Raw genomic sequence first — 55,021 nt, forward strand, 5'->3', positions numbered from 1 at the left:
GCTGCTCCTGCCGCCATGCCCCAGGTCCTTTCCGTGAGGCCGGGGCTTGCTGCTACCCCGGCGTGAACCACACCACCGACAACGGGGGCAGGGTGAGCGTCGCGGACGCGGGCTGGCCGTCCCAGCCCGTGGGCTCCGTGTGCACCTGGCCCCGGTTGCCCATGCCACTGCCGCCGTACTCCCCGGCGTCGGTGTTGACCAGCTCCACATAACGGCCGTGGAGCGGGAAGCCCACGCGATAATCCTCGCGAGGCACCGGCGACATGTTGGCCACGCACACCACGTGACGGCCGGGCGTGCGCGAGCGGCGCACGAAGGCCAACACGTTCGCCGCGGACGCGTCCGGCTGCAGCCACTGGAAGCCGATGGGCTCACTGTCCGAGTCGTACAGCGCGGGCAGGTCTCGGTAGATGCGATTCAGGTCGCCCACCAGGTTCTGGATGCCCTTGTGGCCCGGGTCATTGAGCAGGTGCCAGTCCAGGCTCTTGTCGTGGTTCCACTCCGCCGGCTGGCCGAACTCGCCGCCCATGAAGAGCAGCTTCTTGCCCGGGTGGGCCCACATCCACGCGAACAGCGCGCGCAGGTTGGCGCGCTTCTGCCACGCGTCGCCCGGCATGCGCCCGTAGAGGCTGCCCTTGCCGTGCACCACCTCGTCGTGGCTCAGCGGCAGCATGAAGTGCTCGCTAAACGCGTACAGCAGGCCGAAGGTGAGCTGGTTGTGGTGGAACTGCCGGTAGACGGCGTCCTTGGAGAAGTACGACAGCGTGTCGTGCATCCAGCCCATGTTCCACTTGAAGTGGAAGCCCAGGCCGCCCTCGCTGACGGGCTGAGACACCTTGGGCCACGCGGTGGACTCCTCCGCGATGACGACCACGCCCGGGTGCTTGCGGCGGATGGTGTCGTTGAGCTCGCGCAGGAACTGGATGGCTTCTTCGTTCTCGCGGCCGCCCCAGCGATTGGGGACCCACTCGCCGTGCTTCCGGCTGTAGTCCAGGTAGAGCATGGAGGCCACCGCGTCCACGCGCAGCCCGTCGATGTGGTACTCCTCCAGCCAGAACAGCGCGTTGGCGATGAGGAAGTTGCGCACCTCGTTGCGGCCGAAGTTGAAGACGAGCGTGCCCCAGTCCGGCTGCGAACCCTGGCGTGGATCCGAGTGCTCGTAGAGGGACGTGCCGTCGAACTGGCCCAGCGCATGACTGTCGCGCGGGAAGTGGCCCGGCACCCAGTCCACGATGACGCCGATGCCCTCCTGGTGCAGGTAGTCCACCAGGTAGCGGAAGTCGTCCGGGTGGCCGAAGCGCGAGGTGGGCGCGTAGTAGCCACCGACCTGGTAGCCCCAGGAGCCGCCGTAGGGGTGCTCGGACACGGGCAGCAGCTCCACGTGCGTGAAGCCCAGCTCCTTCGCGTAGCGAGACAGCTCCGGCGCCAGCTCGCGATACGTCATGGGCCGGTCGCCGTCCTCCACCACGCGGCGCCAGCTGCCCAGGTGGACCTCGTACACGCTCCACGGGTGCTGGGCCGCGTCCACGTGCTTCTCACGCGTTTCCAGCCACGCGCTGTCGCCCCAGGTGTAGCGCTGCAGGTCGTGCACCACGGACGCGGTGGCGGGCGGCGTCTCCGTGCGGAAGGCGAAGGGGTCCGCCTTGAGCAGCGCGCCGCCGCCGTGGCCGGGCCGGATTTCGAACTTGTAGCGGGTGCCCTCGCCGACCTCCGGGATGAACAGCTCCCAGATGCCGGAGGACCCCATGCGCCGCATGGCGTGCAGGCGGCCGTCCCAGCCGTTGAAGTCACCCACGACGGACACGCCCCGGGCGGTGGGGGCCCAGACGGCGAACGACGTGCCCTTCACGCCGTTGTGGTGGATGAGGTGCGCGCCCATGCGCTCCCAGAGCCGCTCGTGGCGGCCCTCGCCGGCGAAGTACAGGTCCATCTCCCCGATGGTGGGCAGGAAGCTGTACGGGTCGCGCAGCGTGAAGACCTTCTTGCCCGGGTACTCCACCTCCAGCAGGTAGCTGAAGGGCTCCGTGCGGCCGTTGATGCGCGCCTCGAAGACGCCGCCGGTGCGGTGCTGCATGGGCACCTTGCCGCCGAACTCCGGCAGGACGTGGATGGCCACGGCCTCCGGGCGGTAGGCGCGCACCACCACCGCGTCGCCGTCCGGGTGGACGCCCAACATGGAGTGGGGCTCCGGGTGGCGCAGCTCCACCACGCGTTGCAGCTCCGCGTCCACCTGTGCTCTGTCCGCAGGCTTCCTCACTGGGCATCCTCCATCCGCAACAGGGCCTCGACGGGGATGCGCACCCAGTCCGGCCGGTTGGCGAGTTCGTAGCGCACTTCGTACAACAGCTTCTCCAGTTCGAAGGCGCGCAACATCACGTTGAAGGCTTCATCGCTGTCGGGCAGGAAGGGGGCGCCGCGCGTCGCCTGGCGGTAGCCCTCCAGGAAAGCGTCGCGGGTGGGGCCCACGCGCCCGCGCGGCTGGCCGCCCTCCAGCGACACGGTGGCCTCCGCGTAGTCGAACGAGCGGATCATCCCCGCCACGTCGCGCAGCGCGCTGTACTTCTCACGGCGCGCGGTGAAGGAGCGGGACGGCTCGCCCTCGAAGTCGAAGAACAGCCACTGGCCCTCCGAGCGCAGCACCTGGCCCAGGTGCAGGTCGCCGTGGATGCGGATCTTCTGGCCGGAGGGCGCCACCTGCGCCAGCCGCTTCGCGTACGCGATGAGGCCGTCGCGTTTGTTCTCCAGGTCCGCGTGCAGCCGGCCGGCGTCCGCCAGCGTCACGCCCAGCTCGCCCACGATGGACGCGCTCCAGCGCTGCAGGTCCTCCTGGAGCAGCGGCTCCGGGGAGAACGCCAGGTCCTCCGGCTCCGCGGAGGCGAAGGCCTTGTGCAGCTCTCCCAGCCGCGCGCCCAAATCGCGCATGTCCCCGAGGAAGCGCTCGCTCAGCGCCTTCTCCTGGCGCAACCGCTCCAGCGTGTACTTCCAGCCGTCCACGGCGTCAGGCACGAAGCGGTGCGCCAGCGCGAGTGTCGCGCCCGCGGGGCCCTCCAGGTTCAGCGCGCCCACCAGCTGCGGCGTCGCGCGGAAGGACGTCTTCGTCGCGAGGAATCGGCCCACCTCGTATTCAGGGTTCACGCCGGCCTCCAGCTTGCGGATGACCTTGACGATGACCCGCTCGCCCAGCACCAGCGAGGTGTTGCTCTGCTCCACGTTGAGCCGGCGCACGGAGAGCGGATCCGGCAGCGCCACGCCGCTGTCCGTGGAGGCGATCCATTCACCCACCACGCGGCCGGAGCCGGACACCACCTGCCGGCCCTCGCGCGCGAGGTTGAAGACGGCGCGCACGCAGTCGTCGTCCTCCAGCGCGCTCACCAGTCCGTCGGCCGTGTGCCGGACCTGGAGCTGGTAGCGCTCCGGATTCCCCAGCTCGTAGACGACTTCGATGATGGCCAGGGTGAAGGAACACGTGCCCAGGTCCATGTTCACGTGGTCCGCCACGCTGACACTTTTGATGGGCCACGCCTTTCCGGCGAACCAACGTTGGGCCTTGAGGAAGTCTGGCAGCTTGGTCAGGTCCAGGGGGGTCACGCGGGGTTACTCCTTCGCCTGCAGCGGCTTATCCAACCGGAACCACAGGAACATGTAAGGCCCCATCGACAGCTGATAGGGCAGGTCGCTGATGCGGGGGAACGGCGTCTCTCCAATCAATTCCACGGGGATGCTGCCTTCGAACTCGCGCAGGTCCAGCACGCCCGGCTGCGCGAAGCGCGACAGGTTGCACACGACGAGCACCGTCTGGCCCTCCCACTCCCGCACGAAGGCCAGCACCTTGCGGTTCTCCGTGGTGAGGAAGCGCAAGGTGCCCATGGCGAACACGGGGTAGCGCTGGCGGATGCCAATCATCCGCTTCACCCACTGGAGCAGGCTGGACTTCTGCCGCTCCTGGGCCTCCACGTTGATGGACTGATAGCCGTAGACGGGATCCGCGATGACGGGCGCGAAGAGGCGCGCGTAGTCCGCGCGGCTGAAGCCCGCGTTGCGGTCACCGGTCCACTGCATGGGCGTGCGCACGCCGTTGCGGTCGCCCAGGTAGATGTTGTCGCCCATGCCGATCTCGTCCCCGTAGTAGAGGACCGGCGTGCCGGGCAGGGTGAAGAGCAGGCTGTGCATCAGTTCGATGCGGCGCCGGCCGTTGTCCATCAGCGGCGCCAACCTGCGGCGGATGCCCAGGTTGATGCGCATGCGCGGGTCGGTGGCGTACTCCCGGTACATGTAGTCCCGGTCCTCGTCCGTCACCATCTCCAGCGTCAGCTCATCGTGGTTGCGCAGGAAGATGGCCCACTGACAGGACTCCGGGATGTCCGGCGTCTGCTGCATGATTTCCACGATGGGCGTGCGGTCCTCGCGGCGCACCGCCATGAAGAGGCGGGGCATCACCGGGAAGTGGAAGCCCATGTGGAACTCGTCGCCCTCGCCAAAGTACACGCGCACGTCGGCGGGCCACTGGTTCGCCTCCGCGAGCAGCACCTTGTTCTGGTACTCGGAGTCGATCGTCTTGCGCAACTTCTTCAAGAACGCGTGCGTCTCCGGGAGGTTCTCGCAGTTGGTGCCCTCGCGCTCGAAGAGGTAGGGCACTGCGTCGCAGCGGAACCCGTCCACGCCCATGTTGAGCCAGAAGCGCATGACGTCCAGCATGGCTTCCTGCACTTCGGGGTTGTCGTAGTTCAGGTCCGGCTGGTGGCTGAAGAAGCGGTGCCAGAAGTACTGCTTGGCCACCGGATCCCACGTCCAGTTGGAGCGCTCCGTGTCGGTGAAGATGATGCGCGCGCCCTTGTAGGACTCGTCCGTGTCGCTCCAGACGTACCAGTTGCGCTTGGGGCTCTTGGGGTCCCTGCGCGCCTCCTGGAACCAGGGGTGCTGGTCGCTGGTGTGGTTCACCACCAGCTCGATGATGATGCGCAGCCCGCGCTTGTGGGCTTCCTCCACCAGCCGCTGGAAGTCCGCCAGCGTGCCGTAGTCCGGGTGGATGCCGTAGTAGTCCGCGATGTCGTAGCCGTCGTCGCGCAGCGGAGACGGGTAGTGCGGCAGGAGCCACAGGCAGTCCACGCCCAGGTCCTGGAGGTACGGCAGCTTTTCAATCAGGCCCGGGATGTCCCCGTGGCCGTCCCCGTTCGAGTCATGGAATGCGCGGATGTGCAGCTCGTAGATGAGCGCTTTTTTGTACCAAAGCGGATCCAGGTCCATACGCCTCTCGGAGGGAGTCACTCGAAGTAGTCGAACGCGTGTTCGGTGCGGCGGTAGCGGTACACGGCCCAGATGGCCGCGGGTTGTTCGGGCGTCAGGCGCACCTGCACGTCCGGGCCCTGCCAGAGCGAGCGCTGATCAGCCATCAGCTCCTGCACCTGATAGGTCTCCTCCGCGGTGACGCCCAGCCATTCCATGGGCACGCGGAGCAGGGCTTCCTGTGGCGCATACGGATCCAGGCTCACCGCCACCAGCACCGTGCTGAGGCCGTCCGGTGAGCGCTTGCCGTAGAAGAGGACGCGGTCGTTGTCGGACTCGAAGAACCGCAGCGCCTGGTAGTGCTGGAGCGCGGGGTGCGCCTTACGGATGGCGTTGAGCCTGGAAATCCATCCGGAGATGTTGCCCGGCCGGTCCCAGTCCCAGGCGACGAGCTGGTACTTCTCCGAGTCCAGGTACTCCTCCTTGCCCGGCACGGGGCGGCCCTCGCACAGCTCGTAGCCCGAGTACATGCCCCACACGGACGACAGCGTGGAGGCCAGCGCCACGCGCACGCGGAAGGCGCCGGGCCCCGCGTTCTGGAGGTTCTCCGGGAGGATGTCCGGCGTGTTGGGCCAGAGGTTGCCGCGGAAGTAGTCCGCCACGGGCGGCTGGGTGATCTCCTCCAGGTACGTGCGCAGCTCGTCCTTGAAGAGGCGCCAGGTGAAGTACGTGTACGACTGGGTGAAGCCCACCTTGCCCAGGGCCTTCATCACCTTGGGGCGGGTGAAGGCCTCGGACAGGAAGAGCACGTCCGGGTGCAGGTCCTGCACTTCCCGGATGAGCCAGTGCCAGAACTGCATGGGCTTGGTGTGCGGGTTGTCCACGCGGAAGGTCCGCACGCCATTGTCCACCCAGTGCAGGACGACGGACTTGAGCTCCTTCCAGAGGGCATCCCGAGCGGGGCCCATCCAGTCGAAGTTGACGATGTCCTCGTAGCGCTTGGGCGGGTTCTCCGCCGTCTTGATGGTGCCGTCCGGGCGGTGCTGGAACCACTCCGGATGCTCCTTCACGTACGGGTGGTCCGGGGAGCACTGGAAGGCCAGGTCCAGCGCCACTTCAATGCCGTGCGCCTTCGCCGCGTCCACGAACGCGCGGAAGTCCTGCAGCGTGCCCAGCTCCGGGTGCACGGCCTTGTGGCCGCCCTCCGTGGCGCCAATGGCCCACGGGCTGCCCACGTCACCGGGCTCCGCGCGCAGGCTGTTGTTCTTGCCCTTGCGAGCGGTGCGCCCGATGGGGTGGATGGGCGGCAGGTAGACGGTGTCGAAGCCGAGCTTCTGGATGTACGGCAGCCAGGCCTGCGCGTCCTTGAAGGTGCCGTGCGTCTTGCCGTCGCGCTTCGCGGAGCGGGGGAAGAATTCGTACCAGGCGGCGTTGCGCGCCTTCTCCCGGTCCACGAACACCTCCAGCACCTTGTCGTACTTGCTGGCGAGCGTGCGGTCCGGATGCCGTGACGCGGCGTCCGCCAGCTCGGAAGACAGCGCGGCGAGGAGGTGGTCCGGCGTGGGCGGCGTGCGCAGGCGGGCCCCTGCCTCGGCGAGCAGCCGGTGGTCCTCCGCGGACTTGCCCTTGGCGCGAGCGGCGGCGCCTTCCAGCAGGGCAGCGCCCTCCAGCAGCTCGCTCTTCACGTCACGGCCGGCGTCCACCTTGCGCTTCAGCTCGTGCGCCCACGTGCGGAAGAGATCCGGCCAGGCTTCAATCGTGAATTCGTAGCGGCCGTTCTTCGCGAGCGGGATGGAGCCTTCCCAGGCGTCGTTGTTCTTGAAGGCGAGAGGGACCTCAGCCCAGTCCGTCTTCTGGGCAGCAGGGGTGACCTGGCGCCAGCGGGCGACGGCCACGAGGACGTCGTGGCCCTCCTTGAAGATGTCCGCCCGGACGGTGAGGCTCTCCCCGGCGACGCGCTTGATGGCGTAGCGCCCCGCGTCCAGCTCTGGCTGGACGTTCTCGATGAACACGCTTCCGAGTCGTTCGGTCATATCGGCTGGCGGCCCCTTATAGGACTCTGAGTCAGTGGCTCCAGGCGGCATTGCGCGGGTGTTGATGATTGAAGATGGCTGCCGCCTGGTCGCGTTGGCCTGTCAACGTTAGGAACGGAGGGAGCGGTCGCCCAGCCCGAGGAACTGGGTAGACGGGCTCCGATAGTTGAAGCTGGGATCCGCCCCTCCGGTTGCGGTATCCGGGACGAACATGGCGCCCAACGACTCCGCTGCTCAGCAAGCGAGTGACCAGTCGGCCGACCGCGACCTGCTGAAGCAGGTGGCACTCGGCAGCGCCGCGGCCATGCGAGATGTCTACGCGAGGTGTTCCGCGCGGGCGTTCGCCATCGGGGTCAGGCTGTTGCCTACGCGGGCGGACGCGGAAGAGGTGCTGCAGGAGACCTTCCTGGAGGTCTGGCGGCGCGCGCGCGAGTTCGACCCGGCGCGCGGCGGACTGGAGACGTGGGTCACGACCATCGCGCGCACGCGGTCCATCGACCGGCTGCGTTCGCTGGGCACGGTGTCGCGGATGGTGGATGGGGTGGCGCAGCAGCCGCCCCCGGTGAGCGCGACGCCGCCGTCACCGGATGACTCCGCCTCCGCGGCGCAGGACCAGGCGCGGGTGCGGGCGGCGATGGCGCAGTTGCCGCCGGAGCAGCGCGAGGTGGTGCTGCTCGGGTGTTTCGACGGGCTGTCCCAGAGTGAGATCGCGAAGAAGACGGGCCAGCCGCTGGGGACGGTGAAGACGCGTGCGCGGCTGGCGCTGGAGAAGCTGGCGGTGCTGCTGGACGCGCCGCCGGCGAGCGCGTCCGGCTGAGTGCAGGACAGCAGCCCTGTTCCGCGGGGACGGGCGGTGGGGCAGGCCCCGGCCGCGTCCTCCTTGCCGCTGTCGGCTGGGGCCCCAAACGTTGCGACTGTTTGGCGAACCCGAGGGAGGGGGCGGACATGCGCAAGATGCGGGAGACGGGGACGGCGTTGATGAACGCGCGGGAGATGCGGCTGGTGCTGGCCAGTGCGCCGCGCAACCTGATGGAGCTGTCCCGGCGCGAGCTGATGGGGATGGTGCGGCGCGCGCGCGGCATGGTGGACCAGTACGAGAAGCTGGCGCGCCGGCTGCGCCGTGAGGCGATGCGCGTCCCCATGGGGAGCCGTGTGATCGGCGGGCGCATGGACACGCGGCGCAAGGCGGCCCTGTTCCGCAAGGCGCTGACGCGCTTCGAGTCGCAGCTTCGGCGGATGGAGATGGTGCCAGCGCGCAAGGCGAGGCCAACAATGCGCAAACGGCCGGCAGTGAAGAGAACGCTGCGGCCCGCGGCCCGTGCCACGGCGCAGCGCAAGAAGGCGGTGGTGGCGAAGAAGGCAATGCGGCCCGCGGGCTATGCGCGCCGGGGCCCGGTGAAGGCACGAGCGCACAAGGCGCGGCGCTTGCCGGCGGTGAAGGCACGGGCGCACAAGGCGCGGCGCATGCCGGCGATGAAGGCGCAGGCGCACCGGACCGTGAAGGGGCGGACGCCAGCGCGCCGGGCCGCGACGCGGTAGCGGATTTCGGGGGAGGGAAGCCGGGTCGCGTCCAGCTCGTGGCCTGGCGAGGGGGAGGGGAGCTGGACTGTGTCCGCCCCGCATTGGGGCGGACACGGTGGGCGTGAGCGGAGCCCATCGCCAGAAGGTCGCCGACAATACTGGCGCGAAAGTCCGGAGCGAGCGGAGGAGTCCAGGTCCCACCGGCACCAGCGTTCCAAATCAAGGGCCGGCGTACGGAGCTTCATGTGCGAGAGCGGACGCGAAGGGCCTTCGCCGCACACGACGCAGAATCGTCCTGCACGGAGGCTGCCGCGGAGGCGCCGTCACCGCGTTTCTCGGCGTGGAGGTGGAGCTCCGTCGCTTCGTCATGTGCGGGAGCTGATGAGAAGGCGCTGGCACCACGCTCGTCGCCGCGGAGGTGCGGCTGTGACGCTTCGTCATGTGCAACGGCTGATGCGAAATCGGCGGCGCTATGTTTTTCGTCGCGGTGGTGCAGCTCCGGCGCTTCGTCATGTGCAACGGCTGATGCGGAATCGGCGGCGCTATGTTTTTCGTCGCGGTGGTGCAGCTCCGGCGCTTCGCCCTGCGCGATAGTTGATGCGGAGGTACCGGCGCCACGCTCCTCAAGAGAGGGGCGTACCTCCAGAGCGTCGTCTTGCGTGGTGGCTGACCTGGAGGTGTCGGCGCCATGCTCCTCGACACAGGGGAGTGCCTCCTGCGCAACAGCTTGCGCGGTGGTTTGCGCGGAATCGCCAGCGCCACGTTCATCGACGCCAGGGCGTGCCTTCGACTCATCGGCCAGGCCGCTGGCCTGTGCGGGCACACCAATGAGTTCCTCCTGGGCGGATGGGGCCTCGGGGGACGCAGGTTCCTGGGGCGCAGGGGCGAATGCGTTCAGCACGCGCTCATCGCGAGCCTTCAGCAGTGCTGGCAGTTCATGCTGAAGGGCCTGCACGTCGCGCTCGTGCAGGATTTCGCTCACGCAGATGGCCCACTCGCGCAGCGCCTCTCCGCCCATGAGCGGCAGCAGTTGGGCGGCTCCTCCCAGGAAGGCCCGCTGCAGGGACTGAACGAGGAGCACGTGCCCCGGACGCGCCGCTACCCGTGCCGCATGCCGCAGCAACTCGAATTCCGCCTGCGCGCAGGTTTCCCCCGACTCCCAGCGCGCCGCGTCCTGGAGCTGGAAGCACGTGCTCCCCAGCCGGTCCAGGTCAAGGTCCGAGGCCCTCGCGCAGCAGTCGGCCAGAAGCTCCAACAGCACCTGCCGCTTGAGGCTGAAGTAGCCCTCCAGAAGCCACCGGGCATCCGGGTTGCTCGCGTCATGCAGCGCCAGGCCCAGATTCTCCAGCGTCAGCGACTCATCCAACGCCACCGCGCGCGTCTTGCGTCCAGGGCGCTGCACCACCAGGCCCCGGGCGGCCAGCCGCCGCAGCGCCTCGCGGATGGTGCCCCGGCACACCTCATAGCGGCGCGCCAGCTTCGCTTCGGAGCCGAATTGCCCGCTCGGATGCAGCAGCCCCAGCGCGATATCGCGCTCGATTTGCGCCTCCACATAGGCCACGAGTCCTCGCCGTTCCATCCCCATCCCCTTCCTCGTCCCAGCATCGCCATCCAACCACAGGGGTCTGACATGGACGTGCGGGTCCACCCTCCGCGTCGCTTGCCGGGCCAGCGCGCCCCCGGGCCGCATGGGCTGAAAACTTGTCCGACAGTCGGACAGGTTTTGAGGCAACCGGTCCCGGGCGGGCGACCCTGTGCGTGCACCATCTTGGTATCCGCGCGCGCATGACGTTGTGCCCACTGACGGGCCGGCGCGGCCTGGGGCCCATGCGGCGGAAGCTTGTCCGACTGTCGGACAGGTTTTGAGGGAGCCGGCCCCGGGCGGGCGCCTCTGTCCGTGGCTCACCTTCGTGTACGCGCATGCACGACGCCGCGGGCCCACGGCCGCAGTCCGTGAGTCAGGCTCCGGGTGGAATGCTTCGGGGCGTGGGATTTGCTGGAGCCCCGGCTGGCCGAGGCGAGGTCGCGGGTGGACTTTCCCTTGTGGTTCGCGCCGCTCGCTTCGGCGGTGGTGGCGTGCCGCGAGGGACGCTGGGCCGAGGCTCGCGAGCTGCTGGCCGATGCAGCGCTGGAGAATCTCAACGGACCGCTGCGCGGACTGCGGAATGTGCTGGAGGTATGGTGCGTGGAGCAGATCACTGGGGAGGCGCGGCCAGTGGACGCCATCGCTCTTTTCGGGGAAGCGTCACAGGACTCGCTCGAGGCCGCGTTGCCGGAGCCGTGAACTACGTGGTGAAAAGGTCATCTTGATGGGCACTTGGGAACGCGGGCTTCCATCATTGACGCAGGTTTCGACTCCCAGCCTGGCTCCCCTGCGCGAGGTCGGGAGCGCGACGTTCTCGCTGTCGGTGGACCAACTGGGGACTCCGAACTTCGAAGGGAAGGACGTGGAGGCTTCCATCAAAACGTGGTGGCTCGAGGCGCAGTGCGGTCTGGAGTTCGTCCTGTCGCAGGACTTCCGCACCGGGAACGCCAGGGGCATCGCGGAAGAAACAGCGGAGTTCGAGCATGTCCTCGCGCACCTTTCCTTTTCCGCGGAAGAGCCCTTCCAAATGGGGCCCTCCTCCGAGGAGCGGACGCGGCGCGATGGGCATGGCGGCTGGCGCGTCCTTCGGATCGACACGCATGGTGGCACGTTCGAGGTGACAAGCTTCTCACGCGAGCGATCCGCTCGTTGCTTCGCGAACCTCCTGGAGCATCGCGGACACAAGCAGGGCTATTTCGTCGAGCCCCAGCACCCGCTGCCTCCTCTTCCGTCCCGAGGCCCAGACCCCATGCATTGGGTCCTGCTGCGCCAGGACGAGAACGGCGTGCGATATGAGATCGCGCGAGAGCCCTGGCGTTCGCAGCTGGAGTGGCTGGCGGAGCAGTCCAACAAGGAGCCTCGCCACAAGCAGTTCTGGTTCGTTGAGAGCCTGCCTTGTGTCACGCTGGCGGCGACATCAGCGGACCGGTGAAGGTGACCTCCAGACCTCCGTATTCCGAGGGGGCCAGGGTCATCTTCCAGCCGTGCAGTTCCACCACGTTGTGCACGATGTGCAGGCCCAGGCCCTGGCCTTGCGGCTCTCGTGTTCGTGCCACGTTGCCGCGGAAGCGGCGCTCCAGGATCCTGGACCTTTCCTCCTCGGAGATACCCGGTCCGTCGTCGATGACCCGCAGGTGGAAGGTCTGCTGGCGCGTCGTTTCCAGCACCACCGCCACGTGGCCGTCCTCGCGGCCGTAACGGATGCTGTTGAGCACCACGTTGCTGACCGCCTGCTCCAGCAAGGTCTCGTCGCCCATCACCCAGGTTTGCGTCGCCGGGACTCCACTCTCCAGTGCGATGCGCTGTGGCCTCGCGATGGGCTGGTGCCGGCCCAGCACCCGTGACACCAACGCGTTCAGGTCCACCGGTGCGTGCTGTACCTGCGGTGCTCCCGCTTCCAGCCTCGCCGCCGCTCCCAGGTTGTGCACCAGCGAGGCCATGTAGTGCGCCTCGCTCATCGCGGACAACATCAGCCCCGACTCCAGTGGTTCGCCTGCTCGCATCCGTTGCTGCATCGCGGCCAGGTGCCCCTGCAACACCGTGAGCGGCGTCATCACGTCGTGCGTCGTGTTCGCCAGGAAGTCTCGCAGCGTCTGCTCGCGCGCTTGCTGGTGCGCCATCTGCGCCTGGATCTCCGCTCGGGCCTGCTGGAAGGCTCGGGCCAGTTCCGCGATCTCGTCGGTGCCGTTCACCGTCACGGGCTGCTCGTAGCGGCTGCCTGATGAGGCTCGCACCTCGTCCGTCAGCCGGCGCAGGCGCTGCACCACCGGCCCCAGCGCCACCACCATCGCGGACAGGAGGATGAGTGTGGGCACTCCCCAGACGTACAGCGGCGGCAGCCCCACCTCTGGCGACTCCGCGGGCTCCACCCGACGCGCGAGCACGTATTCGCAGGGGCCTCCATCCCAGGGCATGCGCAACAGCAGGTCTTGCACCAGCGCGCCGTCCGCCTTCGAGTAGCGGCGCACGCCCACTCCGTCGTCCTGCACGCCCTTGCGCAGGTCGTCGTCCAGCGCCGGTGCCTGCGGGTTTCGCGAAACGAACTGTCCGTCGAACGGATAAAGGCTCACCGGCGGCAGGCGCCGCCCCAGCGGTCCCCGGGCGCCCGGGCGCGGTGGACCTTCGTCCCCGGGCCTGGGGCCTCCCGACGCGGGACCATTGCCTGATGGCTCGTTTGGCGCGACCGTGCCGGAGAGCGGGCCTCCGTTGCCGTCGGGCAGGCCTTCGCGCTCCCACGGCGGACGCTGCGGTGGACGGGAGCGGACCATCCAGGTCTCGGGTGTGGCCTCGCAGCGCTCTCGCCCCCCGGACTGCATCTGCGACAACGTGGACGCGATGATGACTTCGTCCGTCGTGCGGCGGCGCACCGAGTGCTCCACCTGAACCAGCGCGAACACCGCGGGCACTGTCACCGCCACCGCCGTGAGCGCCAGCCGCAACCGCAGCTTCACGCATCCTCCCCGGGCACCAGACGGTAGCCCACGCCCCAAACCGTCTCCACGCACTTCACCGGACCCAGCTTGCGCCGCAGCCGCGACACGTGGACGTCCAGCGTGCGCTCCGTGCCCTCACGCTCCGGATCCAACACGTGCTCCACCAGCCACTGCCGTGTCACCGCCTCCTGGGGCCTGCGCGCCAGCGCCGCGAGCAACTCGAACTCCACCCGCGTGAGCTCCACCGGCCGCCCCTGCACCTGCACCGTGTGCCCCTGCAGGTCGATGCGCAGCGGGCCCACCTCCACCACCGCCTGCTCCTTCTGCAACGTGGGCCGGCGCAGGCGCGCTCGCACGCGCTCCACCAGTTCCTCCGGCCAGAAGGGCTTCGTCATGTAGTCGTCCGCGCCCAGCTTCAGCGCCCGGACCTTGTCCAGCGTGTCGTTGCGCGCGCTCAGGATGAGCACCGGGACCTCCGAGAAGGTCCTCAGTGCCTTGAGCATGTCCAGGCCGTAGGTGCCCGGCAGCATCAGGTCCAACACCACGAGGCTCACGTCCGGCAGGTCGCCGGACACCAGCAGCCGGCCCTCGCGCCACCACACGGGATCGAAGCCCGCGCCGCGCAGGTGCCCGACAATCTGGGACCCGAGCTGGTCGTCATCCTCCACCAGCAGGATGCGGTCGCCCATGCGCCATGCCTCCCTTCGGACACACCACCCCGGAGGACTCCGGGGTGGCCCGGCTCACCCTAGTTCAGGGCATGCCACCGTCGAAGCCCGGCGGAGGCCCCATGCCGCCATCCCAGCCAGGCGGGGGACCCATGCCACCGTCGCCGCCGGGAGGCGGACCTCCGGGCCCACCACCGCCGCCGCTGCCGCCCGGCATGGCGCAGGACGCAGTGTTCAGCGAGGAGCGGACGACCAGCGTCTTGGACGCCAGCATCGCGCCGTCCGACATTCGCTGCGTGGCGAAGACGTAGTCGCCCACCGCGTCTCCGGAGACCACCGTGTCGTTCTGGTTGGTCGTGTCGCGCTCGCCACGCGTGTTGTAGAGCGGCTGGCTGTTGACGATGTCGTCGCTCGTCGAGTCGTCGAAGAACAGCTGCGACGTGACGAACTCCTGGCCGTTCACCCGCACCGTGAAGTGGATGTGGATGGTGCGGCTGCTGTACCAACCAGGGAAGCACGTGTCGAAGTCCACGCGCCCGTTGGCGTCCGTGGTCTGCACTCCGCGGAACCACCGCGCCGCGCGGGCCGTCGCGTCTCCGGACGTGCAGAAGTCGCTCGCGTCCTCGCCGGAGTAGAGGCCCTCCGGGCCCGCGTGCCAGATGTCCACCGTGGCACCCGGGATGGGTTTGCAGGACTCGTCCACGACGAGGAAGGCCAGGCGCACCGGCAGGCCGTCATGGCCCTCGCTGATGTCCTTGCGGTCCACCGTGGTCGCGTAGCAGGGCCCCAGCGTGGCCTCGCAGGCGAGGTTGCACACCGTGCCCAGGCCGGACGCGAAGGGATCCGGATACACGGCGGCGGCCGTCATCGCCGCGGTGCCTCCCGTGGCCCAGAAGCCCGGGTCCACGACGCCCGCGTCGGTGCCCGTGCCCGCGTCGGCTCCGGTGTTGGTGTCGCCGCCCGTCGTGTCGTCGCCTCCGCAGGCGACGAGCAGCTTCGCCACGGGAACCGCGGCCAGCGACAGGCCAATGCCGCGCAAGATGCTCCGGCGCGTGATGACCTTGGGGGAAAGGTCCTGAGGGGATTCGCTCTTCATCCGGGGTTCCTCCGGGAGCTCGGGAGCCAGGGGCGGCGAGAGTGCCGCCCTCGGGGCCGCCCGGGGCTGACCGGACGGCGAACCGGGTTATCTCGGGAGAACCTTAAGCAATCCTTGCGCGGAAGGTCCGCGACTCAGGAAAAGCGCACGCGGAAGGCGGCGAGCAGTGGACCCGCTGCCCGTCCGTCCGCCGTGGAGCGGGGACCGCCCTCGGGGAGCGTCGTGCCCAGTTCCTCCAGCGCGGGCTTCATGGAGTCGAAGGCGTGGAGCGCCTCCGCCGCGTTGTCGAAGAAGCGCGGATGCAACAACCAACCGGAGACGCCGCAGGTGACGACATGAAAGGACCGCGAGTCATCCGACTCGTAGGTCAGACGCAAGAGGTCGCGGAAGCCCTCGTCCCGCACGATGGTGCCGCCCTGGCTGCCCATGCCTCCGAGCGTCGCGCCGCCTTCGTAGTCGCTCCAGCCTGGGTCCGCGTTCATGCCCCACGCATAGCACCCCAGGGGCTGACGCGGGCGGCGTGACAGGGAGGCGCCGCGCCGTTGCCCATGGTCCCGGACTGGCGCAGCGAGCGGCGTCCCGGGTGGGGTTGCACGCCGGTTGTCGGCCTCCGCGCACCGCCCAACGTTTGCGGAGTGGGGGGATGCCGTCATGTCCGCGGAAACAATCCATGAGCCGCGCTACACCGAGGAGATCGTTCCCTTCCTCGCGGGTGACGGCCGCGCGCTGCACCTGGTTCACCTGCGCGGTGTCGAGAAGGCGGACAAGGGGCCGGTGGTGCTGGTGCACGGAGCCGGCGTGCGCGGGAACATCTTCCGCGCGCCGGTGCGCCAGACCCTGGTCGATGCGCTGATTGAAGACGGCTACGACGTGTGGCTGGAGAACTGGCGCGCCAGCATGGACGTGGAGCCGGGCGAGTGGACGTTGGATCAGGCCGCCGTCCTGGACCACCCGCCCGCCATCCGCACCGTGCGGGAGAAGACGGGCGCGGACAAGATCAAGGCCGTCATCCACTGCCAGGGCTCCACCAGCTTCACCATGGCCGCGGTGGCGGGGCTCCTTCCAGAGGTGGACCTCATCATCACCAACGCGGTGTCGCTGCACCCGGTGGTGCCCGCGACCGCGAAGGTGAAGCTCCACTACGCCGTGCCGCTGGTCGCGCAGTTGACGCCCTTCCTGGATCCGCAGTGGGCCTACGGCGGTCCCACGCGCACGGCCCGGATGCTGACGCGCGTGGTGCAGGCCACGCATCACGAGTGCGACAACCTGGTCTGCCGCTGGACGAGCTTCACCTATGGCACGGGCTTCCCGGTGCTGTGGCGCCACGAGAACCTCAACGCCCGGACGCACGACTGGCTCCAGCACGAGTTCGGCCCGGTGCCCTTCAGCTTCTTCAAGCAGATGTACCAGTGCGTGCGCGCCGGCCACCTGGTGCCCGTGGAGGGCTTCCGCGCGCTGCCGGAGGACCTGGGCGTGCGCGAGCCCCAGACGGACGCGCGCTTCGTCTTCTTCGCGGGCGAGGAGAACCGCTGCTTCCTCGCGGAGAGCCAACGCCGCAGCTTCGAACATCTGGAGCACTTCCACCCGGGCCGGCACGCGCTGCACCTCCTGCCGGGCTACGGCCACCTGGACGTCTTCATGGGCAAGCGCGCGTCCCAGGACGTCTTCCCCCTCATCCTCTCCGAGCTGGATCGCTCCGCGCTCCACTGACGAAAGGCAAAGCCATGTTCCTGCCTCGACGCATCCAGACCCAGTACGGCCGCTATTCGAGGGTGGATGACATCCCGTACGCGCTGCCGGTGGACTCGAAGGGGGCACCAGCGATGGTGGCCGCCTTCACCGTGGATGCTCGCCGCGCGGCGGCCCTGCTGCCCGGCAATGAATTGCACCCGCTGCGCCTGTCGCGCGACCGCGGCGTGCTGCTCGTCTCCGTCATCGACTACAAGAAGACGGACATCGGCGCGTACATCGAGTTCAGCATCGCGCTCGCGTGCACGCACGGGCGCAGGCCCGCGCCGCCGCTCCTTCCCTTGCTGTTCCAGAAGCGCTTCGGCCTGGGGCAGTACGTGGTGGACCTGCCGGTGAACACGGAGGTCTCCGTGAAGGGCGGCAAGGGCATCTGGGGCATGCCCAAGCACCTGGCCCGGTTGGACTTCCGGGTGGAGGACGGCTCCGTGAGCAGCCGCTACGAGGAGGGTGGCCAGCAGGCGGTGCGCGTGCGCATCGAGCGCCCGAAGCTCGCGTGGCTTCCTCTGCGGATGGCGGCGGTGAACTACTGCGCCTTCCGGGGGATGCTGATGAAGTCCACCATCTACTTCCGGGGCCGCTTCGGCTTCCGGTTGGGGAAGCGCGCGTGGGGGACGCTGGAGGTGGGGGACCATCCGCGCGTGCAGGTGCTGCGGGATTTGAGCATCTCCCCGCGCCCGTTCCTCACCGGGTTCTTCCCTTCGTCCAGCGGCGTGCTGGATGACCACTTCGAGGCGTGGTTCCTCACCCAGCCGACGCTGCCTCCGGACACGTATCCGGAGGGACTCAAGAGCGTGGTGGACCTGGGCCAGGACCAGACGCCCATGCCGGACCCGGAGTCGAACGGAGCGCCGCCGAGGGTGCTCCAGGCCGTGGCGCCCCTGCCGGAGGAAGCGCGGCCATGAAGCGCGGCGGCAGCCTGGATCTGGCGAACGCGTGCCTGCTGTTCCTGTGCACGTCCATGTACCTGGGCACGGGCTGGTCGCTGATCCTCTTCACGTTCCCCATCGCGCCCCAACTCACGGTGGACAACTACTACCTGCAGTTCGTGCCGCAGGTGCAGGCGGCCACGCGGTTCTTCACCTGGATGACGGCGGTGATGCTGCTGTCCGCCGGAGTGCTGGCGTGGCGCGAGCGCAAGACGGCCCTGCGCTGGTACCCGCTGGGCGTGCTCGTCGCGGTGGTGGTGGCCACGCTGCTCACGCGCATCTACATCTTCCCGTACAACGACGAGATGGCCGCCGGCATCACGTCGCCTGAACGGCTGACGGAGGTGCTGGGCGCGTGGATGCGGATGAACCGCATCCGCGTGGGGCTGTGGACGGTGCAGTGGCTGCTCACGCTGGGCTACTTCGTGCACCGGGTGCTGCGCGCGGAGCATCCGGCGGGAGAGCGCTGGCGCCTGGGGTTGTCCGTGCCTTCGCGCCGGGAGGCGCACGCATGAGCCCGACCGCGTCGCGATGGCTGGAGCGCCAGGCCCGCGTCCGCGGGCGCCCGTGGCGCTGGGCGCTCGCGGCCATCGGGTGGATCACCGTCGCGACCGGCGCGGCGCAGATGTTCCTGCCGGGGCTGGAGCTGCGGCTGTTGCACGCGGATGCGTCCGCCGCGCCCGCGCACTTCTTCCGCATCGTGGGCATGTTCATGGTGCTGTTCGGCGGCCTGCTCCTGCACGGCCTGCACGAGCCTCGAGCGAACCCGGCCGCCTTCCTGTGGACCGGCCTCCAGAAGGTGGGGGCCTGCGGGATGGTGGCGGCGGGAGTGGCGCGCGACCTGCTGTCGCCCCTGGCGCTGGGGGTGGCGGCGTTCGACGCGCTGTCCGCCGTGCTGGTGCTGGGGTTCTACGCGTCGCTGCGCCAGCGCGAGCAGATCATCACCGTGCTCAGGCCGCAGACAGAGGAAGCGGCTCCGGAGGCCACCAGCCCCTCCGTCAGCGCGCTGCGTGTCGCGGATGCGACCCTGAATGGCGTGCCTTCGCGGCGGCCCCCGCGCACGTTCGAGGATGGCACGGCCATCCAGGTGTCCCCGGCGGAGGCTCCCCGGCGTTCGTTGGTGCTCGCGGGAGGCGGCATGCGCGTCGCGTGGCAGGCGGGCGTGCTGCGCGCGCTGACGGACGCGCGGCTGTCCTTCACCCACGCGGACGGCACGTCCGGCGGCATCATCACCCTGGCGATGTGGCTGTCCGGCCAGTCCCCCGCGGAGATGTGTGAGCGGTGGCGGACGCTGGACGTGAAGGACTTCGTGTCGCTGATGCCGCTGGACGAATACGCGCGGCCCTGGAACCTCCCCGCGCTGGGAGACGCGGACGGCATCGTCCAGCGCGTCTTCCCGCACCTGGGCGTGGACGTGGACGCCATCCGCGCGAATCGCGAGCGTTCCGGTACCTTCAACGTGTGTGACTTCTCCCGGAAGACGAACGAGGCCATCCCGCACACGGACGTGGACCGGGACCTGCTGGTGGCCGGCATCTCGCTGCCGCTCTTCATGCCCCCGGTGGTGAAGGACAGCCACCTGTACCTGGACTCGGTGTGGATCCAGGACGCCAACGTGATGGAGGCCGTGCACCGGGGCGCGGACGAGGTGTGGATCGTCTGGTGCATCGGCAACACGTCCACCTACGCCGACGGGTTCTTCCGCCAGTACGTCCACATGATTGAACTGAGCGCGAACGGCGCGCTCTTCGCCCAGCTGGAGCAGGTGCGCGAGCTCAACGCGCGCATCCTCGCGGGCGAGCACGTGCCGGGACACGCGCGGCCCATCACCGTGCACCTCATCAGGCCCGAGCACCCGCTGCCCCTGGATCCGGACTTCTACGCGGGCCACGTCACGGCCTCGACCCTCATCGACCAGGGCTACTCGGACGCCTGTCGCTACCTGGCGGTGGCGGACGGGCAGGGCCTGCCCCTCACCCCGGAGATCACGCAGATGACCGAACCCGCCTATGACCTGACCTTCCGCGAGACCATGGCCGGTCCGCTCGCGATGGGCACCATCGACCCCGAGGCGGGCGCCCACGACGGGCGCTCCACGCCCTTCACCATGCATTGCACCATCACCATCGACGACATGGAGGCGTTCATCCGCGATCCGGACCACGCGGCCCGGCTGGTGGCGCACGTGCAATACAAGCCGCTGGGCATGGACCTGCCCGTGCGCGAGGGAAGCTTCAACCTCTTCCGCAGCACGGATGATCCGCGCACGAAGATCATGACCTACGGCCTGCGCTTCCAGGCGAACGGCCAGGACTACTACCTGGACGGCACGAAGACGCTGCGCGACGACCCGGGCCCGGACCTCTGGCGCGACACCACTCGGCTCTACAGCTACCTGCACGCGGGCGCGGACGCGCGCGGCCCGGTGGTGGGCGCGGGCGTCCTGGTGCTGGGCATGCGCGAGCTGCTCCACCTGGTGGCCAGCATGCGCTCGTCGCGCGGGGGCGTGGAGGGCGCGGGCATGATGGCCCGCTTCGGCCACCTGTTCCTGGGCGCGCTCTGGGACCTCTACGCCCCGGAGGCGCCGGTGCGCGAGCGCACAGAGGAGGCCACGCATGGCCACGAAGGCTGAGCACTTCGACGTCGTCATCGTGGGCTCGGGCTTCGGCGGTTCGGTGATGGCGTGGCGGTTGGCGGAAGCAGGCCTGCGGGTGTGCGTGCTGGAGCGGGGCAAGGCGTATCCGCCGGGCTCCTTCGCGCGCAGTCCGCACGACATGCGCCGCAACTTCTGGGACCCGCGCAAGGGCATGCACGGCCTGTTCAACCTCTGGTCCTTCCAGGGGTTGGGCGGCGTGGTGTCCGCGGGGCTGGGCGGCGGGTCGCTCATCTACGCGAACGTGCTGCTGCGCAAGGACGCGAAGACCTTCATCCACGAGGACCTCCAGGACGGAGGCTACGAGGACTGGCCCGTCACCCGCGCGGATCTGGAGACGCACTACGACGCCGTGGAGCGGATGATGCGCGTGCAGCGCTATCCGCTGGAGCATCCGCCTTACGACTCCACCGCGAAGACGCTGGCCATGAAGCTCGCGGCCGAGCGCCTGGGCCGCTCGGGCGATTGGCAGTTGCCGCCGCTGGCCGTGACGTTCGGCAACCCCGGCGAGGTGCCCGTCCCGGGCGAGCCCATCCGCGAGGAGCATCCCAACCTCCACGGCCGCACGCGCACCACCTGTCACCTCTGCGGCGAGTGCGACATCGGGTGCAACACGGGCAGCAAGAACACGCTCGATTACACGTACCTGTCCGCGGCGAAGGACGCGGGGGCGGAGCTGCGCACGCGCGCGGAGGTGACGGAGCTGTGGCCCTCGGAGGGGGGCGGCTATGTGGTGCGGTATCTGGACCACACGGACACGCCGGAGGACGTGCCTCGCGAAGGCCCCCAGTCCATGTTGCCGCGCAGCACCGTGACGGCGGACCGGCTGGTGCTGGCGGCGGGCACGTTCGGCACCCCGTTCCTGCTCCTGAAGAACCAGCGGAACTTCCCCGGGTTGAGCGGACGGTTGGGCACGCGCTTCTGCGGCAACGGAGACCTGCTGGGCTTCATGCGCCAGTGCCACGATTCGAGCACCGGCAAGCAACTGCCTCGCATCCTGGAGGGAGGGCACGGGCCGGTCATCACCAGCGCGCTGCACTTCCGGAGCGAGGAGGAGGGCGGCACGGGCCGTGGCTACTACATCGAGGACGCGGGCTACCCGGAGTTCGTCAACTGGCTCTACGAGGGCGCGTATCAGGCGCCGTTGGTGGAGCGAGGCCTCAAGCTGGCGTGGCGCCTGATTCGTGGGTGGACGGGACGCACGCACGACTCCGACGTGAGCGAGGAGATCGCCGAGCTGCTGGGGGATTGCCTGGGCTCCGCGACGTCGTTGCCGCTGCTGGGCATGGGGCGCGACCTTCCCTCCGGCCACATGCGGCTGACGGACGACGGAATGCTGGCCATCGACTGGCGGATGGGCGCATCGCGCGAGTACTTCCAGCAGGTGCGCCAGTCGATGGCGGACATCGCTCGGACGCTGGAGGGGAGGCTGCTGCAGAACCCGCTCAGCTACTTGAGCCGGGTCATCACCGTACACCCGCTGGGCGGCTGTCCCATGGGGCGCGGGCCGGAGGAGGGCGTGGTGGACGCGACGGGTGAAGCCTTTGGCCACCCGGGGCTGTACGTGGCCGACGGCTCGATGATGCCGGGCCCTGTCGGGCCCAACCCGAGCCTCACCATCGCCGCGCTCGCGGACCGGTTCGCGGATGCGCTCATTGATTCGTACCGCAGGGGCACTCGGGGACGTGCGTGGCGGGCGACGGAGGAGGGGCCATGGCCGTCCGCGCCTCCGATGTGAGCCGCCTTCCGGGCCAGCGCGTCGAGCCCGCGCCCGAGCCGCAGACGCCTCCGGGCCGGAAGATGGTGTCGTGGTTCGACCCGACCGTGCTCGCGAAGTCGGGCATGAAGGCGCTGCTGTCAGGGACGTTCGGACGGCAGGCGGACCGGCGTTTGCTGGACGCGGTGTCCCGGCCGCAGCCACTCTGTTTCGACTACTCGGTGGACGACACCGGTCATCCGCGCGACGAGCTGTGGCTGGACTACGTGTCGGACCTGGGCGACGGCTGGGACTCCACCTACGCGGTGGCGTCCGCGGTGATGGCGCCGGAGTTGGAGCTCACGGACGAGGACGGCGAGACGCATGTCACGCGGGGCGGCGACGTGCTCGTATTCGGAGGGGACGAGGTGTATCCGACCGCGAGCGTGGACGAGTACCAGGCGCGCACGGTGGTGCCGTACGAGGACGCGCTGAACAAGCGGCGGCACCGGCCGCACCTGTTCGCGGTGCCCGGCAACCATGATTGGTATGACGGACTGGTGTCCTTCACGCGCCTGTTCTGCCAGGGCCGGCGCTCCAATGGCTGGCGCACGCAGCAGCAACGCAGCTACTTCGCGCTGAGGCTGCCGCACGGCTGGTGGCTCTTGGGCACGGACATGCAGCTGGAGTCCGACCTGGACGCGCCGCAGGTGGAGTTCTTCCAGAAGGTGGCCGCGCAGATGCGCGGCACGGACCGGATCATCCTCTGCAACGCGGAGCCCGCGTGGGTGAAGCAGCAGGTGATGCCTCACGCGGGGCGCGGCTTCCTGGACCACAACATCGACTTCCTGGAGCAGAAGGTGCTGGGCAAGAAGGTGAGCGTCTTCCTGGCGGGAGACCTGCACCACTACCGCCGGCACGAGAACGCGGACGGGCGGCAGAAGATCATCGCGGGTGGGGGAGGGGCGTTCCTGCATCCCACGCACCTGCCCAAGGTGGATCAGAGTCCAGGCGGCTTCGTGCAGAAGGCGAGCTATCCGCCGCAGCGGGAGTCCCAGTTGCTGGCCTGGCGCAACCTGCTGTTCACCGCGCTCAACCCGTGGTTCGGCGTGTTCATGGGCGTCATCTACACGCTGCTGGGCTGGGGCATTGCCGCGAACCTCAACGAGGGCGCGGTGGGGGCGCCGTCATTCCGGGAGGTCATCAACGCGGGGGTGCAGAGCACGGGCTCTCTGGTGCTGGGCGCAGGTGTGGTGCTGGGCACGTTCGCGTTCGCGGATGGTCGCCGGGGGCCGCGCTGGAAGAAGACCGCCGGCATCGCGCATGGACTGGTGCACCTGGCGGTGGCGCTGTTGCTCACCTGGGGCGTGTCCGCCGTCGCCGCGCCGCTGGCGGCGGAGCTTCAATGGAGGCTGCGGCGGGACTTCCTCAGCGGGCTGCTGCTGTTTGGCGGCGGTGCGCTGGTGGGGCCATTGGTGGTGGGCGTGTACCTGCTGCTGTCGCTCAACGTGTTCTCCTGTCACCCCAACGAGGCGTTCTCGTCGCTGGCGATTCCGGACTGGAAGAACTTCCTCCGGCTCCACTTCGACGAAGACGGTCAGCTCACGGTGTACCCGGTGGGTTTCCGGCGGGTGCCTCGACGGTGGAAGCGAGGGCGTTCTCCGGAGGAGCCGGTGTGGGTGCCGGACCCGACGGACATGCGGGCGACACCGCCCCGGCTCATCGAGCCGCCCATCGTCATTCACCGTACGAAGGCACTGCCAATGCTGGAGGAGACCGGTCCGCCGAGACCCATGGACATGATGGTGGACGAACACCCACCCGGCGGAGCGGTTTGAGCGGCGCGGGCCAAAGTCCTACGCTGCGTCCCATATGAAGGCGATGCTCCTGTCCCTGTTCTTCCTCGGCGCCGCGCCGTCCGGCCCCGCGCCGTCGTCCCTGCCTCCCGAAGCGCTGGGGGCACCCCCGCTCGTGGATGCGTCTCCGACCGCGTGGTCGTGCACCATTGACACGCTGCGTGCGGGGAAGGAGTGCGTGTTCGAGGCGGATGCTCCGCCATCCAAGGGCACGAGCGCGGACGTGGAATCCGCCAACATCAAGCTGCTGAAGGACGCATCTCGCGCCCTCTGCTCGGAGGCCGTGAGCAACGCGCGGGACGGCTCGCCCGATCCCAAGCTCGTCGCCGTCTGCGAGCGCAAGTACGCGGACGTCGTGGGCCGCTGCGGCATCGAAGGCAATACGCCGGTGGTGGACTCCAAGGGCCGCTTCGCGCCCGCGGCCCGCGCCTGCTACCGCGCGCTGTCCTCCGTGCTCCAGGATGTGCAGTTGATGGCCTCCGTGGCCTCCACCTGCTGTGAGTGCGCGGCACGCAGCCAGTGCCCCGGCAACGGCGAGAGCTGCTACGCGGCCGTGTCGCGGCAGCAGGCCGGGCCCACCACGCTCGCGTGCATGGACGAGCGCTGCCACGACGCCTGCTCGATGATGCTGCCCCCGTCCGCGTCCATTCCGCGCCAGTCGCCGTCGCGCGCGAACTCGCAGCACACCGACTCCGCCTCGCTGTAGCGCGTCCACCGCGCTGTCGCACTTCAAGGAGCCTTGCGCCATGCCCCGTCTTCCGTTGCTGACCCTCCTGGGTGCGCTCGCCACCGGCTGCGGTGCCTCGCACTCCCACGTCGCGCTGGAGGACCGCGCCCTCACGGACTCGCCTCCGCCGCAGACGCCGCCCCCCGCGCCCAAGCGCTCCGTCGTCGCGGAGCAGCCGCCCACGTCGCCGCATGACGCCCGCGCGTTCCTGGCCCGCTACTCCACGCCCGCTTCGTGCGAGACCGCCGCCCGCAAGCTCCAGGCGACTTCACGCGACGACGCGTGGCTGGCGCTGAAGCTGTGCTCGGAGGCCCCCGGCTTCACCCAACTGGGCGCCGTGCTGGGCAGTGCGTGGGCGGAAGACCTGCGCGTGCGTCCGGATGCCGCCAACCTCATCGCCCGCGTCGTGGCCCAGCGCGGCGGCAGCGTGGACGGTGAGCTGCGCCTGCTCCACGCGCGCAAGGTGCCCATCTTCTCGCTCGCGTCCGCCGTCGCCCAGCCTGACACCTATCGTGGCCGCTACGTGCTCCTGCGCGCGCAGGTGGCCGACCAGCGCTCGGAAGGGGAGCGCCCCACGCTGTGGCTGGTGGAGCAGGGCCTCCAGTCCGTGGCCTCCCGCCGCGAGGTCGGCATCGCCTACCACACCGACACCGTGACGCAGGCCTCTGGCGACCTGGGCGGACGGACGGCGATCACCGGCGAGGGCCGCGTGGGCGGCTCCATCTTCACCCGCGAAAGCACCACCCAGTCCGCCTCCGAGCGCACCTACGACAACCTCTCCGAGGAGACCGGCCGCGAGGCCCTGGGCCGACTCGCCGCGCCGGATCCCTTCCTGGAGACCCGCCGCGACTACGTCATCCTCGCGCGCTTCGATGGCCTGCGCGTCACCTCCGGCATGACCACCGACGACGAGGACGAGGGCCCGAAGATCCCCGTGCTCACCATCGTCAGCTACCACCTGCCGCAGGCGCTCGCCGTCTACTGACGCAAGCGCCCGCCCGTCAGCGCTTCACCGGTGCCGCCGCCGCCGTCGCAGTCATGTCCCGCGACGGCGTGCCGGAGTAGATCTCCACGTCCGTGGCCACCCACGACCCCAGCCGCTCGCCGTAGGTCGTGTGCACCAACACGCCCGGGGACAGCTGGGCGCGGGCCACGCGCTTTCCGTCGCGCAGGATTCGCGTGGAAGGCGCCACCACGAACGGCCGCTCCACGCCGTCGTCGTCGCGCACCGTGAAGCCCCGCGCGCCCGAAATCGTCACCGTGCCGTAGAAGTCCGGCACGTCCTCGGCCACCACCGAGCCCAAGCCTCCGCTTCCGCTCCCGCCGGTGCCTTCCTCCGTGGGAACCGCCGCCCCGGCCTGGAACACCGCGAGCCGCGGCACCATGCCACTCTCCGAGACAGCCCCGTCCCGCGACTGGCACGCGCTGACGCCCAGCACGAGCCCCCCGACGAACAGCCACCTCCCCCATCCCTGGCGCATGGCACCCACCTCTCGTGCGTTGGTGCTCCCAAGATGGGGCGGAAACCCGCTCCGACAACCACCCCCGGCAGGGAGGCCCACCCCAGTGTCACCCGGCCCACGGGGACCGTGACTCCGGGTGGGGGCAGGGGACCGCCGTCAGTCCGGCCCGGACACCAGCCCGTGCTTGCGCAGGAGCTTCCGCAGGTAGACGCGGTCGATGCCCGCCTCGCGCGACGCCTTGGAGACGTTGCCGCCGCACCGCTCGAGCACCGTGCGCAGGTAGTCGCGCTCGAAGCCTTCGATGAGGCGCTCCTTCGCTTCCTTGAAGGGCAGCTCCAGCGCCAGCGACAGCGTGTCCTCCGGGTCCAGGTCCGGCGACAGGGCAGGGCGCGCAACCGGCGTGTCCGGCAGCTCCGGAAGCGCGGACTCGCCCAGGCTCACCACCCGGTCCACCACGTTGCGCAGCTCCCGCACGTTGCCCGGCCACGGGTACTGGGCCAGCAGGGCGCGCGTCTGGTCCGACAGGGCACTGGGCGGCTTGCCCATCCGCTCCAGCACGGTGTCGATGAGCAGCGGGATGTCCTCCGGGCGCTCGCGCAGGGGCGGCAGCGTCGCGCGCAGCACCGCGAGCCGGTGGAACAGGTCTCCGCGGAAGCGGCCCGTCTTCACCGCGCCCTCCAGGTCCTGGTGCGTGGCCGCCACCACCCGCACGTTCACCGAGCGGTAGTCATTGGCGCCCACCCGCTTCACCTGCCGGCGCTCCAGCGCGCGCAACAGCCGGGGCTGCACCTCCAGCGGGAGCTCCCCGACTTCATCCAGGAAGAGGGTGCCGCCGTGCGCGCGCTCGAAGGCGCCCGCCCGGTCCGCCTGCGCGCCGGTGAAGGCGCCCTTCACGTGGCCGAACAGCTCCGACTCCAACAGCTGCGGCGCCACGCCCGCCAGGTCCACGATGACGAAGGGCCCCTTGGAGCGCGCGCCATGCAGGTGCAGTCCCTCCGCGCACAGCTCCTTGCCGGTGCCCGTCTCGCCCTGGATGAGCACGTCGGACTCGCCCTGGGCCACGCGCTCCAGCAGGGTGAACACTTCGCGCATCCGGCGGCTCTGGCCCACCAGGTTGCCGAAGCGCTCACGGTTGGAGAGGGGCAGGGTGTGCGCCTTCTCTCCCTCCGGGACGAGCTTCAGCTCCGTGGTGCCCAGCGTGAGCACCGCGCCGGGGCGCACCTCCAGGGTGGTGAAGCGCATGCCCTCGCAGAAGGAGCCGTTGCGCGAGCCCACGTCCACCGCCTGGATGCTGTCCTCGCGCACGTCCAGGAGCAGGTGGCTGCGAGACACCGCCCGGTCCGCGATGATCACATCCGAGCTGGCGTCCGCGCCCACCCGGTAGCGCCCGGGAGCCAGCGGGTAGCTCTGGCCCGCGTCCGGGCCGGACAGCACCAACAGCCGCACCCGCACCCGCGCCGAGCGCATCGCCGGCAGGGCGTCCGTGCGTAGCTGCCGGTCCTCCTCCCCGCTGTCGTCCCCGAAGCGCGCCACGGCGCGGACCATAACATACGGAAACGGAAAGGCCCGGCCTCCCCGCACGCACCGACAAAGGTGCGTGCCTGGAAGAGGACGGGCCCGGGACGAGTCCAGGGGCTTTCCGCGGCGGTCAGGCCGGCGGCTTCGCGTGCTTGTAGAAGAGCACCAGCGTGTAGCAGTGGAACTCGTTGTCAGAGGACTGGCACACGACCCGGTCCACGATCTCCAGGTCCGCGTTGCTCTTGATCCAGCGGGTGACGTTCTCACCCAACTCTTCCCGCTCCTTGGCCTTCGTCGCGGAGAAGACCTTCACGCCCGTGAACATCGCCTGCCACTCCTTGTGGGTGGTGAGAAAAGGCTTGACCGGGGGTTATCGCACACGCCGTTTTGGGGTGTCAAAAATGCTGCGGTCCAAAAGTCGTGATCCGCGGGGAGCGGGGGAGCGGGGTGGGGTGGGGGTTTGCAGGTGGACCGGCATGCATAGGTTCACCCGGTCGCACCCGGTTCGTGAATTGGGGCGGGGCTCAGGGCCATTTCCGGCTCCAGGGCATGGGCGGAAAAAGGGGGCAGGACCGTGGACATGAAGACGAAGAAGGACCTGGCGGTCGATTTCATCAACACCATCCGCACCATGGAGCCGAGCGCGCTCAACGCCCTCATCGTGAAGGAAGCGGGCGAGGAGCTGGCGCAGTTCTTCCTGAACTACAGCGCGAACCTCATCTCCAAGGATCCGTCCCGGGTGTTGGAGAACACGTCCTCGCTGATGCTGATGGGCTACCTCATCCGCACCTACGAGGAGAAGAACAGCCAGGCCAAGCAGGGCAACTTCCAGTCCTACGCGTACGCCTGAGGGCCTGCGCGCGCGGGCTCGACAGGCCCGGGGAGGCCTGTTAGGCACGCGTCGCCCATGCTCATCGACCTACACGCCCATTCCCACCTGTCCAAGGGGTGCGACCTGGAGCCGCGCGCCGTGCTGGAGCGTGCGGCCATGTTCGGCCTGGACGCGGTGGCGTTCACCGAGACGAACACCCTGGACGGCTGCGACGAACTCTTCGAGATCGGCGCCAAATCCAAGGTGAAGGTCTTCGTGGGCCTGGAGCTCGTCACGGACCGGGGCCAATACCTGTGCTTCTTCCCGAAGCCGGAGCTGGCGCCGGAGCCCGTGCAGATGTGGGGCAGCAACCGGGAGAAGCCCTGGAGCGCCGCCGAGTGCCTGCCCAAGGTGAAGGCGATGGGCGCGGCCATCATCGCGGCCCGCCCCTTCGACCGCGACGTGCCCAACCCCGCCATGGAGTACGTGCGCTCACTGTCCGGAGTGCTGTGCGCCGTGGAGGGCTACAACGCCAAGGTGAAGCAGACGGCCAACGACCTGGCCGTGGAGGCCGCGGACGTCCTCAAGGTGCCCTGCGTGGGCGGCAGTGACGCGCGCGGCTCCCTGGACGAGATGGGCCGCGGCGCCACCTTCTTCAAGCGCGACGTGCTCACCCAGGCGCAGCTGGTGGAGGAGCTGTTCAAGGGCGACTACTGGCCGGTGATGGCCGGTGAGCTGCCCCGCCTCACCCGGCCGGGCGAGGCGCAGGCCCAGCGCAAGGGCGGTGGCGGCGGCAAGAAGCAGCACCGCCGCGGCGGCCGACGCTAGACGGGCGCCAGTCGGTTCAGGGCAGGACGGATTTGCCTGCCTCTTCCGCGCGCACCAGCTTCCCGTCGCTGAGGAACGCCTTGCGGCGCTCGCCGGTGTAGCGCCACTCCTCGTTCTTCGCGGTGCCCTCCAGCGTGCGGCGCACGGACTCCGGCGCGCCCCAGGCCATGCGCACCGCGTCCGCGGGCATGTCCGGCACCAGCGTCTTGGTGCGCACGGCCTCCTTCACCGCCGCGCTGAAGCCGTTGAGCTGCTGCGTCAGTGGGTGGGGCGACAGCGTGTTCCCCAGCTCCGCGCGGAACGCGTCCTGCCGGTCCAGGTTCGGCGGCAGCACCATCACCACCTGCTCGCCCGCGGGGGCGCCCTCCACCGTCACGTACACCCACGGCCAGGTGCGCGGGGAGTAGAGGACGCGCTCGGTGACGACCCACGCGGTGGGGAACTCCACCTTGGTGATCCGCACGCGCGAGCCGGCGGGGAGGGTGGCCTGGATGGGGCCGGGGTTGATGGGCTTGCCCTGGGTGTCATCCACCAGCCGCACGTCCTCCGGAGGGTAGGGCGTGAGCAGCCGCTTGGACGCGTCCCCGAAGAAGGGCGTCAGGTAGGCGGAGACGCGCAGGTACTGCTCCGCGTCCGGGCCGCTGAGGCCGCGGTCCAACGCGGCGCGGTCCTCGGGGGACATGCGGGTGGCGGAAGCGCAGCCGAAAGACACGGCGGCCACGAGCGGCACCAGGAACAGCGACGACAGCGAGCGGAAGGAACGCGGCATGGCACCTGGAGGCGCGCGGGATGGGACGGCGCGCACCTTCGGGTGTCTGCTTAGCCTAGCGGCTGGCCTGCGTCAGCGCCGGCGTGTCCGTCGCCGCGAGCTTGCCGTTGCGGCAGCCGCGCTGCGTGGGACACACGGGGCCGCGGCCATGCGGGTCCGCGACCAGGAGGAACCGCCCCTGCCCCCGAGCATCCGTCAGCTCCGGATGGCCGCACAGCGCGCAGTGGCGGGGGGGACGCTTCGAGGGAGGAAAGGGCACGCGTCAAGTGTGCGGCCTCCCCGCGCCCCCAGCGAATTTTCAGCCAGGGGCGGTGGGACGATGGAGCCTGGGGCGCTACGACTTGTCGCCGGACGCGGACGGCGTGCTCGGCGCGGCCGCGGGAGCACTGGGCGCCGTGCTCGTGCTGGTGCTCGACGACGACGAGGTCGAAGAAGACGCGGTCGACGACGACGCCGAGGAGGACGACGACGAACCGCCGCCGTCCTTCTTCGTGGAGCCGTACAGGTCCGAGTACCAGCCGCCACCCTTGAGGTGGAAGCTGGAGCGGCTGAGCTGCTTGCTCAGCGTGCCCTCGGCGCCGCACGCGGTGCAGGCGGGGGGCGTCGGGTCGGACATCTTCTGCAGGACGTCGATGGTCTTTCCACAGGCCGAGCAGCCGTACTCGTAGATGGGCATGGGGTGGGGGCCTCGTCTCGATGAGTCAGTTCGAAGGGGATTGGGCCTGGGCGGAGAGCTGCTTGCGCAGGCCTTCCGTCAGATTCAGGCGTTCGAAGGCGCGGGTGACCAGCTCCGCGGGCGCGCCGTGCTTGCGACCCACGACGTTGGCCAGGGAGTGGAGATCCGTGGCTTCCGGCAGGGCGTCCTTCGCCAGTCGCTCCAGCTCCTTGCGGAGCGCGTCGGAGAAGCGCTTCTGGATGCCCAGGTCCACCAGGTACTTGTCCCGGCCGAGCAGATCCAGCCGGTGGGTGAGGTGGCCCGTGGCCAGCACCTCGTTGCGGAAGCGCTCGCGCAGCGCCTCCACGACTTCTTCCAGCCTGAGCGCGTGGTTGAGCCGCTGCAGCTCGCTGGGGGACAGGCCGAGCGCCCAGGCCACCCGGCCGGTGGCGCCGCGCTGGGACGCGTAGGCGGTCTCGATGTTGTGGCGCTCGCGGGCCTCCAGCGTCTCCATGATGCCGTGCTGGCGCAGCACGTTCTCCATGTCGACCTGGGTCATCTCACCGCGCGGGCCGTTGTAGCGGTGCTCCAGCGTGCGCAGAAGTGAGTAGCGGTGCTCCGTGGCCTCGATGGCGGCCTCCAGCGTCTCCTTGCCCTCCGCGCGCGTCAGTTCAAGGAACGACAGTCGCTGGGCCTCCACGCGGGTGAAGCGGCCGCGGGGGCGGGGCAGCTCGCGCTTGAGGAAGCGCGGGGCCTCCTCTTCTTCCTGGGGCGCCTGGGGAGCCGGGGCGGACGCGGCGGTGTCGGCGTCCTCCGCGTCGTCGGTGGTGCGCTTCTTGGGCGCGATGCGCTCCTGGACGGCGGCGGCCTCGGCCTTGGCGCTCTTGCGGCGGCCCGTCTTCGCGTCCGTCTCCTCGGAGGCCGGGGAGGGGAGCGCGAACACGGGCGTCGTGGAGGCGGGCGCGGGGGGCGGCGTCTTCTCCTCGCGCACCAGGGCCAGCTCCTGCGCCACGTCGTAGTAGCCGCACTCCTGGCGCTGGGCCGCGAGCGCCGGCGTCACGCCGCGCAGGATGTCCACCACCGCGAAGGGCCCCAGGGGGGACGTCTCCGGTTCACCATCCGTGAGGGCGCGGACCCGGAAGTCCTCATCCTCGGTGAGGAGCGCGAGCGCCTCGCGGACCTGCTGTGCGGGGGCCGGAGCCTTCGCGCGTCGGCAGAAGTCCGACACCGCCACCGCCACCGGGGTGGGTACGTCATCGGGCTGCCGTCTTCTCTGCCAGGGACTGATCATGGAAAGGTTCGGAAAATTGCTCGTTTACGAGGGCGGATGCCTCTATCTTCGCGGCCAGACAGGTGTCAATGAGCCAGTCCGGCCTCAATGTAAACAGCTCACGCGCGGCGCAAGGCGAAGTCACCGAACTCCGTGGTAGTCACCGGGGAAGCGGGCGCTTGCCAGGCCCGGCCGGCCAGATTGTCTTGCGGGAGCAGGCATCCCCACCCCAACACATGGGGTGATCCAGAGATTGCAGATGACGACCCATCACCACAGCCACTCCCACTCCCACGGCCCCTCGGACAAGGACAAGGACGAGGTCCTGGCGCGCTACATGGCCCAGCACGGGCTGAAGAGCACGCGCCAGCGCAGCCTCATCATCGACACCTTCTTCGAGGTGGGCGGCCACCTGTCCGTCGAGGAGCTGTGGAACAAGGTGCGCGAACAGGACACCAAGGTGTCCGTGGCCACCGTGTACCGGACGATGAAGCTGCTCAACGAGTGCGGCCTGGCCCACGCGCGCAACTTCGGTGACGGGCAGACGCGCTACGAGGCGGCGGCGGGGCGCGAGCACCACGATCACCTCATCTGCACGAGCTGCGGCACCATCGTGGAGTTCGAGAACGACCGCATCGAGACGCTCCAGGATGTGGTGGCGCGCAAGCACGGCTTCACGGTGACGTCGCACAAGATGGAGCTGTACGGCTTGTGTCGCGAGTGTCAGCTCCGGGGTGGTCCTCCGGAGACAGAGGCCTGAGCGCGTGAGCCCGGTGCGACGACGCGCGCTCCTGTGCGCGGTGGCGCTGGGCGCATTGACGCTGACGGGCTCGGTGTCCGGGTGTCGCCACGGCGGGCCGGTGGACGCCGGGCCCGCGTTCTACCGGGCGCTGTGGCTGCCGTCGGTGGGGCCTACGCGTTACGACCCGCGCCAGCTCACGGGCAAGGTGGTGCTGGTGTCCTTCATGGCCACCTGGTGCTTCCCGTGCCTGGCGGACCAGCCCTCGCTCACGCATCTCCAGGAGACCTACGGCCCCCAGGGCTTCCAGGTCGTCGCGGTGGGGATGGACATCGACGAGGGCCGGGTGCTGGGCCCGTTCGCGAACCACTACGCCTTTCCGTACCCGGTGCTGCTGTCGGACGAGCGGATGCGCGCCGGTGAGAGCGCCTTTGGCCGCATCCGGGCGCTGCCCAGCACGGTGCTGCTGGACAGGCACGGCCGCGCGGTGGCCGCGTGGCAGGGGATTGAAGGCCAGGCGGACGTGGCGAAGGCCATTGAAAAGCTGCTGAAGGCGGACTGATTTCCGCCTCCGCCCGGGGTGCTACAGGGCTGGAGCGGAATAGTTGCGGGCAAGGGGGCCGCTGGTACCTTCGCCGGCGCTCATGACGTCCCGGCGAAAGCTCCTGATGGTGGCGGCGGTGGTGGCGGTGGCCTTGAGCCTCGCTTCGGTGGCGGACGCCAAGGGCTTCCGGCGCTACCTGCGCCTGCGGCAGGACGTGGAGGCGCTCGATGAGCGCAACCGCTCGCTGGCCGCGCAGAACGACGTGCTCCGCAAGGAGATCGCGGCGCTGCGCAAGGATCCGGCGACGCTGGAGCAGTCGGTCCGTGAGGAGCTCGGCTACGTGAAGCCGGGCGAAATCGTCTTCCACCTGGAGTCGCCATGACCTCGCTGTCCGTGGTGCCCTCTCCGGCGAAGCTCGTGCGCGCGTTCTTCCGCGCCATCCCCGCGGTGGTGGCGCTGGCCACGTTCGTCCACCTGGCGCGAGGCGGCTTCCGGGGCCTGCACACGCTGGGGTGGACGGAAGCGGCGCTGGTGTTGGGGCTGCTCATCGGCATTGGCATGGCGGCGTGGCGCCGGGCCATGCGCTCCTCGGTGGGCGCGGTCATCGACCTGCGCGACGACCTGGAGCTGGGCGGAGGGCTCATCTCCGCGGCCTTCATCGTGGTGGCCATTGGCGGCGGGGAGCTGTTCCCCATCGTCTACCTGTTGATGGCGTTCCTGGTGGCGTTCCTGCCTCGCAACGCGGGCATGACGCTGCTGGGCGTGGCGCTGGTGTACGACGGACTGGTGACGCTGGGCGGGCCGGTGGTGAACATCACCGGGTTCCTGACGCACACGCTGTTCCTGGCGCTGTTCGCGGGGCTGTACCACCTGGTGCTGTCCGCGCGGATGGCGGTGGCGAAGCGGGCGGAGTCGGACGCGGTGCAGAAGCGCATCCGCGAGGTGGAGGAGCGCGCGCGCACCTTCCGGCTGGTGTCCTCCGGGACGCAGGACAGCTTCAGCGGGATGAACTCCGACGAGAAGTGGCTGGTCGCGTCGGTGAAGGAGATTGAAGGCGCGGTGCACGCGGCGCTCGAGATTGCCGAGACGGGCCTGCGCACGGACACCTGCGCGGCGTTCCTGCTCACGTCGGACGACCGGAGCCTGAAGCTGTACGACTGCCGGTCCGGTTCGGAGCGGGTGCAGCGCGAGAAGTTCAACGCGGGCGAGGGCATCATTGGCGGCGTGCTGAAGCGCCGCGCGCCGGTGCGGATGAACTCGCCGCAGGGGCTGAAGGGCGTCACGTACTACGAGAGCAGCGGTCCCACGGTGCAGGCGCTGTTGGCGGTGCCCATCCTGGAGGGAAGCGGCCTGGTTCGCGGCGTGCTGGTGGCGGACAAGCTCAAGAACGAGCCGTTCACGGACCAGGACGAGAAGATGCTCACCACCATCGCGGGAGAGGTGCTGCGCTCCATCGAGGTGGAGCGGGTGATGAGCTACATCCGCAAGACGCGCGACGAGAAGGACCGGTTCTTCCGCGCCATCGAGGAACTCAACCGCGCGGGCAGCCCGGACCAGGTGTTCGTGGCGGTGCTGGAGGCGACGCGGCAGCTGGCGGGGCTGGACTTCTGCGCGGTGACGCTGGTGTCGGAGCAGGACGGCAAGCGGATGCACCGCGTGGCGCGGATGACGGGCGTCACGGCGCAGGGCAAGGCGCTGGAGGGCCAGACGTTCCAGGACAACAACGGCCTGGTGGCGAACGTGGTGCGCTACGGGGCGCCGCTGCCGGGGCGGGACATCAAGGCGATGGACCGCCAGGTCATCTTCGATGAAGAGACGCAGGTGCGTGGCCTGGGCGCGCTGAAGATCTTCCCGCTGGTGGCGGGGGACCGGATTCTGGGCACGCTGGTGGCGGGGTCGCGCAAGAAGGCGGCGTTTGAGCAGGACGTGCTGCGGATGATCGAAGTCATCGCCATCCAGGCGGCGCAGGCGGTGTTGCGCGCGCAGCTCTACGAGCAGATGGAGCGGATGGCGACGACGGACGGCCTCACGGGGCTGCTGAACCACCGCACGTTCCAGTCGCGCGCGGACGACATCCTGGCGCAGGCGCGGCGGTACAACCGCAAGTGCTCCATCATGTTGACGGACGTGGACCACTTCAAGAACGTGAACGACACCTACGGCCACCCGACGGGCGACCAGGTGCTCAAGGGCGTGGCGCGCATCATCAAGACGCTGGCTCGGGACACGGACGTCGTCGCGCGCTACGGCGGCGAGGAGTTCGTGATGGTGATGCCGGAGACGGACGTGCAGGGCGCGAAGATCATCGCGGAGCGTATCCGCGAGGCGGTGATGGCGGAGGTCTTCCAGACGGAGATGGGCCCGCTGCGCATCACGATGTCGCTGGGCATCGCGACGTTCCCGGACAACGCCATGGAGAAGCAGCAGATGATCGACCTGGCGGACCAGTGCCTGTACCACTCGAAGCGCAACGGCCGGAACCAGTCCGTGACGGTGGCGCAGATGCAGGGTGGCCGGAAGCTCCAGGCGGTCGCGGAGTAGGGCGGCGGTATCGATGTCTCCCGTTCCCCTCGCCATCACCACCAGCACGAAGACGGACGCGGCCACGGTGCGCGAGGCGCGAGCCGTGGCGCAGCGGTGGAACCTGCCGTTCCTCCCGCGCCGTTCCAGTGAGGGCATCGCGCCCTGGCTGGGCACCAAGGTGGAGGTGCTGCTCGTCGTGGGCGGCGATGGCGTGACGCTGTGGGAGCCGCAGGGTTCGTTCGGCTTCCACGCGGGCATGGCGCACCTACGGCGCATGCGGCTGCGGCAGGGACAGCGCGATGACGCATTCCTCAAGGTCGCGGAGATCGTCCCCGGCGATGCCGTGCTCGATTGCACCCTGGGACTCGCGCAGGACGCGCTGGTGGCGTCGCTCGCCGTGGGGCCCACGGGGCGTGTCGTCGGTCTGGAGAAGAGCCTGCCCCTGTGCATCGTCGCCGCGGAGGGGCTTCAGCGCTACGACCGGGGCGCGGACTCGTGCGCCATCGAAGTGCTTCACGCGGATGCGCACGCGTACTTGAAGACGCTGCCCTCGAAGTCCTTCGACGTCGTCTTCTTCGACCCGATGTTCGCCAAGCCGAAGAAGGCCCAGCCCGCCTTCGACGTATTGCGCCGCTTCGCGGAGCACGCGCCCCTCACTCCTGAAGCCGTGGAGGAGGGGAGACGCGTCGCCCGCCGGTGGGTCGTCGTGAAGGGCGCTCGTCACACCGACGATTTGAAGAAGGTGGGCATCGAGCCTGCGCCCACCTCGCGCTTCAGCGAAGTCATCTGGGGGCGGCTCCCCGCTCTCCCTTGAACTACTCTTTCTCCGACCCCTTCGGAGGACCCTCACTGCCCATCGGGGACAGCTTGCTCGACAGCGCGCCGGCCTGCTCGTGCGCCATCAGGTCGCGCGGCGAGCGGTAGTACTGCATGGGCGAGTGGTGCAGGAAGTTCGACACGCGGCTCGTGTAGAGACACGCGTACTGCTCCACCTGGTAACCGAAGCGGCTGTTCTCGTTGCCCTCCTTGAACAGCAGGCCCCAGTACGGATTGAAGCCCTCCTCGACGTCGCGCTCCAGCGTGTCCGCGATGCCGTTGGTCTCCTTCAGCGACCGGCGCAGCTTCTCCAGCTCCGCCTTCACCTTCTTGCGCAGCTCTTCCACTTCCTGGCGCTCGGGCTCCGCCAACTCCTCGCGCTCCAGCCTGCGCTCCAGGGTGTTCAACACCGTCTTGCGGTGGTTCACCTCGTCGTCCAGCCGAGCTCGCGTCAGCTCCACCTCCGACAGCGTGACGATCTCCTCGCGCCGCGCGTCCGTGTACGTGATCTCGTCTTCAATCTCCTGGACGATCATGCACGTGCGCCACAGCGACGACTTCTTCGACTTCAGGATGTCGCCGTAGATGTGGTCGCCCACGTAGAGGATGTGCTCGCCCCGGTAGCCGGTGAACTCCTCGAACTGGGCCAGGTTGCCACCCGAGTACACGGTGCCGCGCTCCAGTGACTTCGCCTCGCCCACGACCTTGCCGGCTTCCGTGGACGAATCCAGCTCCAGGAACGGCCGGGCCTCCGTGAAGAAGGCCGGCTTGCCCGCCGCCGTCACCACGAAGTCGAAGTAGTTGCGCCAGCTGGGGTACTCCGGCAGCTGCCCTTCCAACAGGTAGCGCATCACCGCGTTCGTGTAGTCCCACGCGGAGTTCGTCAGCAGGAACAACTTCTTCCCGCCCGAGCGCAGCTTGTGCAACGCCGGACCCAGCTCCGGATCCAGGAACACGTAGCGCGCCAGGTCCTTGCGGATCTCCCGCTTGAGCGAGTTGTCCCGGTGCACCGTGTCGATGGCTTCCCGGATGTCGTCGTAGAGCTTGCCGTAGTTCACGGTGTGCCCCAGCGACTCCATCAGCTCGATGATGCCCGAGTACAGGCACGTCTCCGGCAACGCGAAGAGCGTGTCGTTCCACGCGAACTGCGGGTTGCGCAGCCGCACGCGCTTGTTGCGGTACAGCTCCTTCCACGCGTCGCGCTTCAGCGGACGCAGGCCGTGGTACGCGCGCCCCACGTGACCGAAGCGGTCCATCTTCAGGACGTTGCCGTTGACGCGGTCCACCGCCAACCCGCGCATCACGAAGTGGTGGTCGTAGAGCAGGCCGCCCACGAACGGCGGATAGCCGTACTCGCTGATCAGCTTCGCGAGCGTCATGTCGAACGACAGCTGCTCCAGCCGGCGCATGTGGTAGATGGCCAGCGTGTAGTCCATGTCGAACCCGATGAGTTCGATGTGGTCCATGCGCAGGTTGCGGTTGACGAACACGTCCCGCGAATGCGGCACCTGGTCCGTGGCCTCACGCGGCGTGGTGAGCAGCCGGCCGAGCACGTCGTCTGTGAGCAGGTCCCTCGCCCGGCGGGCCGCGTCGTCGGCGCGCTCGCGGCTGATGGAGGAACGGAAGCTCCCGTGCAGCGGATCCACGGAGGGTCCGCCCGGGATGGGCCTGGCAGGGGAGAGTATGGGCGACACGGGACCTCAAGACATAACACGCGCCGCATGCCCTTCGCCCGCGTCCTTGCGGGCTTCGCACGGGGCTGGCACGCTCTGTCCAACGATGCGCACCCCACGTTCATCCCCGGCTTCCGCCGAGGACCTCCACGCGCGCCTGGCCGCTCGCATCACCGCGTTGGAGGACCGGGTGCGCCGTCTGGAGGCCCGACTCGCCCTGGAGGCCCGCAAGCCGCCCCTCGTCCGCACCCGGGCCAGCGCCTCCGCCGCCACCGTCCGCACCGCCCGGCCCCGGCCTCGCTGCCCTGGCTGCACCCTGGAGTTGCCCCGTGGACGGCGCGGTGAGTCGTGCGTGTGGTGTGGCTTCATGTTCGCCGCCGTGACCCGCCGCCGCGCCAGTGGGCCCAAGTCGCCCCGGAAGACCCGATGAGCGGGACGTACCGGCTCATCGGCCGCACGGAGGCAGGGGACCTCGCGGAGCTGTACGAATCCCTGCTGCTGCCCTCCATCCCCGTCGCGGTGAAGCTCTTCCTGCCGCGCACCTCCGACCCCGCCTACGCCCGTTCGCTGGCGGAGACGGTGCGGCTGCTCCAGCCCGTGCGCCACCCGGGCCTCCTCCACGTCGTGGACGTGGGCTTCGTCCGCCAGCGGCTCGCCGTGGTGCGCGAGGACGTGGACGGCTTCACGCTGGGCGTCGCGCTCCAGCGCCTCAATACGAAAGAGGTGCTGCTGCCGCCCACGGTGGCGCTGTCCATCGTCATCCAGCTGTTGGACACCGTGCAGCTCGCGCACGACGCGGGCGTCGTCCACGGAGCCATCACCCCGGGCAACGTGCTCCTGGCCCGCGACGGCTTCCCGGCCATCTGCGACTTCGGCGCGCTCCAGGCGCTCCTGTCCGTGCCCCAGCTCAAGCGCACGTTCGCGCACCGGGGCCGCAGCGCGTATCGGGCACCGGAAGTCACCCGCGGGGAGACGGCCACGGAGGCGTCCGACGTGTACTCGCTGGGCGCCATCGCGTACGAGCTGCTCACCCTGCGCGAGGCTGTGGTGCCCGGCAGCGGCGTGAGCACCCGCCGCGAGGCGCTGCCTCCGCCCAGCCGGTTGGATCGGCGGATCAACTCGCGGCTGGATCCGTCGATCATGCGCGCGTTGGATCCGGCGCCCCAGCGGCGCTTCCGCTCGTGCGGCGAGTTCGCCCAGGCCCTGCGCAACTTCCTCTCCGCGGGCGGCGGTCTGCCCGGCGCGGAGGACGTGGCGCGCTTCGTGTCGGAGTTGTTCCCCAACGAAGTGAGCATCGCGGCCCCCGGGCCCGTCCCGTTCGCCGAGCCCTTCCAACTGGAGGCCGTCTCCGGCGCGGAGATGGAGGACCTGCATGCGGAGGAGTACGAGGCCTCCATCGTCCAGCGCGCGCCGTACAGCCGCGCGCCCACGGAGAAGGAGGCGTCCGCCGAGACACAGGAGGCCGCGCCCGGCTTCGAGGAGTTCCGTCCCGAGGACTACGCGTCCGACGCGCCTGATGACGACGAGCCCGGGCCCGAGAGCGAAGTGCGGAGCACCGAACTTTCGCCCGCGGGGCCGCTGGAGCAGGGCTGGGACGCGCCGCCGGGTGTCCTCGCGCAGAAGTCCCGCCGTCCGGACAGCCCGGCGTCAGCGCGCGCGGGACGCAATCCCCGCGTGAAGGTCATCGAGGACTTCTCCGGACCGCCGCTCGGGGACGACGAACCTCCCGTGCCCACCGGCCGCCGCGCCGCCATGCGCCCCGGGCCGGCCCTCGGGGACGACGAACCGCCCGTGCCTACCGGCCGTCGCGCCGCCATGCGTCCCGCCCAGTCCCCGGGAGCGGAAGAAGAACCGCCGAAGCGCCCGGCCCTGCGCCCCGCGAAGGGGGCCGGGGGCAGGGCTCCCGGCCAGGAGACGGCGATCCTTCCTGCTGGCGGTGGCGCACCTTCGGCACCTGCTGCCGCTGACGTGACCGTGCTCCGCCAGCAGAGCCGGGGCCGCGCGGAAGCCACCGAAGCCCTTCCCGCCGAGCCCCGCTCGGAGCGCCGCATGGCTCCTCCAAAGGCGGAAGGCCGCGTGCGCTCCGACATGGCGGAGCCCGCGCCGTCAGACCGGCACCTGCCGGTGCACCAGCGCTTCGACACGGTGGAGACGCCGCGCGTGGACGCGGTGGCCGCCGGCACCCGCCGCAAGCGACTGCTCTTCATCGCGGGCGGCATCGCCCTGGTGGGCCTGTTCATGTTCGCCGTCGCCGCGTGGCGGCTGGGCCTGGAACAGGTTCAGGAACCGGAGCTGCCCCGCTACGACCCGAACGCCCCTGCGGCGAACGACACGCAGGCACCGCCCGCCAACCCGTCCGCGCTCAAGCCCATCGCGCCTCCTCCGCCCGCGCCGCCGGTCAATCCGGGTGCACGGGACATCGAGGACGAGGACGTGGACACCGCCGAGCCCGGCGTTCCTGCCAAGAACCAGCGCGCGTTCCTCACGCTGCGCACGAACCTGCCGGCGAACGTCTTCATCGACGGGGCGAAGGTGCGCCGCACGACGCCGCTGCTGAACTACCCGGTCCGCGCGGGCACTCGCGACATCCGCGTGGTGGCCATCTCCACCGGTGAGCAGAAGGACTTCCAGCTCCGCTTCTCGCGGGGCCAGCACCAGAAGCTGGACGAACAGTTCCAGCCTCCCCCCACCAGGCGGTGAGTTTCGTGGAGCGCACGCGCATCTTCGTCGTCGAGGACCAGCCCCAGCTCCTGAAGAACCTGGTCAAGGTGCTGGGCACCTTTCCGGAACTGGAGGTCGTGGGCACCTCCCAGGATGGCGAGCAGGCGGTGGACGACATCGTCCGCGAACGCCCGCAGCTCGTCCTGCTGGACCTGGAGCTCCCCAGCCTCAACGGCATCCAGGTGACCCAGAAGGTCAAGCGCCGCGCCCCCGAGGTGGAGATCCTCATCCTCACGTCCTTCGAGGACGAGCAGAAGGTCTACGAGGCCATCCAGGCGGGTGCGTCCGGCTACCTGGTGAAGCGGGTGGGGCCGGAGAAGATCCGCTCCGGCATCCAGGAGGTCATGGACGGGGGCACCGTGCTGGAGCCCATCATCGCCCGGCGCTTCTGGAACTACTTCCAGTCCATCCAAGCCAGGCCCGCCCAGAAGCCCGCCGAGCTGCCCTGGGGTCTGACGGATGTGGAGCTGGACGTCCTTCGCTACGTGGCGAAGGGCCTGTCCAACGCGGAGGTGGGGCGGGTGATGACGCTGGAGCGGCGCACGGTGCGCACGCACCTGTCGCATATCTACCGGAAGATGGGCGTCAACTCCCATGTGGACGCGGTGGTGATGGCCCTGCGTCAAGGTGTCGTGGATCTCTAGCCGCGCCGTGGTTACGGTGTGGCACCTATGTCCAAGGCATCCCCGCGGTCCACCGCGGTGCGCGCGGTGGACCCCACGCTCGCCGCACTCTTCGACGTTCACGAGGCAACCCTGCCCAACGGTCTCAAGGTCCGCCTGCTGGCGAACCATCAGGCCCCGGTGGTCAGCCTCTACACCTTCTTCCAGGTGGGCAGCCGCAACGAGCGGCCCGGCATCACCGGCATCAGCCACCTGTTCGAACACATGATGTTCAACGGGGCGAAGAAGTACGGCCCCAAGATGTTCGACAAGACGCTGGAGTCCAACGGCGGCCGCTCCAACGCGTACACGTCCAATGACATGACCGTGTACTACGACGACTTCAGCGCGGACGCGCTGGAGACGGTGCTCGACCTGGAGTCGGACCGGATGCGCTCGCTGCGCATCTCCGACCAGACGCTGGCCAGTGAGCGCCAGGTCGTGATGGAGGAGCGCCGCGTCCGCGTGGACAACGAAATCCCCGGCATGATGGACGAGGAGCTGGGCACGCTCGTCTACAAGGCGCACGCGTACCGCTGGCCCGTCATCGGATGGATGGCGGACATCGAGAACATCACCCGCGACGACTGCCAGGAGTACTTCCGCACGTACTACGCGCCCAACAACGCGGTGCTCTACATCGTCGGGGACATCGACCCGAAGAAGACGCTCGCGCTGGTGAAGCGCTACTACGGCAACATCCCGCGCGGCCCTTCGCCCGCGTCGGTGCTCAACGCGGAGCCGGAGCAGAAGGGCGAGCGCCGCGCCGTGGTGCGGCACCCCGCGCAGTCGCCGTCCGTGATGATTGGCTTCCGCGGCCCCGCCGCCAGCAACGAGGACACGCTGGTGCTGGACGTGGTCCAGTACATCCTCACCAAGGGCGAGGGCAGCCGGCTGGTGAAGTCCCTCGTGTACGACCAGAAGGCCGCTGTGTCGGTGATGCTCGACTGGAGCTGGCGCATCGACCCGGGGACCATCCTGTTCTACCTGGAGCTCAAGCCGGACTCCGAAGCCGCGAAGGTGGAGGCCCTGCTGTACGCGGAGCTGGAGAAGCTGGCTCGCGAGGGCGTCACCGACAAGGAGTTGCAGAAGGCGAAGAACAACCTGCGCGCGGACCACCTGCGGGAGCTGTCCACCAACAGCGGCCGCGGGCACGCCCTGGGCCACTACGAGGCCCTGCTGGGCGACTGGCGCGAGGGTCTGTCCCTGCCGACCTTCTACGCGGCCGTCACGGCGGAGCAGGTGAAGGCCGTGGCCGCGAAGTACTTCGCCCCCGAGCGCCGCTCGGTGGTCACCCTCCATCCCGAAGCCGGCGCTGATGAGGCCGGTGACGAAGCGGCGGAGGCGTAAACCATGGCCTCCCGAAAGATCGCCAAAGTGAAGAACACCGTCCGCAAGGCCGCCAAGGCCGTGCGCAAGCAGGCCACCGCCGCGCGCAAGAAGGTCGCGCAGGTGAAGAAGGCCGTGCCGGCCCGAGCCAAGAAGCTGGTGAAGGCCGCGACGGCGCCGAAGTCCGCCGCCACCGGCGAGCTGAAGCTGCCCGCGCTGCATGAGAGCACCACGTCCACGGGCCTGAGGGTCATCGCCGCCGAGCGCGGGCCGCTGCCGCTGGTCTCCGTGCGGCTGGTGATGCGCGCGGGCGGCGTGTGGGATCCGCAGGGCAAGGACGGCCTGGCGGACTTCACCGCGCGCCTGCTGCGCCGGGGCACGAAGCGCATGGACGCGGATGGCATCAGTGAAGCCATCGAGTTCGTGGGCGCCAGCCTCTACGCGGGCGTCAACGAGGACGTGCTGTCCGTCTACCTCACCACGCCGGCGGAGCACTTCTCCGCGATGCTGGACGTGCTGGGGCAGGTGATGCGCGAGCCCACGTTCCCGGAGAAGGAGGTCGTGGACGCCCGGGAGCGCGCGCTGGCGCAGTTCGCCAACGACCTGGATGATCCGTCTTCCATCGCGGACCGCGCCTTCACGCGCGCCATCTGGGGTGACCATCCGTACGGGCGCGACCTGGGCGGCAACAAGCGCACCGTGTCCACCTTCACCCGCGACGACCTGGTCCGCTTCCACGCCGAGTGCATGGGGCCCCGGATCTCCCTGCTCACGGTGGTGGGCGCCATCGACCCGGCGACCGTGGCCGCGGAGGCCGAGCGCGCCTTCGCCGGGTGGACGGGCGGCCCCGACGCGGATCCGATGCTGCCCCGCAAGCAGGAGCCGCTGGCGAAGGCCGGGACGGTGCTTCTGGTGGACAAGCCGGACCAGACGCAGTCGCAAGTGCGCCTGGGCGGCCCCGGCTTCTGGCTGGGCCACGAGGACTACTTCCCGGCCACGGCGATGAACATCGCGCTGGGCGGCGGCTTCACGTCGCGGCTGATGAACGAGATCCGCGTCAACCGCGGCCTCACCTACGGCGTCAGCTCCTACTTCGACACGATGAGCGCGGGCGGCATCTTCGCGCTGTCCACGTTCACGAAGACGGCGTCCACGCGGGTGATCATCGACGTGGCGCTGAAGGAGATCCACGGCGTGCGCGACGGCGGCCTCAAGCCCCGCGAGCTGAAGGACGCGCAGAGCTACCTGGCCGGCCTGTATCCGCTGCGCACGGAGACCAACGAGTCCGTGGCCTCCGTCATCGGGGACATGCGCATGCACGGCCTGGGCGATGACTGGGTGGAGAAGTTCCGCGACCGGCTGCGCGCGGTGACGCCCAAGGACGTGGCCGCGGCGTCGAAGAAGTACGCGTTCGCGGACCGGCCCGTCATCGTGGTGCTGGGCAAGGCGTCGGAGGTGAAGCCGCTGCTGGAAGGGCTGGGCCCCATCACCGTCGTGCCGGCGTCGGACTACGAATGAGCGGTGACGTTCCCCGCGTCCTCTTCGAGGGCGCGGGCGTGATGGTGGTGGACAAGCCGGCCGGGGTGCTCGTCATCCCCGGCCGCGAGGGCGGCGCGTCCCTGCGCGACACGCTGGAAGCCCACCTGGGCCGCAAGGTCTACGTGGTGCACCGGTTGGATCGCGACACGTCCGGCGCGCTGGTGTTCGCGCTGGACGCGGACGTGCACCGCGCGCTGTCCCAGGCCTTCGAGGCGGGCAAGGTGCGCAAGCGCTACCGCGCCCTCGTGGAAGGCCGACTGGAGGCGCCCCAGATGGTGGACGCGCCGCTGGTGGCCGGCCGCAAGGGGCGCATGCGCGTGGCGAAGCCGGAGGAGCCGGACGCGAAGCCATCACGCACGAGGGTGCGCCCGGTGGAGACCTTCGCGAGCGCGTCGCTGGTGGAGGCGGAGCCGCTGACGGGCCGCACGCATCAGATCCGCGTGCACCTGTTGTCCCTGGGGCATCCGCTGCTCGTGGACCACCAGTACGGCCGCGAGGCGCCGCTCACGGAAGGCGACCTGGGAGGGCAGGGGAGTCAGGAGGTGCTGACCCGGACGCCGCTGCATGCCGCTCGCGTGGAGTGGCCCGCGTTGGCCGGGCTGCCAGCGCGTGGCGTGGATGCGCCGCTGCCCGCGGACATGCAACGCACGTTGGAGTTGCTGCGCGCGGCGGGGTGAGGCGCGGCGCTACGGGGACGGCTCCAGCCGGAACGTGTTGGACTCGCCAGTCACTCCGAAGCTGTCCATCGCGGTGATGTGCACGTTGCCCGCGGGCGCGGTCAGGACGACGTTCGCGTTGCACACGCCGAGGTCGCAGGGGCCGATCTTGGTGGGCGACACCGTGCCGCGCGACGGGATCAGCTCCACCGAGCCCTGGAAGTGCTCGGCCCTCGGCCCGTGGGCGCGCACCGTGATGGCGAAGGAGGTCCGGCTCACGCGCGTGCCTTCGATTTCATCGAAGCTGAAGCCGGTGATGTCGCCCTCGCGCATCGGCACATCCGGCCCGGGGCCCGCGTCCACCTGCTGGCCGCCATCCGTGGCGTCGACCCCGCCGTCGAAGTCGCCGTAGATGGGCCCCGCGTCGGTGAGGATGAGGATGCCCCCGTCCTCGGGGAGGGGAGGGTCGGTGACTTCCTGTCCCGGAGGACGCAGGGTGAGAGCGCCTTCGGCCACCGCCTCTCGCCCGTCATCCAATTGCAGACGCACCGCGTGCGCGCCCGCGCCCAGACCCCGGGGCACCGTCACGATGGCGACGCCCGCCGGATCGAAGCGCGACACCGTCGCTTCCTTCTCATCCATCCAGATGCGGCCTGAACCCATGCGCGCATCCACCTTCTCCGCGCCGTAGTCCACGGCCACGCTGTAGCGCGCGTCGAACCGCACGGTGACGTCTTCGTCCTTCGCGTTCACCGGCAGCGTCGCGGGTTCCACACCGACGATGGTGGGCGGAGGCAACGCCGCTGGGTCGCCCGTGCAGGCCCACGCCAGCGCCGCCATTCCCACCGCGGCCAGGCCCGCGCGCATCACGGAGCGAACCTCAGCCCCGCGGACACGGACACGCCGCCCAGCTCGGCGCGCAGCGACGGTGTCTCCACCGGCGCCAATGCCGCGCGCACCTCCGTGAGGATGCTCCAACGGCCCAACCGATAGGCGCCCTGCGCGGCCAGGAATCCCATGGCGCGCACTCTGCGCTCATCCACCGCGTCAGGAAAGACGTCCCCGGTCTCAATGCCTTGCGTTGAAAGGTGATGGCTCAAAGCCAGCACTCCGCCGCCTGCACGGCCGTCCAGCTGAAAGAAGCCACGTTGGAAAAGGGTGACCCGCGCGGACAAAAGCAGGGGAATCCCCCACACGCGCGAGTGCACCTGCGTGTCTCCCTGCTGTCCATCCAGGCTCGCGTGACGAAGGCCCACCTCCGCCTCCGCCGCCACGCGCCAGTACCACACCGGCAGCGGCACGGAGACGCCCAGCCCCAGCAGTGGCCCACCATTGGCGCCGCTCGCGAACGCGGCACCGCCCAGGAGGAACAGCGACGTCCGTGGCACCGGGCCCCGGACATGGTGCGCACGGCGAACGGAGGGAGTGTCCGGGACGATGATCACCCCCTCCGCGGGCTGTGCGGCGCCGGGCTTCACCGTGCCTTGAATCCGCACCGCGTCCTCGGCGGGCGCATCACTCCAGCGCACGGTGACGGATACGTCCGTCGCGTCCGCGCGCGGCTGCACCGAGTAGCGCGCGCGTTCCGGATCCACCGGCTTCACGGTGGCGCCCTCCGCTTCCACGGTCAGCTCCGAGGCGGAGATCCGATCCTCGGCACCCGCGATGATCAGCCAGCCACCGCCCTCCGCGGGCAGCGGATCCGGCGTGAGCGCGGCGACGAGCGGACGCACGGTGGGCACCTCCAGCGGCGCGCGGCGATCCGTGGTGAGCGTGCCCCGGGTCGCGAGCACGCGCGCCTCCGTCGCATCTGGCGGCACCTCCACGGGCACCTGTGCATTGCCGTGCCCGTCCGCCTTCACCGGGCCGAAGCGCGCGTCGCCCACCGCGACCACCACCTCCGCGCCCGGCGCCGTGGACACGTCCAGCGTGGTGCGTCCCAACAGGGGCAGCCGCACGGTGGTGACCTCCGGCGCGCGGCCGTCCTCCACCCAGAACGCGAGCACCGCCCACAGCGGGTAGCGCACCGGCGGAGGCGTCCAGTGGAAGACGCGCTCGGCGCCGCCCTCCACCCGCGTCCGCTCCCAGGTGCCGGATGAGGCCGCCGCGCGCACGGGGCCGGCGCCCTTCGGCACCCGCACCCGCACCTCCACGGTGACGTCCTCCCCGAGCATCACGCGCCCGGGCGTCGCCTCCACCTCTGGCGGTTCCGCCCGTGCGACGGCGGCACCCAGCATCAGCAGGCAGACAGCGAGATGGAGCGGCGGACGCATACGGGAAACCCAGCCTCCCAGTTGACCGCCGCTCCGGCCTCCGGGTCAATCCCCGGAAGGCAGGGAAATCTCAGCAGCGGCCTCCGAATCAGGGGGCAGCTCGGCCTGGGGCTTGTCCGCCGGTCCGGTGTGCTTGTTCGTCGGCGGACTGAAGACAGGCCTGTCCGCCGGAACGCCGCCCCGGCCGTGCACCAGCGTCTTGGTGTCCGTGCGGAAGGTGAGGTCCACCTTGTCGCCGCGCACCGCCGTCACCAGGCCCACGCCGAACGTCGGGTGGTGGAGCACCTGATCGACCTTGTAGGTGTCCTTGGGGCTGTACTTGGGCGCGCTCGCGAGGTCCTTGCCCGCCAACTGCTCGTCAAAGGAGATGACCACCTTCTCCGCGCGGGTCGAGCCGCCGGAGGATGCGGCGCGAGGGGCGCGGGTGGACGCCTTGGTGGGGCGGTCCGTGACGCCCGCGGTGCCCCGGAACGCGTGGTCCCCGCCGCAGGTGTTGCAGCGGACGCGCACGATCTTTGGACCGACCATCGCGAGGATGGTGTGCGCCAGGTTCATCTTGCAGCGGGTGCACTGGGCATCCACCTCGCCGCCGACCTTCTGAGTAGCCATGCTGTCGTGTCGCTCTGGCCCGGCAACTCCCCTGAAGGGCGCGCCGGGCGTGGAAGTAAAGAGGGCCGCGCAACATAACGGCCGACCCCAGGCGGAGGAAGCCCCATCGCATCCCACCCGCGCGTCGCGTGGGAGCCCCCCGGGCAACCAGCCGATGGAGGTGGGGGTGGGATGGGCCCGCGCTCAGTTCCCTTGTGCCGCCGTCCGGAGCACGTAGAGTCGCCCGCCTGAACGCATGACCACCGAGACCCCCAGCAAACCCAACCGGTTCACCGGCGCCTTCACCCAGTCGGTGGAGGGCCTCGGCAAGGGCATCATCGACGTCATCAGCAGCATTGGCGGCGTGGTCGCGCTGGGGCTGGACGTCTTCCGCTGGAGCGTGCGCCGCCCGTTCCGGCTGCACAACCTCTTCACCCAGCTGGACTTCGTGGGCGTGGGCTCCATCTTCATCGTGGGCCTCACCGGCACCTTCACCGGCATGGTGTTCGCCCTCCAGACGTCCACCGCTTTCGCCCTGTTCGACGCGGAGAGCCTCGTGGGCCCCACCGTGGCCCTCACGCTCACGCGTGAACTGGCCTCCGTGTTCGCCGCGCTGATGGTCACCATGCGCGCCGGCTCCGCCATGTGCACGGAGCTGGGCACCATGCGCGTCACCGAGCAGGTGGACGCGCTGGAGACCATGGCCGTCAACCCGGTGCAGTACCTGCTGGTGCCCCGGGTGCTCGCCGGCCTGTTCATGGTCCCCGCGCTCACCATGCTCTTCAACACGACGGGCATGTCGGGCGCCTACGTGGTCGCCGTCTTCGGCCTGGGCATCTCTCCCGGCACGTTCCTGTCACGCACCCAGCAGTGGATGGCGCCAGCGGACATCTACGAGGGCCTGCTCAAGGGCGCCATCTTCGGCCTCTCCGTGGCCCTCATCTGTTGTTACAAGGGCTTCAACGCGTCCGGCGGCGCCAAGGGCGTGGGCCAGGCCACCACGGAGGCCATGGTGTCGAGCGCGCTGGCCATCTTCATCCTCGACTTCATCGTCGGCATGTTGATGCACTGATGGGCCCCCAGACTCCGCCCGGATCCGCGCGGGCCATGATCGACATCGTGGACCTGCACAAGACGTTCGCGGGGAACAAGGTCCTCACCGGCATCAACCTCACCGTGCCCGCGGGCAGCACCTGCGTCATCCTGGGTGGCTCCGGCTCCGGCAAGACGGTGTTGATGAAGCACATGATCGGCCTGCTCAAGCCGGACAGCGGCCAGGTCATCATCGACGGGCAGGACATCGTCCCCATGAGCGTGGAGGGGCTGCAGCAGGTGCGCCGCAGCTTCGGCATGGTGTTCCAGGCCGCCGCGCTCTTCGACTCCATGACGGTGTTCGAGAACGTCGCCTTCCCCCTGCGCCAGCACACGTCGCTGCCGGAGGACGCCATCCGCGAGCAGGTGCGCAAGCGCCTGGACCTCATGGGCCTCAAGCGCGAGGTGGAGGGCCGCTTCCCCGCGGACCTGTCCGGCGGCATGCGCAAGCGCGTGGGCCTGGCGCGCGCCGTGGTGTTGGATCCCAAGGTCGTCCTCTACGACGAGCCCACCACCGGCCTGGATCCCATCACCACGGACTCCGTGGACGACATGATCCTCACCGCGCAGAAGGAGCTGGGCGTCACCAGCGTGGTCATCAGCCACGACATCGCGTCCGCCTTCAACGTGGCCAACCAGATCGCCTTCCTGTCCAAGGGCGTCATCGTGGAGCACGGTTCGCCGGAGCAGCTGCGGGCGTCCCAGCACCCGGCCGTCCAGGTCTTCCTCCAGACCTGGTTCGGCAAGAACTAGGACATGGGGGTAGGGAAACCGGTCCCCCAAGGATTCCAGCCCTTCATGAAAAGCTGGCACCCGGCATGCAAATCGTTAGAGTCGCGCGCGGCCGGTGGTAGCGCTCGGAGTCACATCAGGTGAAGAAGCTCGTCACGCCTTTCCGTGTTGGCCTGCTGGTCCTCGCCGCCGGTGGTTTCCTCATCACGTTCGTGTTGTTCGCCACGAAGGGCGGACTGAGCGACAGAGACTCCACCAAGGTGTGGGCCTATTTCCGGGATGCGTCCGGCCTGGCGGTCCGCGGCCGCGTGCAGATCGCCGGCATCCCCGTGGGGGAGATCAGCGAAATCAGCCTGGAAGGCACCCGCGCGAAGGTCTGGCTGAAGATCCGCAAGGGCGTGGACCTGCGCCAGGACGCCGCGGTCACCAAGCGCTCGGAGTCGCTGCTGGGTGACTACCTGCTGGACCTGAACCCCGGCACGGAGCAGTCGCCCGAGCTGGAGAACGGCGGGCAGATCCGCCGCGTCATCGACACCCAGGGCGTGGAGGCCGTCTTCGAGTCCCTGTCGCAGATCACCTCCGACATCCAGCAGGTGACGGGTGCGCTGCGCGAGGTGCTGGGCGGCGAGAAGGGCGCGGGCAGCCTGGAGCGGATCGTCGAGAACCTGGTCCGCCTGTCGGATTCGGTGGACGCGACGGTGCGCCGCAACACGGACCGCCTGGACACCATCATGGCGAACGTGGAGGGCGTGTCCTCCGACGTGCGCGCCATCACCCAGGGCAACGGCGCGGAGGTGACGCGCATCGTCACCAACGTGGAGCGCATCACCCAGGACGTCCGCGAGGTGCTGGGCACCGTCAAGAACATCGTGGGCAGCGGGGAAGGGGAGTTCAAGGAGAGCGTCTCCAGCCTCAAGCAGACGCTGGGCCGGCTGGACAACACGCTGGCCAACCTGGAGGACATCACCCGCAAGGTGAAGGACGGCGAGGGCGCCGCCGGCGCGCTGCTCACCGACGAGCAGCTGGGTCAGCGCCTCAGCGAGGCCGTCACGGACGTCAGCGAGTTCGCCACCCGCCTGAGCACCCTCCAGACGGAGGTGGGCCTGTTCAGCAGCTACCTGGTGTCCCAGGGCGCGTCGAAGAACGGCCTGACGCTGAAGCTCATCCCCAAGCCGGACAAGTACTACCTGCTGGAGATCATCGACGACCCGCGCGGCTCCGTCAGCACGCAGGTGGTGCAGACGAACCCGCCGTCGGAAGGGGACCCGGTCATCCAGACGCAGAAGGTGACCAAGGAGTCCTTCAAGGTCAGCCTCCAGTTCGCCAAGCGCTACTACTTCACCACCCTGCGCGTGGGCCTCATTGAATCCACGGGCGGTGTGGGCGCGGACCTGCACCTCTTCGACGACGTGCTGACCCTGAAGATGGACGCGTTCAACTTCACCGCGGACGAGCTGCGCTACCCGCGCCTGCGCGCCATGCTGAAGGCCCAGGCGTTCGACCACCTGTACGTCATGGCGGGCATGGACGACATCCTCAACGCCCGGCAGCGCGACGCGGCGACCCGGCGCCTGATCGCCGGCCGAGACTTCTTCTTCGGCGCGGGCTTCTTCTTCACCGACGACGACCTGAAGTCCCTCATCACCGCCACGGGCATCCCGACCTTCTAGACCGTTGTCCCCTTGACGTTACCGGGAAGGTGTCGTACCCGGCACGGGCACGGGGTTTCCCCTGGAATGCGCCGTGCCCTGACGCGATGCCGTACCCGCGCCGGGTCACCCCCAGGAAGAAGCCTTCATGTCTCTGCTCGTCGTCGGTTCAATCGCGCTGGACTCGCTGGAAACGCCCTTCGGCAAGAAGGAGGACGTGCTGGGTGGCTCGGCCACCTACTTCTCCACGTCCGCGTCCTTCTTCAGCCCCGTTCAGCTGGTGGCGGTGATTGGCGAGGACTTCCCGGAGGCGCACCTGCAGTTCCTGCGCGGGCGCGGAATCGACCTGGAGGGGCTCACCCGTGAGGCCGGCCGCACCTTCCGCTGGAAGGGCAAGTACGGCTGGGAGCTCAACGAGGCGCAGACGCTGGACACCCAGCTCAACGTCTTCGAGTCCTTCTCGCCCAACCTGCCGGCCGCCTACCGCGAGACGCCCTACGTCTTCCTGGGCAACATCCACCCGGAGCTCCAGTCGCGCGTGCTGGACCAGGTGAAGGCGCCCAAGCTGGTGGCCGCGGACACGATGAACTTCTGGATCCAGGGCAGCCGTCCCGCGCTGCTCAAGACGCTCCAGCGCGTGAACCTGCTCTTCATCAACGACGCGGAGGCGCGCCAGCTGTCCGGCGAGCACAACGTGGTGAAGGCCGCCCGCGCCATCCTGGCCATGGGCCCGTCCCGCGTGGTCATCAAGCGCGGCGAGCACGGCGCGCTCCTCTTCGACCAGGACCACATCTTCGCCTGCCCGGCCTTCCCCCTGTCGGAGGTGTTCGACCCCACCGGCGCGGGTGACACCTTCGCCGGCGGCTTCATGGGCACCCTGGCCAGCTCCGGCGCCGGCAAGGTGGATCAGCAGGTGCTGCGCAAGGCCATGGTCATGGGCAGCGTGATGGCGTCCTTCACCGTGGAGAAGTTCAGCCTGGAGCGCCTGCGCGAGGTGCAGCGCCCGGAGATCCACGCCCGCTTCGCCGAGTTCAAGAAGCTCACCCACTTCGACGACCTGGGCCCGCTGGGCGGGTAGGGGAGCACGAGCAAGAGGGCGGATGGCCCGGTGTGGAACTTGACGGGCCGCACCCACCCTTCCTAGGCTCGGGCGGACGCAGTGGATGAATAAATCCGATGCGGACGTCCTTTTTCAGCGCCGACGTGGACGGGAAGGTGCCACGTCGGGAGGTCCCCGGGTTGAGCGACAATCGAAAGTACGCGCGGGTCGGCACCCACCTGCGCTGCTGGTGCGAGGGTGAGAACGTGACCCTGTATGCACGCATCGCCAACCTGAGCGAGGGCGGCCTCTTCTTGAGGACGAGCACCCCGCTGGCGGCGGGGACGCGGACGCAGGTGAGGCTCACCCAGCAGGCGACGGACACGCAGTTGCAGGCGCAGGCCACGGTCGTCTGGTTGCGGCAGGAAGTGCAGCCGGCCGGCCGCCCTCCGGGCATGGGCCTGAGATTCGAAGCGTTGGACGCGGACGCGCTGACGAGTCTGCGGCGCATCATCTCCCAGCAGCAAACCCACCCCTAGGGTTCCCATGCGCATCGCCGTCATCTCCGACATCCACTCCAACATCGAGGCCCTCACGGAGGTGCTGAGGGTGGCGGAGCACCAGAAGGTGGACCGCTTCGTGTCGCTGGGGGACATCGTCGGTTATGGGGCGTCCCCCAACCCGTGCTGCGACCTGGTGCGCTCGGTGGCGGAGATCACGCTGCTGGGCAACCACGACGCGGCGGTGGCGGGGCGGATGGACTACTCGTACTACTACGACGCCGCCCGGCACGCGCTCGACTGGAGCGCCAACGTCATCTCCGACGAGAACCTGGCCTGGCTGCGCAGCCTCCCGTACACGTACCGCATTGGCGAGGTGGGCTTCTGCCACGGTTCGCCCATCGACCCGAAGGCGTACGAGTACATCTTCGCGCTGGAGCAGGCGCGGGAGCTGACGCCGTACGTGGCGGAGCTTCCGGAAGTCACCTTCATTGGCCACAGCCACCTGTGCCGCGCGTTCGCCATTGGCAACGGCGAGGTGAACGACGTGGTCGCGCAGAAGTTCGTGCTGCGCAAGGGCTACAAGTACATCGTGTCCGTGGGGAGCGTGGGCCAGCCGCGCGACTACGACAACCGGGCCTGCTTCGTCATCTGCGACACGGATGCGCGCACGGTGGAGTACCTGCGCGTGGAGTACGACATCGAGACCTCCGCGCAGAAGATCTTCGACGCGGACCTGGCGCTCAACTTCGGCAAGCGGCTGTTCCTGGGCGTGTAGGCCAGGCCTGCCGCACCCCATGCGGAAAAGGGGCGCGGCCGGACGGAAGGTGGCATAAACCGGGGCCGTGCGCCCCCAGGTCCTCCGTCCGAAGCGGCCCATCATGGGCCTTGGCCTCGCAGCCTTCCTGTTCGTCGCCGGGTGCAGTCGCTCGCCCGCGCCGCCCTCGCCCGAGTTCGAGCAGGCCAGCCGCCGGTGGACAGCGCTCTACGCCCAGAAGCTGGACGACGCGTACCTGGACCCCTCCATCGGGGAGATTGAGGCGCAGCTGCAGCGCGTGCCCGCGGACAGCGTGGACTCCCTCGCGTCCCAGTCACTGCTCCAGCGCATCCAGGAGGGCCGCACGCGCATGCAGGCGGCCCAGGAGGAGCAGCGCCGCGCGGTGGCCAGCGCCGGTACGCTGCCCACGATGGACCCCTCCTCGACAGATTTCCCGCGCCAGGCCGAGCCCGTGGCGGAGGAGCCCGTGGACGCCGGGCCGGCGGACGCCGGGGTGATTGCCGGGCCCCAGTCGGGCACCCCGGCCTCCGAGCTGGTGGCGGGCTTCCGTGGCTGCTTTACCCGCGGCTCGCCCGTCACGGTGGAGGGGCGGGGGATGCGGGATACCTGGCAGCTGAGCGACCGGGCGTCCTGCCAGCTGGAGTTCCCCAGCCACCGGGACACCACGCTGGTGGTTGAAGACGGCCGTGTGCTGGCGCTGTTACCCAAGAGCGCCATGCGGACCGTGCGCCGTTATGAGGACGGCGGCACGGTGCCCGCGGACAATGGCGGGCGTTGAACTTCTCTCTTTCAAGAGCTGACGACCTTCGATGAACGAACAGACCTTCATGAAGTTGATGCGCGTGCTCCCCAAGTCGGCGGTGTCCTCCGCGGTGGGGCTGGCCACGCGCCTGCCCGCGCCCGCGCCGGTGCACCACTGGGCCATGCGCACCTTCGCCAAGGCGTACAACGTGGACATGGAGGAGGCGGAGCACGCCTTCGAGAAGTACCCGACCTTCGCCCAGTTCTTCACCCGCGGCCTGAAGCCGGGCCTGCGCCCGGTGGACGCGGGTGAGAAGGTCGTCGTGTCCCCGGTGGACGGCCGGGTGTCCCAGGTGGGCTACGCGGACAACGGCCGCTGCCTGCAGGCCAAGGGCATCGAGTACACGGTGGACGAGCTGCTGGGGGACTCGCAGGCCGCGAAGCCCT

The 55,021-nt window shown here is 69.4% G+C and carries 54 protein-coding genes (2 of these 54 only partly in view); 33 read left to right on the plus strand and 21 right to left on the minus strand.

Annotation, left to right across the window (positions count from 1 at the left end):
* The 5 genes in view from D7Y04_RS15700 to D7Y04_RS15720 are tightly spaced (at most 35 nt apart) and all read right to left on the minus strand, a layout consistent with a single transcriptional unit that may run on beyond the window.
* A protein-coding gene (locus D7Y04_RS15700; RefSeq protein WP_120596804.1) for an aldo/keto reductase crosses the window boundary here: on the minus strand, positions 1-17 show its 5' end (the start). The gene continues 949 nt to the left of window position 1, outside the view; the window shows 17 of its 966 coding nt (coding positions 1-17); it begins with the start codon at positions 15-17; the stop codon falls past the left edge of the window.
* Between the two features lie 35 nt (positions 18-52).
* The gene (gene glgB, locus D7Y04_RS15705; RefSeq protein ID WP_120596805.1) at positions 53-2,257 is read right to left on the minus strand and encodes a 1,4-alpha-glucan branching protein GlgB; all 2,205 of its coding nucleotides are present in this window, start codon (positions 2,255-2,257) and stop codon (positions 53-55) included.
* Positions 2,254-3,588: a phosphotransferase gene (locus tag D7Y04_RS15710; RefSeq protein WP_120596806.1), complete on the minus strand. Its 1,335-nt coding sequence runs from the start codon at positions 3,586-3,588 to the stop codon at positions 2,254-2,256. The genes glgB and D7Y04_RS15710 overlap by 4 nt, the downstream gene beginning before the upstream one ends.
* A 6-nt stretch (positions 3,589-3,594) precedes the next feature.
* On the minus strand, positions 3,595-5,244 hold the full coding sequence (treS, locus tag D7Y04_RS15715; protein ID WP_120596807.1) for a maltose alpha-D-glucosyltransferase: 1,650 nt from the start codon (positions 5,242-5,244) through the stop codon (positions 3,595-3,597).
* Between the two features lie 17 nt (positions 5,245-5,261).
* Positions 5,262-7,256, minus strand: coding sequence for an alpha-1,4-glucan--maltose-1-phosphate maltosyltransferase (locus tag D7Y04_RS15720; RefSeq protein ID WP_120596808.1), 1,995 nt, complete (start codon positions 7,254-7,256; stop codon positions 5,262-5,264).
* A 211-nt stretch (positions 7,257-7,467) separates the two neighbouring features.
* On the opposite strand from D7Y04_RS15720, the gene D7Y04_RS15725 reads away from it, so the two are divergent.
* Both D7Y04_RS15725 and D7Y04_RS15730 read left to right on the plus strand, forming a co-directional pair.
* Positions 7,468-8,073, plus strand: a complete 606-nt coding sequence (locus D7Y04_RS15725; RefSeq protein WP_121759829.1) for a sigma-70 family RNA polymerase sigma factor — start codon at positions 7,468-7,470, stop codon at positions 8,071-8,073.
* A gap of 128 nt (positions 8,074-8,201) precedes the next feature.
* On the plus strand, positions 8,202-8,795 hold the full coding sequence (locus tag D7Y04_RS15730) for a hypothetical protein (RefSeq protein ID WP_120596810.1): 594 nt from the start codon (positions 8,202-8,204) through the stop codon (positions 8,793-8,795).
* A 223-nt stretch (positions 8,796-9,018) separates the two neighbouring features.
* Here the strand turns inward: D7Y04_RS15730 and D7Y04_RS45650 are convergent, their stop codons facing one another.
* Positions 9,019-10,362 (minus strand): GntR family transcriptional regulator, encoded by a 1,344-nt coding sequence (locus tag D7Y04_RS45650; RefSeq protein ID WP_233601439.1) that lies wholly within the window; start codon positions 10,360-10,362, stop codon positions 9,019-9,021.
* Positions 10,363-10,806: 444 nt separating this feature from the next.
* On the opposite strand from D7Y04_RS45650, the gene D7Y04_RS15740 reads away from it, so the two are divergent.
* Positions 10,807-11,061, plus strand: coding sequence for a hypothetical protein (locus D7Y04_RS15740; RefSeq protein WP_147454614.1), 255 nt, complete (start codon positions 10,807-10,809; stop codon positions 11,059-11,061).
* 25 nt (positions 11,062-11,086) lie between these two features.
* Positions 11,087-11,794: a hypothetical protein gene (locus D7Y04_RS15745; protein ID WP_147454615.1), complete on the plus strand. Its 708-nt coding sequence runs from the start codon at positions 11,087-11,089 to the stop codon at positions 11,792-11,794.
* Here D7Y04_RS15745 and D7Y04_RS15750 read toward each other — a convergent pair.
* The 4 genes from D7Y04_RS15750 to D7Y04_RS15765 all read right to left on the minus strand — a co-directional run bounded on the left by D7Y04_RS15750 (position 11,763) and on the right by D7Y04_RS15765 (position 15,541).
* Entirely contained in the window at positions 11,763-13,313 is a 1,551-nt protein-coding gene (locus D7Y04_RS15750) for a cell wall metabolism sensor histidine kinase WalK (RefSeq protein ID WP_120596813.1), read from the minus strand. The genes D7Y04_RS15745 and D7Y04_RS15750 overlap by 32 nt on opposite strands.
* On the minus strand, positions 13,310-13,984 hold the full coding sequence (locus tag D7Y04_RS15755) for a response regulator transcription factor (RefSeq protein WP_120596814.1): 675 nt from the start codon (positions 13,982-13,984) through the stop codon (positions 13,310-13,312). The genes D7Y04_RS15750 and D7Y04_RS15755 overlap by 4 nt, the downstream gene beginning before the upstream one ends.
* Before the next feature lie 64 nt (positions 13,985-14,048).
* Complete coding sequence (locus tag D7Y04_RS15760) at positions 14,049-15,059, minus strand: protocatechuate 3,4-dioxygenase (RefSeq protein ID WP_120596815.1); 1,011 nt, start codon at positions 15,057-15,059, stop codon at positions 14,049-14,051.
* A 134-nt stretch (positions 15,060-15,193) separates the two neighbouring features.
* Positions 15,194-15,541: a hypothetical protein gene (locus D7Y04_RS15765; protein WP_121759830.1), complete on the minus strand. Its 348-nt coding sequence runs from the start codon at positions 15,539-15,541 to the stop codon at positions 15,194-15,196.
* A gap of 169 nt (positions 15,542-15,710) precedes the next feature.
* Between D7Y04_RS15765 and D7Y04_RS15770 the strand changes: the two genes are divergently transcribed.
* From D7Y04_RS15770 to D7Y04_RS15805, 8 genes are read left to right on the plus strand one after another with little or no spacing between them, the layout of a single operon-like run.
* Entirely contained in the window at positions 15,711-16,769 is a 1,059-nt protein-coding gene (locus tag D7Y04_RS15770; protein ID WP_121759831.1) for an alpha/beta fold hydrolase, read from the plus strand.
* 14 nt (positions 16,770-16,783) lie between these two features.
* Positions 16,784-17,710, plus strand: coding sequence for an acetoacetate decarboxylase family protein (locus D7Y04_RS15775; RefSeq protein ID WP_120596818.1), 927 nt, complete (start codon positions 16,784-16,786; stop codon positions 17,708-17,710).
* Positions 17,707-18,249, plus strand: coding sequence for a hypothetical protein (locus tag D7Y04_RS15780; RefSeq protein ID WP_120596819.1), 543 nt, complete (start codon positions 17,707-17,709; stop codon positions 18,247-18,249). Before D7Y04_RS15775 ends, D7Y04_RS15780 begins: the two co-directional genes overlap by 4 nt.
* Positions 18,246-20,366 (plus strand): patatin-like phospholipase family protein, encoded by a 2,121-nt coding sequence (locus tag D7Y04_RS15785; RefSeq protein ID WP_121759832.1) that lies wholly within the window; start codon positions 18,246-18,248, stop codon positions 20,364-20,366. Before D7Y04_RS15780 ends, D7Y04_RS15785 begins: the two co-directional genes overlap by 4 nt.
* The gene (locus tag D7Y04_RS15790; protein WP_121759833.1) at positions 20,350-22,125 is read left to right on the plus strand and encodes a GMC oxidoreductase; all 1,776 of its coding nucleotides are present in this window, start codon (positions 20,350-20,352) and stop codon (positions 22,123-22,125) included. The genes D7Y04_RS15785 and D7Y04_RS15790 overlap by 17 nt, the downstream gene beginning before the upstream one ends.
* The gene (locus D7Y04_RS15795) at positions 22,101-23,921 is read left to right on the plus strand and encodes a metallophosphoesterase (protein WP_121759834.1); all 1,821 of its coding nucleotides are present in this window, start codon (positions 22,101-22,103) and stop codon (positions 23,919-23,921) included. The genes D7Y04_RS15790 and D7Y04_RS15795 overlap by 25 nt, the downstream gene beginning before the upstream one ends.
* A 43-nt stretch (positions 23,922-23,964) precedes the next feature.
* Positions 23,965-24,645: a hypothetical protein gene (locus D7Y04_RS15800; RefSeq protein ID WP_233601440.1), complete on the plus strand. Its 681-nt coding sequence runs from the start codon at positions 23,965-23,967 to the stop codon at positions 24,643-24,645.
* Between the two features lie 40 nt (positions 24,646-24,685).
* Positions 24,686-25,651, plus strand: coding sequence for a hypothetical protein (locus D7Y04_RS15805; RefSeq protein WP_120600066.1), 966 nt, complete (start codon positions 24,686-24,688; stop codon positions 25,649-25,651).
* A 16-nt stretch (positions 25,652-25,667) separates the two neighbouring features.
* Here D7Y04_RS15805 and D7Y04_RS15810 read toward each other — a convergent pair whose 3' ends face one another.
* From D7Y04_RS15810 to D7Y04_RS15820, 3 genes are all read right to left on the minus strand, one after another.
* Positions 25,668-26,147, minus strand: coding sequence for a hypothetical protein (locus tag D7Y04_RS15810; protein WP_147477116.1), 480 nt, complete (start codon positions 26,145-26,147; stop codon positions 25,668-25,670).
* A gap of 138 nt (positions 26,148-26,285) precedes the next feature.
* The gene (locus tag D7Y04_RS15815) at positions 26,286-27,674 is read right to left on the minus strand and encodes a sigma 54-interacting transcriptional regulator (RefSeq protein WP_120600358.1); all 1,389 of its coding nucleotides are present in this window, start codon (positions 27,672-27,674) and stop codon (positions 26,286-26,288) included.
* Positions 27,675-27,777: 103 nt separating this feature from the next.
* The gene (locus D7Y04_RS15820) at positions 27,778-27,972 is read right to left on the minus strand and encodes a hypothetical protein (RefSeq protein WP_014397120.1); all 195 of its coding nucleotides are present in this window, start codon (positions 27,970-27,972) and stop codon (positions 27,778-27,780) included.
* Between the two features lie 249 nt (positions 27,973-28,221).
* Here D7Y04_RS15820 and D7Y04_RS15825 point away from each other — a divergent pair, with 249 nt between their 5' ends.
* Positions 28,222-28,497 carry a hypothetical protein gene (locus D7Y04_RS15825; RefSeq protein ID WP_043321624.1) on the plus strand — a complete coding sequence of 92 codons (276 nt, stop codon included), beginning with the start codon at positions 28,222-28,224 and terminating at the stop codon, positions 28,495-28,497.
* Between the two features lie 57 nt (positions 28,498-28,554).
* Entirely contained in the window at positions 28,555-29,286 is a 732-nt protein-coding gene (locus D7Y04_RS15830) for a PHP domain-containing protein (RefSeq protein WP_121759837.1), read from the plus strand.
* Positions 29,287-29,302: 16 nt separating this feature from the next.
* Here the strand turns inward: D7Y04_RS15830 and D7Y04_RS15835 are convergent, their stop codons facing one another.
* The 4 genes from D7Y04_RS15835 to D7Y04_RS15850 form a co-directional block, all read right to left on the minus strand.
* Entirely contained in the window at positions 29,303-30,055 is a 753-nt protein-coding gene (locus D7Y04_RS15835) for a hypothetical protein (RefSeq protein WP_121759838.1), read from the minus strand.
* A 55-nt stretch (positions 30,056-30,110) separates the two neighbouring features.
* Complete coding sequence (locus tag D7Y04_RS15840) at positions 30,111-30,314, minus strand: hypothetical protein (protein WP_120577451.1); 204 nt, start codon at positions 30,312-30,314, stop codon at positions 30,111-30,113.
* 75 nt (positions 30,315-30,389) lie between these two features.
* A complete protein-coding gene (locus D7Y04_RS15845; protein ID WP_120600248.1) occupies positions 30,390-30,731 on the minus strand; it encodes an FmdB family zinc ribbon protein in 342 nt (113 codons plus the stop codon).
* A 25-nt stretch (positions 30,732-30,756) separates the two neighbouring features.
* Positions 30,757-32,001 (minus strand): hypothetical protein, encoded by a 1,245-nt coding sequence (locus D7Y04_RS15850; RefSeq protein WP_121759839.1) that lies wholly within the window; start codon positions 31,999-32,001, stop codon positions 30,757-30,759.
* A 238-nt stretch (positions 32,002-32,239) separates the two neighbouring features.
* Between D7Y04_RS15850 and D7Y04_RS15855 the strand changes: the two genes are divergently transcribed.
* From D7Y04_RS15855 to D7Y04_RS15875, 5 genes are all read left to right on the plus strand, one after another.
* On the plus strand, positions 32,240-32,740 hold the full coding sequence (locus tag D7Y04_RS15855; RefSeq protein ID WP_171808297.1) for a Fur family transcriptional regulator: 501 nt from the start codon (positions 32,240-32,242) through the stop codon (positions 32,738-32,740).
* Positions 32,741-32,744: 4 nt separating this feature from the next.
* The gene (locus D7Y04_RS15860) at positions 32,745-33,281 is read left to right on the plus strand and encodes a TlpA disulfide reductase family protein (protein ID WP_233601441.1); all 537 of its coding nucleotides are present in this window, start codon (positions 32,745-32,747) and stop codon (positions 33,279-33,281) included.
* A gap of 82 nt (positions 33,282-33,363) precedes the next feature.
* The gene (locus D7Y04_RS15865; protein WP_120577454.1) at positions 33,364-33,645 is read left to right on the plus strand and encodes a septum formation initiator family protein; all 282 of its coding nucleotides are present in this window, start codon (positions 33,364-33,366) and stop codon (positions 33,643-33,645) included.
* The gene (locus D7Y04_RS15870; RefSeq protein ID WP_120596403.1) at positions 33,642-35,804 is read left to right on the plus strand and encodes a diguanylate cyclase; all 2,163 of its coding nucleotides are present in this window, start codon (positions 33,642-33,644) and stop codon (positions 35,802-35,804) included. Before D7Y04_RS15865 ends, D7Y04_RS15870 begins: the two co-directional genes overlap by 4 nt.
* 13 nt (positions 35,805-35,817) lie before the next feature.
* Positions 35,818-36,600: a class I SAM-dependent methyltransferase gene (locus D7Y04_RS15875; RefSeq protein WP_121759840.1), complete on the plus strand. Its 783-nt coding sequence runs from the start codon at positions 35,818-35,820 to the stop codon at positions 36,598-36,600.
* Position 36,601: 1 nt separating this feature from the next.
* Here the strand turns inward: D7Y04_RS15875 and D7Y04_RS15880 are convergent, their stop codons facing one another.
* Positions 36,602-38,296: an HAD-IG family 5'-nucleotidase gene (locus D7Y04_RS15880; RefSeq protein ID WP_120596401.1), complete on the minus strand. Its 1,695-nt coding sequence runs from the start codon at positions 38,294-38,296 to the stop codon at positions 36,602-36,604.
* 85 nt (positions 38,297-38,381) lie between these two features.
* Between D7Y04_RS15880 and D7Y04_RS15885 the strand changes: the two genes are divergently transcribed.
* Genes D7Y04_RS15885 through D7Y04_RS15910 form a run of 6 tightly spaced genes read left to right on the plus strand, consistent with a single transcriptional unit; the run spans position 38,382 to position 45,203 of the window.
* Positions 38,382-38,705, plus strand: coding sequence for a hypothetical protein (locus D7Y04_RS15885; RefSeq protein ID WP_120596400.1), 324 nt, complete (start codon positions 38,382-38,384; stop codon positions 38,703-38,705).
* Positions 38,702-40,975, plus strand: coding sequence for a serine/threonine-protein kinase (locus tag D7Y04_RS45120; RefSeq protein WP_171808298.1), 2,274 nt, complete (start codon positions 38,702-38,704; stop codon positions 40,973-40,975). The genes D7Y04_RS15885 and D7Y04_RS45120 overlap by 4 nt, the downstream gene beginning before the upstream one ends.
* 5 nt (positions 40,976-40,980) lie before the next feature.
* A complete protein-coding gene (locus D7Y04_RS15895) occupies positions 40,981-41,640 on the plus strand; it encodes a response regulator transcription factor (protein ID WP_120577480.1) in 660 nt (219 codons plus the stop codon).
* 27 nt (positions 41,641-41,667) lie between these two features.
* Positions 41,668-43,008, plus strand: coding sequence for a pitrilysin family protein (locus tag D7Y04_RS15900; RefSeq protein WP_121759841.1), 1,341 nt, complete (start codon positions 41,668-41,670; stop codon positions 43,006-43,008).
* Between the two features lie 3 nt (positions 43,009-43,011).
* On the plus strand, positions 43,012-44,505 hold the full coding sequence (locus D7Y04_RS15905) for a pitrilysin family protein (RefSeq protein WP_120577461.1): 1,494 nt from the start codon (positions 43,012-43,014) through the stop codon (positions 44,503-44,505).
* The gene (locus tag D7Y04_RS15910) at positions 44,502-45,203 is read left to right on the plus strand and encodes an RluA family pseudouridine synthase (protein ID WP_121759842.1); all 702 of its coding nucleotides are present in this window, start codon (positions 44,502-44,504) and stop codon (positions 45,201-45,203) included. Before D7Y04_RS15905 ends, D7Y04_RS15910 begins: the two co-directional genes overlap by 4 nt.
* Positions 45,204-45,212: 9 nt before the next feature.
* Here D7Y04_RS15910 and D7Y04_RS15915 read toward each other — a convergent pair whose 3' ends face one another.
* The 3 genes from D7Y04_RS15915 to D7Y04_RS15925 are packed head-to-tail and all read right to left on the minus strand — an operon-like array spanning position 45,213 to position 48,064.
* A complete protein-coding gene (locus D7Y04_RS15915) occupies positions 45,213-46,052 on the minus strand; it encodes a hypothetical protein (RefSeq protein ID WP_147477117.1) in 840 nt (279 codons plus the stop codon).
* Positions 46,049-47,455: a hypothetical protein gene (locus D7Y04_RS15920; RefSeq protein ID WP_121759844.1), complete on the minus strand. Its 1,407-nt coding sequence runs from the start codon at positions 47,453-47,455 to the stop codon at positions 46,049-46,051. Before D7Y04_RS15920 ends, D7Y04_RS15915 begins: the two co-directional genes overlap by 4 nt.
* Before the next feature lie 45 nt (positions 47,456-47,500).
* Entirely contained in the window at positions 47,501-48,064 is a 564-nt protein-coding gene (locus tag D7Y04_RS15925; protein ID WP_120577465.1) for a hypothetical protein, read from the minus strand.
* A 235-nt stretch (positions 48,065-48,299) separates the two neighbouring features.
* Here D7Y04_RS15925 and D7Y04_RS15930 point away from each other — a divergent pair, with 235 nt between their 5' ends.
* The 8 genes from D7Y04_RS15930 to asd form a co-directional block, all read left to right on the plus strand.
* Positions 48,300-49,115 carry an ABC transporter permease gene (locus D7Y04_RS15930; protein ID WP_120596394.1) on the plus strand — a complete coding sequence of 272 codons (816 nt, stop codon included), beginning with the start codon at positions 48,300-48,302 and terminating at the stop codon, positions 49,113-49,115.
* A gap of 35 nt (positions 49,116-49,150) precedes the next feature.
* Positions 49,151-49,888: an ABC transporter ATP-binding protein gene (locus D7Y04_RS15935; protein ID WP_120596393.1), complete on the plus strand. Its 738-nt coding sequence runs from the start codon at positions 49,151-49,153 to the stop codon at positions 49,886-49,888.
* A gap of 119 nt (positions 49,889-50,007) precedes the next feature.
* Positions 50,008-51,537, plus strand: coding sequence for an MlaD family protein (locus tag D7Y04_RS15940; protein WP_120596392.1), 1,530 nt, complete (start codon positions 50,008-50,010; stop codon positions 51,535-51,537).
* A gap of 127 nt (positions 51,538-51,664) precedes the next feature.
* Positions 51,665-52,594: a PfkB family carbohydrate kinase gene (locus D7Y04_RS15945; RefSeq protein ID WP_120596391.1), complete on the plus strand. Its 930-nt coding sequence runs from the start codon at positions 51,665-51,667 to the stop codon at positions 52,592-52,594.
* 161 nt (positions 52,595-52,755) lie between these two features.
* On the plus strand, positions 52,756-53,094 hold the full coding sequence (locus tag D7Y04_RS15950) for a TIGR02266 family protein (protein ID WP_120577481.1): 339 nt from the start codon (positions 52,756-52,758) through the stop codon (positions 53,092-53,094).
* 7 nt (positions 53,095-53,101) lie between these two features.
* Complete coding sequence (locus D7Y04_RS15955; protein ID WP_120526312.1) at positions 53,102-53,833, plus strand: metallophosphoesterase; 732 nt, start codon at positions 53,102-53,104, stop codon at positions 53,831-53,833.
* 103 nt (positions 53,834-53,936) lie between these two features.
* Positions 53,937-54,611, plus strand: coding sequence for a hypothetical protein (locus D7Y04_RS15960; protein WP_120596405.1), 675 nt, complete (start codon positions 53,937-53,939; stop codon positions 54,609-54,611).
* Positions 54,612-54,642: 31 nt separating this feature from the next.
* Positions 54,643-55,021 carry the start of an archaetidylserine decarboxylase gene (gene asd / locus D7Y04_RS15965; RefSeq protein WP_120577471.1) on the plus strand. It continues 464 nt past the right edge of the window, so the window shows 379 of its 843 coding nt (coding positions 1-379); its start codon is at positions 54,643-54,645; the stop codon falls past the right edge of the window.

Origin of the sequence: Corallococcus sp. AB038B (genome assembly GCF_003668955.1) — a bacterium.
Classification (GTDB): domain Bacteria; phylum Myxococcota; class Myxococcia; order Myxococcales; family Myxococcaceae; genus Corallococcus; species Corallococcus exiguus.

What these genes read in the sequence shown, in the direction of transcription:
- treS (WP_120596807.1), bottom strand. Translation starts at nt 5,244, where the DNA reads ATGGACCTGGATCCGCTTTGGTACAAAAAAGCGCTCATCTACGAGCTG.
- D7Y04_RS15720 (WP_120596808.1), bottom strand. Translation starts at nt 7,256, where the DNA reads ATGACCGAACGACTCGGAAGCGTGTTCATCGAGAACGTCCAGCCAGAG.
- D7Y04_RS15725 (WP_121759829.1), top strand. Translation starts at nt 7,468, where the DNA reads ATGGCGCCCAACGACTCCGCTGCTCAGCAAGCGAGTGACCAGTCGGCC.
- D7Y04_RS15730 (WP_120596810.1), top strand. Translation starts at nt 8,202, where the DNA reads ATGCGCAAGATGCGGGAGACGGGGACGGCGTTGATGAACGCGCGGGAG.
- D7Y04_RS45650 (WP_233601439.1), bottom strand. Translation starts at nt 10,362, where the DNA reads ATGGGGATGGAACGGCGAGGACTCGTGGCCTATGTGGAGGCGCAAATC.
- D7Y04_RS15745 (WP_147454615.1), top strand. Translation starts at nt 11,087, where the DNA reads ATGGGCACTTGGGAACGCGGGCTTCCATCATTGACGCAGGTTTCGACT.
- D7Y04_RS15755 (WP_120596814.1), bottom strand. Translation starts at nt 13,984, where the DNA reads ATGGGCGACCGCATCCTGCTGGTGGAGGATGACGACCAGCTCGGGTCC.
- D7Y04_RS15760 (WP_120596815.1), bottom strand. Translation starts at nt 15,059, where the DNA reads ATGAAGAGCGAATCCCCTCAGGACCTTTCCCCCAAGGTCATCACGCGC.
- D7Y04_RS15765 (WP_121759830.1), bottom strand. Translation starts at nt 15,541, where the DNA reads ATGAACGCGGACCCAGGCTGGAGCGACTACGAAGGCGGCGCGACGCTC.
- D7Y04_RS15770 (WP_121759831.1), top strand. Translation starts at nt 15,711, where the DNA reads ATGTCCGCGGAAACAATCCATGAGCCGCGCTACACCGAGGAGATCGTT.
- D7Y04_RS15775 (WP_120596818.1), top strand. Translation starts at nt 16,784, where the DNA reads ATGTTCCTGCCTCGACGCATCCAGACCCAGTACGGCCGCTATTCGAGG.
- D7Y04_RS15780 (WP_120596819.1), top strand. Translation starts at nt 17,707, where the DNA reads ATGAAGCGCGGCGGCAGCCTGGATCTGGCGAACGCGTGCCTGCTGTTC.
- D7Y04_RS15785 (WP_121759832.1), top strand. Translation starts at nt 18,246, where the DNA reads ATGAGCCCGACCGCGTCGCGATGGCTGGAGCGCCAGGCCCGCGTCCGC.
- D7Y04_RS15790 (WP_121759833.1), top strand. Translation starts at nt 20,350, where the DNA reads ATGGCCACGAAGGCTGAGCACTTCGACGTCGTCATCGTGGGCTCGGGC.
- D7Y04_RS15795 (WP_121759834.1), top strand. Translation starts at nt 22,101, where the DNA reads ATGGCCGTCCGCGCCTCCGATGTGAGCCGCCTTCCGGGCCAGCGCGTC.
- D7Y04_RS15800 (WP_233601440.1), top strand. Translation starts at nt 23,965, where the DNA reads ATGCTCCTGTCCCTGTTCTTCCTCGGCGCCGCGCCGTCCGGCCCCGCG.
- D7Y04_RS15805 (WP_120600066.1), top strand. Translation starts at nt 24,686, where the DNA reads ATGCCCCGTCTTCCGTTGCTGACCCTCCTGGGTGCGCTCGCCACCGGC.
- D7Y04_RS15810 (WP_147477116.1), bottom strand. Translation starts at nt 26,147, where the DNA reads ATGCGCCAGGGATGGGGGAGGTGGCTGTTCGTCGGGGGGCTCGTGCTG.
- D7Y04_RS15815 (WP_120600358.1), bottom strand. Translation starts at nt 27,674, where the DNA reads ATGGTCCGCGCCGTGGCGCGCTTCGGGGACGACAGCGGGGAGGAGGAC.
- D7Y04_RS15820 (WP_014397120.1), bottom strand. Translation starts at nt 27,972, where the DNA reads ATGTTCACGGGCGTGAAGGTCTTCTCCGCGACGAAGGCCAAGGAGCGG.
- D7Y04_RS15830 (WP_121759837.1), top strand. Translation starts at nt 28,555, where the DNA reads ATGCTCATCGACCTACACGCCCATTCCCACCTGTCCAAGGGGTGCGAC.
- D7Y04_RS15835 (WP_121759838.1), bottom strand. Translation starts at nt 30,055, where the DNA reads ATGCCGCGTTCCTTCCGCTCGCTGTCGTCGCTGTTCCTGGTGCCGCTC.
- D7Y04_RS15845 (WP_120600248.1), bottom strand. Translation starts at nt 30,731, where the DNA reads ATGCCCATCTACGAGTACGGCTGCTCGGCCTGTGGAAAGACCATCGAC.
- D7Y04_RS15850 (WP_121759839.1), bottom strand. Translation starts at nt 32,001, where the DNA reads ATGATCAGTCCCTGGCAGAGAAGACGGCAGCCCGATGACGTACCCACC.
- D7Y04_RS15855 (WP_171808297.1), top strand. Translation starts at nt 32,240, where the DNA reads ATGACGACCCATCACCACAGCCACTCCCACTCCCACGGCCCCTCGGAC.
- D7Y04_RS15865 (WP_120577454.1), top strand. Translation starts at nt 33,364, where the DNA reads ATGACGTCCCGGCGAAAGCTCCTGATGGTGGCGGCGGTGGTGGCGGTG.
- D7Y04_RS15870 (WP_120596403.1), top strand. Translation starts at nt 33,642, where the DNA reads ATGACCTCGCTGTCCGTGGTGCCCTCTCCGGCGAAGCTCGTGCGCGCG.
- D7Y04_RS15875 (WP_121759840.1), top strand. Translation starts at nt 35,818, where the DNA reads ATGTCTCCCGTTCCCCTCGCCATCACCACCAGCACGAAGACGGACGCG.
- D7Y04_RS15885 (WP_120596400.1), top strand. Translation starts at nt 38,382, where the DNA reads ATGCGCACCCCACGTTCATCCCCGGCTTCCGCCGAGGACCTCCACGCG.
- D7Y04_RS45120 (WP_171808298.1), top strand. Translation starts at nt 38,702, where the DNA reads ATGAGCGGGACGTACCGGCTCATCGGCCGCACGGAGGCAGGGGACCTC.
- D7Y04_RS15900 (WP_121759841.1), top strand. Translation starts at nt 41,668, where the DNA reads ATGTCCAAGGCATCCCCGCGGTCCACCGCGGTGCGCGCGGTGGACCCC.
- D7Y04_RS15905 (WP_120577461.1), top strand. Translation starts at nt 43,012, where the DNA reads ATGGCCTCCCGAAAGATCGCCAAAGTGAAGAACACCGTCCGCAAGGCC.
- D7Y04_RS15910 (WP_121759842.1), top strand. Translation starts at nt 44,502, where the DNA reads ATGAGCGGTGACGTTCCCCGCGTCCTCTTCGAGGGCGCGGGCGTGATG.
- D7Y04_RS15920 (WP_121759844.1), bottom strand. Translation starts at nt 47,455, where the DNA reads ATGCGTCCGCCGCTCCATCTCGCTGTCTGCCTGCTGATGCTGGGTGCC.
- D7Y04_RS15925 (WP_120577465.1), bottom strand. Translation starts at nt 48,064, where the DNA reads ATGGCTACTCAGAAGGTCGGCGGCGAGGTGGATGCCCAGTGCACCCGC.
- D7Y04_RS15930 (WP_120596394.1), top strand. Translation starts at nt 48,300, where the DNA reads ATGACCACCGAGACCCCCAGCAAACCCAACCGGTTCACCGGCGCCTTC.
- D7Y04_RS15935 (WP_120596393.1), top strand. Translation starts at nt 49,151, where the DNA reads ATGATCGACATCGTGGACCTGCACAAGACGTTCGCGGGGAACAAGGTC.
- D7Y04_RS15945 (WP_120596391.1), top strand. Translation starts at nt 51,665, where the DNA reads ATGTCTCTGCTCGTCGTCGGTTCAATCGCGCTGGACTCGCTGGAAACG.
- D7Y04_RS15955 (WP_120526312.1), top strand. Translation starts at nt 53,102, where the DNA reads ATGCGCATCGCCGTCATCTCCGACATCCACTCCAACATCGAGGCCCTC.
- D7Y04_RS15960 (WP_120596405.1), top strand. Translation starts at nt 53,937, where the DNA reads ATGGGCCTTGGCCTCGCAGCCTTCCTGTTCGTCGCCGGGTGCAGTCGC.